We start from the raw sequence: 57,671 nt of genomic DNA, 5'->3' as shown, positions 1-57,671 counted from the left end.
GTGGTAATGTAGCCGCTCTCAGCACCAAAAGGCGCATCAACAATGATTTGATCGTTTTCATAAAACTCTATTTCCCATCCAGTTGGTATTTCCCACTCAAAATAGGAATTGAGCATATTATCAGCACCCCCATTCAGGTAATAGATAATATCATTTCCCCCTGTATTAACAGCCTGAAGACCTGTTAATACATAATAGTTAGTCAATGCATCATTGATGTCTTCAAAATCGTAGCAAAAACCAGGGTTCATGGGGATCCATTTGGTTTGGTTTTGTCCTTCTTCGCTGGAAGCATTTAAGGCAGTAACATTAAAGTCGTATTTCACACCCGACCCATTTTCAAGGGTAAAGTCATAGTAACTATTGGCAGTAGCAAAATCATTTCCAGCGATGTAATTATATACACCACAAGAAGCCGCTTGAGAAAGGGAATTGTAGAATTTATAGGAAACAGCACTTGCATCCTTGTTCTTCCAATGGAAACGAATCACTGGTGATGTTTCGTCAAATTGAATAATCTCTGGATGAATGATTTGAGATTTACCTGGCTGAGCCACGCACCATGCAGGTGAAAGGAAAAATACAATTGCAATTAGCTTTTTCATAAGGCAACTTTTTAATTTGAATAGTCAAATTGCCTCTAGCCTTTGGCTAACGAAAAGGGTTTTTAGCGAAGGGATAAATGTTTTGAGTGAAGGGAATTATTTATTGAGTGACGATTATAGCATACTCAGTCCATCAATAAAGTCTTTGCGAAAGGACTTTCCAATTTGAACTTTATGTCCTTTGAGAAAAACGTATCCTTCCGAAAGAGAATCCACATGTGCAAAATTGATCAAATAAGATCGATGCACGCGCATGAATCCAAACGGCAGTAGCTTTGCTTCTACGCTTTTTAGGGTGTGGCTGATGATGAACTTGTCCATTTCGGTGTACACATTGGAGTAGTTGTCAAATGCTTCCACGTAGACAATATCAGACGACATGACGGACACAATCTCTTGACCATTTCTTAAGAACAGTTTCTCTGGCGAAGCTTCTTTCTCTTTGTTTTTTCGAGTTCTGGAAAGTGCTATTTCCACATTAGCGATTAAATCACTTTCATTGAAAGGTTTTACAATATACCCCGAGGGGTTAGTTTTTTTGGCCCTGTTCAGCGTCTGCTGATCGTAGTAAGAGGTGAGAAACACAAATGGTATGTCCAGCTTTCCTGCCAGATCTATTCCGTCTGAATCACCCTCGATGTTGATATCAAGCAAGGCCATGTCTGGATTGTACTTTTTAATCGAAGCGAGAGCGTCAGGGGCTTCATCTACAATATCTACGACATCGTATCCATTTTTTTCAAGAATGCTGGCTATGTCATCAGCTATTAGTGGCTCATCTTCTACCACCAGTACGGAGGGTTTACTCATTCGACTAATTTATATCGAGAAAGTGTTAAATACACAGCTGTCCCCTGTTCATTTTTGACTTCAATTTCGGCTTTCAATTTGCGCGATAGCGATTTGATCATTTTCCACCCGAAAGAATTGGAGGTTTTCAATGCCTCTTCGTTCATACCCACGCCATTGTCTATCACTGATACGTTAAGGATTCCATTAATTTCTTTCAGTGAAATGTCCAATAATCCATTTTCTGCGCCTTGAAAAGCATATTTAATGGAATTGGTGATAAGCTCGTTGATAATAAGGCCAAGTGGAATCACAGTGTCAATGTCCATTTTAAGGCCAGAAGCATCAATATTCCAAGTCACTTTTTCTTCATCTACGCCAAAGGCACGAAATAGCTCTGAAGATAAATTCACTAAGTAATCTTGTATGTCTACTCCACGTACATCATCAGCTGAGTATAGTTTTTGATGGATAAGCGCCATTGATTTAACTCTGCTCTGCCCTTCTCTTACCGCATCTTTAGCTGCATCGTCATCCAACGATCCAGCTTGCAGATTAAGCAAACTTGAAATGACTTGTAAGTTGTTCTTGACACGGTGATGGATTTCTTTGAGCAAAACCTCTCGATCTTCTAAGGCGCTGGTGATCTCAGAATTTTTTTCTGTAAGTAGTTCAGAAGTTTTCTTCTTGGTTGAATATCGTTGATAGAGAAATCCGATGAAGATCATTAAAATGGCAACCCCTGAGATAAATATGTTTCTTTGGTTTTGAGAATTGGCGAGTGCCAAAGCGGCATTTTTCTGTTCTAGTTCTAATTCCGCTATGGTCCGAACTTTTTGTTCAGTTTCATATTTGGTGTTGTATTCATTAATAATTTCCTTGTTCTTAATATTGATCAGCGAATCTCGAAAGGTTAGGTAGTCAGATTGTATTTGATAGGCATTTTGGTAGTCCCCCATTTTCTCATAGAGTAAATACTGCGCCTGTTTGGTTTCTATGATACGCCCCATGTCCCCGCGATTTAGCACATTACTCAAACTCAAATCATAATATTCTAGCGCTTTTAAGGGTTCATTTTTCTGACTATACAATTCCCCATATTTTCGATACAAAATGCCCAAACCTTCTTGGTCTTCTATTCTTTTTTGAATTATTTCAGTTTTTTTATAAAAATATTCCGCACTGTCAAATTGAGATAGGTAAACGAAAGTACTTCCCATATTTAAATACACAATACTCTGCATTAATGGGTCGGGTTCATCGATAAAAGGTTGTAATGAGCTTTGGAGATAGGAAAGTGCCGAGTCGTATTGCTCAGTTTTATTAAATATTAAAGCAATATTGATCTTCGACTTAGCTAGTTCTGCAGGATTTTGAACTTCCTTCCTAAGGTTCATTGCTTTCAAAAAGTAGGTCAACGCTTGGTCATAATCGTATTGCTGATAATACAAAGCCCCTAGATCATTATAGGCCCAAGCGAGATAGCTAGGAGATTCGATTCGTTCGAATATTTCAATACTTTTAGAATGGTGCGAAATCGCAGAGGCTATATCTCCCTGTATTCCATAAACGATTGCCAGCGTTTCCATTGACATACCTAGTTGCAAGCTGTCTCCATTATTGACTTCTATTGCATGTAGCAACAAAATCCTAGCACTATCCAAATTTGTGTAAGTATATTCAAATGCTAAATCATTGAGAGCTATAAGATTGTCAGGGTCTTCTTTTAGAGTAGTCTTCAAACTATCCATAAAATGTTTGTCCTGCGCCCAGCAGATAGTATTTAGTGCGGTGAAGGTGAAAAAAATGAGTGCCCGAAAAATTATCATTAAGAATATCTAAAAGTCGATTAAAACTAAGATAACAACTTCTAACTTATCCGATATATAAAAATTTTAAGTCTTCCTTCTTTTACTTTTGTTCATTCAAGCTCCAGTTATAATCCATAAAAGAAGTTTTGGCTTTGTCATCTATTTGGACGGTGGTGTATTGATTCAGAAAGTCCACTAAAGTGCCATTTTTTCGAAAATCACCGCCGTACCAGCTGAATAGTTTGGAGAGTTCGAGTCGATCAGAGCTGATTTTGTTTTTCGTAGTGTTAGATAAAAACTCCTTGGTTTGAATTGTGAGTTGAGCATCTAATCGAGAAGCATCGTATGCTTCATTCATCAATTTAGGACAAGAGACGGCTGCACATACCAGAGCAAAATGGATGCGTGGTTCTTCGAAGTCTTTACGGATGATACCATGTTCGATGTTGTTGAGCGAAAGCTCCTTGCCATCTTCAATGTCAAAACATTCAATATCCCAAGGTGTATTTATGAACGGAATCTGGATAGATGATCCGATGTCTTTGATACTCTCCACTGGGTAATATTTTAGAATCAATTGAATAGTCAGTGCATTGTAAACATTGATCCAATACGTCAATTTTTCATTGTCCTCCCACTCGCCTGTGGGAGGATTGGTCGTCATGTCTACAAGATAATCGTTGAGTTTTTGCTCATCATTTTTGAAGGCTTTGTAATTGACACCGCCAGTTGAGTCAACATATTTTTTTAGCAGTACATCAAAAGCTTGATGAGAAGGCTGGGCTTGATTGATGAGAGGTAAGGATAAAAGAAGTAATACAAGGAGGTTTTTCATAAAAAAATTTATTATCAAAGACTAAACACATAACAGGCTAATAAAATTCCGTTAATCAAATTAATAATAAGACAGCGTATCTTTTTGTTAAAAAGAATAAATTTGACTTTCTACAACTAGTGTAAAAAAGTAGCGAATGCAAAATCTTAGTTTAATTCAGTCTTTAGGCCAGAAGCTGTCCCCACAGCAGATTCAGTTTATCAAGCTGCTTCAAGTGCCTACTGTCGAACTGGAGGCGAGGATTAAAGAAGAAATGGAGATGAATCCAGCACTAGAAGAAGGAAAGGAAGAACCAGCTGACGAGCAGGTGGAAGAATCCACAGAAGAAACTAGTGAGGAACTGGACATTGATGACTATCTGAACGAGGATGATTATGCAGGCTACAAAATGCAAGGCGATGGCAATGGTCAGGAAGAGGAACGGGAGATGCCCATCTCATCGGGGTCCTCTTTGCAGGAGCAACTCATCATTCAATTGGGATTTGAAAAGCTTGATGAAAGGCAGACGCAGATAGGGCTCCAGCTACTTGGAAGCATAGAAGCCGATGGCTATATCCGTAGGGATTTGGAGGCCATTATGAACGATTTGGCCTTTTCTCAAAATATAGAAACTACGGAAGAAGAGCTTGAGGAAATTTTATATAAAATTCAGACATTCGACCCTCCTGGGATTGCAGCTAGAAACTTAAAAGAATGTTTGCTGATCCAACTGGAAAAACGTGATGACCATTCCGAAGAAAACCAACTGGCGCATAAAATTGTTTCCAGCTGCTTTGATGAGTTTACAAAGAAGCATTACGACAAAATCCTGAAAAAACTTAGCATTGATGATGAACAACTAAAGTCAGCCGTACAGCTCATCACCAAACTTAACCCCAAACCTGGTGGGATTACGGATGGATTGGTGAAGACACAGTATCTGATGCCCGACTTTATCCTTACCAATGATGAGGGAAAGCTGGATTTGACTTTGAATGCCAGAAACGCTCCAGAGTTGAGAATTAGTCGATCCTATGCGGATATGTTTCAGAGTTACCACAAAAGCGATAAAAAGGACAAGAAATTAAAAGAAACAGTCTCTTTTGTGAAGCAAAAACTCGATTCAGCGAAGTGGTTCATTGATGCTATTCGTCAACGGCAAAACACCTTGTTGAACACCATGAATGCGATTATCAAATATCAATATGATTTCTTTTTGGAGGGTGATGAAAGCAAGCTAAAGCCAATGATATTGAAGGATATCGCGGAGCTCATCAATATGGATATTTCTACAGTTTCTCGCGTAGCCAATAGCAAGTCTATTCAAACAGAATTTGGCATTTATCCATTGAAGTATTTTTTCTCAGAGGGAATTGCTACAGATTCCGGAGAGGATGTAAGTAGTCGTGAAGTAAAGCAAAAACTAAAGAAACATATCGAAGAAGAAGACAAGTCCAAACCGTTGTCGGACGACAAACTTGAAAAATTATTGAAGGCAGATGGTTACAACATTGCCCGTAGAACAGTAGCCAAGTATCGGGAGCAATTAAATTTACCCGTGGCCAGATTGAGAAAAGAGTTATAGTGGAAAATAGAATTAATACAATTATTTCTTATGTGTTCCATCCATTGCTCATGCCGTCGATGACATTTTTGATCCTATTTTGGCTAATGCCAGAATTGATCAAACCATTGACATTTGTTACTTTACCTTTCCTATTCATCACTACATTTTTAATACCCCTGCTTAGTATCTCCATGCTAAAATTTTCGGGATCTATTTCGAGTTTCAAATTGGAAAACAGAAAGGAGCGGGTGATGCCTTTTTCTTTTGTTTCCATCTTTTATGGATTAACCACTTATTTGTTTGTTATCAAAATTCAGGTCAATGAAATTATGGCTTTGCTTTTGATCTCAACTACAATTTTGGTGTTAGTGCTGACTATTATCACACTTTGGTTTAAAGTGAGTATGCACGCAGCAGGCGTGAGCGGAGTTGTGGGATTTTTTCTGGTATTTGGGATAAAATTTCCAAACAGTATGGCATTGTACCCATTACTTACCTTTTTAATCCTGGCCGGCCTGGTCATGAGTGCGAGACTCCAACTCAATGCTCACTCACCAAAAGAGGTGCTAGCTGGCTTGTGTATCGGTTTTACAGTCTGCTTTGGTACTTTGTATTTGTTTGTTTAAAGTCCAGTTAGAGAAATGCCGATCGTGCTGTAAGTCATATCGGCAGTTCCAGTAGGCCCACTACTAGAAAACACATCCGTGAAGTAAGTTTTATAGAATACACTGAAGCTCCTATAACCTAGTCGGGCATAAGCGCCTAATCTTATCTTGTTAAGACCAAAATCGTTTTTCGTTTTAGCTTTCATCTTATTGCCAAACTCATCTTCGTATTTGATTTTAGTGTGAGATTCAAAACGGTAAGCTGCAGAACCCCCGATAGCTAAGAACATACCGTCTTTCTTTTCATTGCCATTGAGATTAAATCTAACTTCAACAGGAGCCTCTATGTAGTTTACGGCAAGCTGGTTCTTTTTCAGGTCTCCACCCAAAACAGTTGAAAAACCAAGTGTATCAGCACCTGTTGCATCTTCACCATAAGCAAACACTTCCATGTTATCGACGTGACCAAATTTTTCCAGACTTACTCCGATACCTGGGCGTAGCTCCAGTTTTTTAGAAAATTCAAACGACTTTACAAAATAGAGACCAACAGATTTGGATCTCCACCAATTGTAATCCATGTTGCTAGGATTATCTTTTGAAAGATTAAACCCAAAATCGATCATGATTTGACCAGGAAGTTCAGGTGTTTTTTTCTTTATTTCTTCTGTTAGTTGGGCTTTAGCAAAGTGACCTGTTGCAAGCAGTAAACCAGCAAAAAGTGCGAAAATAATTTTCTTCATCGTATATCTGTCGAACAGCATTCTAAATTTTGAACTGGCAAAGATAGATTAATTTTCAAATTAAAGACTCAGAGGGGAAATTATCTCAAAGCTCGGTTTTGCCATCCCCATTACAATGAAAAATTAAGTAGGTTCAGTTGCCTGCACCTTTGGAATAATTTTGATTTTATGGCTTTTTGAACTTGTGTAAGGTGCTTATGATTATGAATATCTGAGGCTAAAAAGTGAACGTTTTTTGTCTCTATTAAATACTTTGCAAGCTTTTGAGCTTCTTTAGAATAGTAACCCATGAGTGAGCTGATATTGACTTGCATCAATAGTCCTATTGTGGTTAGGTTTTGCACTAGTTCAATATTTGTTTGTAAATAAGAGTATCTCTCTGGATGTGCCAGGATAGGTTTTAATCCCTTGGATTGTAGATTGAAAATTACTTCCTCAAGGAAGATGGGCTTGTTCAAAAAGGGGGTTTCTATCAAGATATAATCATCGCCAAATGTCAATAACTCTTGTTGGGTTTTAACCTGGTTGGCAAAGTACTCATCAACGAAATATTCCGCGCCAGCTTCAACTGCAATTGGTAATCCTTTTTCAAGTAACCTTCGATTGAGCTCGTCGACTTGTTGTCTTATTTCACTAGGTTGATTAGGATAATAGTCATGAATAATGTGTGGAGTGGTGATAATTTTCTTGAAACCCATTTCACTCAACTTTTCAAGAATATCAAGTGATTCTTCCCATGATTTTACACCATCATCAATGTTGGGGATGAGATGAGAGTGGAGGTCAGTCTCTAAGAAATTCGTTTTCGGTTTTATCCAATCGAACAAATCAATATGGGTTTAATCTTCATAATAGCCATACCCATAACCATAACCGTAAGATCCTTTGCCAGATTTTACGCCATTCAGTATTACTGACAAGTGCTCAAATTTGTTATTAGAAATGAGGCTATGGACAGACTTGAGATAAGACCGCTTCGAATAATCCGCTCTTACCACGTAAATCGGGAGGTCGGATTTTTTCATCACCAAAATGCCATCGGTGACTAGACCTACAGGCGGCGAATCTAAAAAGATCACATCATAAGATTTTTTTAGAGTATCTAAAAATTCATCAAACCTAGGGCTGAGAAGCAGTTCAGAAGGGTTTGGTGGCATAGGCCCTGCAGAAATAAAATGCAAGTTTTCCAATTCTGATTCTTGAATACAATCCTCTACTTTTTCTTTTCCTATTAGAATGGTGCTCATTCCTTTTTGAACTTTTTCAGACTCAAATGCAATATGTACTTTAGGTTTTCGCATATCCAAATCTACAATCACTACTTTCTGACCTGCATAAGCGAATACAGCTCCCAAGTTGACTGCTATAAATGTTTTACCTTCTCCACTGACGGTTGAAGTCACAGAAATAAGCTGATTTTTTCCTGTGGTAGCCATAAATTCCATATTAGTCCGAATAGACCGTAAGGATTCACTAATTGATGACTTTGGGTTGTCGGTTACTATCAGCTTGGAGTTTGCTAGTTTTCCTTGTTTGTAGTTGGGAATTAGTCCCAGAATTGGTGCGTGCATGATTTTCTCCAATTCTTTTTGACTGGTAATTTTATCATGTAACAAAAATTGAATGGCCACGAAAATAATACTCAACATGAGCCCTGCCACGAACCCTAATCCATAAATCAAAAAGCCTTTTGGGTGTATGGGAATATTAGAAACTGAAGCCGGCGATAGAATCACAAAGTTGGTGACGGTTCCTGCGCGAGCAATTTCTAATTCTATTTTACTTTGAATGAGGGAAAAATAAAACTCTTCTTGAAGGGCATAGAGTCTTCTATTTTTATTGTATGAAGTTCCCATTGAAGGTAATTCAACAAAATTATTTTCAAGTAAATTTCTCTTTTTGTTTATCTCTTCTAAATCCTGAATCAAGTTGTTTTTGTAAGCCAATAGCCTTGAGTTGGCAGAGTTTTTAGCGATTTCAATTTGCTGATCAATACGCTTTATGACTTGTGTATTTTCATTGTAAGAATTGAGTTTTAAATTTCGATCATTGACCAAATTATTGTAATTATTGACTAGTTCGGTAATAAGTGCTGGCATTCTGAAAATACTGACAGGTTGATCATTTCTAAAATTTTCACCAACCAGATCAACTTCTGCCAAATGCTCACGCAACTTATATCTTTGAGAATCTAATTCGTTTAGCAAGGCAATAGTTTTGGTAAGGTCACTAGATAGATCAGTCGTCCTATTTTTAATGGTGAACTTCTCAAAGTATTCTTCATATTCTACTAACTCTTTCGATGTCTTTTCCATTTGCGTCTCGAGAAATTTGATTTTCTGTTCGACGGCTTGATTTTTGGCATCTTTGGTAAATTCTAAATATATAGTATCGATAGCTTCAAGTAAATTTCTGGCTTTTGATTGGTTGAAGTCAGCGAGGGAAATTTTGATGGTGTTGGCATTGAAATTAACTGGTTCAACAGTCACATGCGATTGAAGGTAATTGATTAAGGATGCCTTGCTATTTATTATAAAATAAAAATCAACTAGGTCTTTTTGAGCTTGAAAGTAACTGGTTTTCTCAACTGTAAAATTGAAATCCTTTGTGATTATGGGAATGCCAAATTGCTGCGTTCCCCCAATTGAACCTCCTAGTTTAGCACATGAAATATTGAATTCAGTATCATTTAAGATTTCAATATCAAAATGTTGATCTAGGAGACCTAAGTTTTTTAGTTCGTAATTCACTTCAAAAGGCGAATTACCATACCGTTCATCAACTAGATGGCTTCTACCTGGATGGAAATAAGATACATTTATACCAACCGCATCTACAACTTTGTTAAAAAATAGTCTGGATCTCAGAATTTCTATTTCGCCTGCAATTCCTTTTATATCCTTTTCAAGTGGATTTTGAAGACCCAATAAATTAGCGTCGTTTTTGATGTCGAGTTTTAGAATGGATTCAGCACTGTAAATGGGTTTAGTATATCTAATATATAGGAAGGACAAACTCATGGACAAGATCATGATCCCGAGGACCCAGGGCCAACCGGAGACAAAAACTTGTCGAAACTTTTCAAAATCAAAATTGTCAAATGCACCTTCGGTTTCAGGAGAATGCTGATTATGTAAATCTTGTGGAATATGTACGTTTCTAGGATTCAATGATTATAAATTTTGTAATACTAGAACGAGTGCTAAAGTGCTACTAATCAGGCTTAATATAGGCGCGAAATCTTTTGTAGCCTCAATCATTGGTTGTCTCCAAGGTTCAATATAAATAATATCCCCTGGCTCAATATCCAACATGGATTGCTTCATGCCTGATACTGTGGACAAATCTATTTGATATACCTCTGGGCTCGATAAATTGCCACGTACGACTTTTATATTTTGAGCTTTTGACCCCATGTCTAATCCTCCAGAAAGCGCAAGAACTTCTAACAGGGAGACATTTTCATTGACTAATGGAACCACTTGCCCACCAGATGGCACAGCTCCCAGCACTACTACACGTTTGTTATTAAACTGTAATTTCACAAATGATTGTTTGTAGAATTCATCAAACTTTTTTTGAAGCATGAGTTCAGCTTGATCGAGTGTCAGGCTATCTACTTTTACTTGGCCTACAATAGGAAATTTTATCGTACCATCAGTTTTTACCAAATAATCAAAGTCAGGCCTATTTTGAATGCCCTGCATATTTTGTTGAAGTTCATTGTTAGGGTCTACTATTCTTTCCCCATCATTAGTAAACACATCTAAAGACAGCATGTCATCTACTTGGATGACATAATTCCTCTCGGCCATCTCTATGGCTTTATTTAAGTCCTGTTCAGTAAAATCATCATCCAATTTAAGCATTACATCTTGCTTGTATGCTTTACAGCTAACGAGAAAAATGAGAAGGACAATTGGAAAAATAAGAGCGTTAAACCTTTTCACACTGTGTTGTTTTGGATAAATCCATTCAATTCGTAATATAAAACAGAACAAATTTATTCAGCCTGTAATTGATTCATAATATTTGAAAGATGTTTTAAATATTGATTGATAACAATTTGCTCATCAAATTTACTTTCTATAAGCTGTCTTCCATTCTTACCCATTACAGAAAGCTCTTTCTGAGGCATTTCACAAATTGTGTTTATTTTTTCAGACAAGTCCAATGCGTTTCTTTCTTCGCACAACAGACCAGTTTCTCCTTCTGACACTACTTCCTTACATCCAGCTACATTAGTAGTTATTATTGGCCGACCTATTGCAGCGGCTTCTAGTAAGGTGCGTGGAGTGCCTTCGCGATAGGACGGCAAAACCACGCATGTGGCTTTCTCTATATAAGGTTTTACGTCGTCTGTTTCTCCTAAGTATTTCACAATACTGTTGTTATGAGCTTCAGATATTATGCTTTCTGGAATTCCTCTGGCATGGTTTGGGTCTAATTTTCCTAAAAGTTGGAATTTTGATTTTGGATATTTTTTTAGTGTTAATTCAGCTGCTTCTAGATATTCTAAAACTCCTTTGTCTTTGATGAGTCTTGCGATCATTAAAAACACTTTTTCTTCACCTATGATTGGGCTAACAGAGAATTCCGATAAATTAATTCCAGATCCTGGAAGTAAATCAGTTTGGAGATTTGGTAGAGGTATTTCCATCAGAAACAATTGATGGTCATCTGAATTCTGGAAAAACACCAATTCGGCATGTGAGAAGGCTTTTTGGTAAAGTTTCTTTGCTACGAAAGAAGCGATGCCTTTGTTAAGGAATACGGTGCCTAGACCGCTTACATTATTTATTACAGGTATTTTTAGTTCATATGCAGCCAATGTTCCATAAATGTTTGGTTTTACTGTATAATGGAAGACAATATCAGGTTTTTGGTCTTTGTAAATTCTTTTTAGCTGTCTGTACAATGAGTAATCTTTGAATGGATTTGATCCTGTATTGTCCATAACTATGGGTACAAATTGACACCCATCTTCTACTAAATTTTTTGAATAGTCATCTTGAGGAGCTATAGCTATGATTTTATTTCCTTGCTTCAAAAGTGCGCGAATTAAGCCCATTCTAAAATTATAGATGTTCCAGGAAGTATTGACCGTTACGGCTATTGTCATGTGCTATTTCTAAGGCAAAAAATTCTTTAGAAGCCAAATATATTTAGGAGACAGATTATCAGGGCTATTGATCGATGAATATTCGGTTTTACTGGATGGATATCCCAATAATTGAACAATTTTGCAAAAAATCGCATGAAATGGGAGACTATTACGAAACCAAGAAGGAAGTAGAGAAAGCAGTATTGGTGGCTCTTTCTCCAAGTCGGCAGTCGGTAGAAAAAACTGAAGAGTACTTGGATGAGCTTGAATTTCTCGCTGAGACTTTAGGAATTCAAACGAAGAAATCGTTTGTTCAAAACCTTGATAAGCCTGATAAAAGGAGTTTTGTAGGAAAGGGTAAGCTGGAAGAAATCATCACTTATGTCAAGGATCAAGAGATAGACGTAGTAATTTTTGATGATGATTTGTCTCCTTCGCAACTAAGGAATTTGGAAAAGGAACTAGAGATCAAGATTTATGATCGTAGTTTACTCATTCTAGATATTTTCTTGAAAAGGGCACAGACTTCTCAAGCAAAAACCCAAGTAGAACTTGCGAGATATCAATACCTCATGCCAAGACTGACCCGTATGTGGACTCACCTTGAAAGGCAGCGAGGGGGTACAGGGACTCGAGGGGGTGCTGGTGAAAAAGAAATTGAGACAGATAGAAGAATGATTCGTGATCAAATTTCTGTATTGAAGAAAAAACTTGCAAAAATTGACAAGCAGGGCGAAACCAGAAGAAAATCTAGATCTAATGTAGTCAGAGTAGCCTTGGTAGGATATACCAATGTTGGTAAATCTACAATCATGAACATGCTTTCAAAAGGAGATATTTATGCAAAAAACGAACTTTTTGCCACTGTTGATTCGACAGTTAGAAAAGTGGTCATCAATACGATTCCTTTTCTATTGTCTGATACTGTTGGATTTATTAGAAAACTCCCTCATAATCTAATAGAGTCATTCAAATCTACTTTGGACGAAGTCAGAGAAGCTGATATTCTCTTGCATGTTGTCGATATTTCACACCCTTCTTTTGAAGAGCATATGCAAGTGGTAAATGATACGCTACAAGAATTAGGTGCTGCTGATAAAGAAATGATCGTAGTTTATAACAAAATTGATCAGCTGACATCGCCTGACGAAGAAGAGGACTTTGATTTTGTTGCAGGAATTGATACTACAGCAAAAAACAAGACGAACATTTTCATCTCAGCTGTCAAAAAAACAAATACAGCAGAATTTAGAAAGGTGATTTTTGAGAAAGTCAAAAACCACCACATGAAAATTTATCCTAATTATTTAGCGCCAGAGTACTATTAGTAATCCTTCACGCATCGACAACTGTTCATGTTTCGTGCGCTAATCACATCATGGGCGATCTCATCGTAGTCGGCATATAATGAAATCAAACCAGCTGTCTTTTTATTGCCAAGCTCAGCATCCCAAAGATGGGCTGTTTTCCCAATGTCGCTAAATTGCCCTTCAACATTTGAAAAGCCTCCCATTAAGATATTCAAATTGCTTTGGCCACCTACTTTTAGTGCTTTTCCTGCAGTTTTATATCCTCCGTAATTGAGCATAAGCTCTTGCCACTCAAGTTGAGTAGAAAGGTGCCAGCCTTCAGGACAAGTCAATTTAGCATCAACCCAGTTATATAGTCTTCCAAATTTCTCACAGTAAGCGGGATAATTTTTATAACATACCGAACCCTCAGTTTCGAAATTCAAGTTTTCGGCCATCCATTCTCTTTCTATGAAAATGCCTCCTTCTAGCTCAATTTTCAATTTTGCTGTTTTGTAAGTTTTTCCATCTCTAGGGTCCGTCATGGTGCCCATCTCCTGAGCAAAAGCTCCGTAAGTCAGTGAAAAAATGGTAAGTAGAGTAAAGATTCTTTTCATGTTCGATCTATTAAGGTTTAATCGAGGATTCGTAATATATTTTGAAAATAGTATAAAAGTTGGCTATATCCGACCAAAAATATAAAATTTCTACGACTCGACCTCATTTTGCAATTCTTAAACATTATATTAAATTTAACAAATATCCACACCAAATGGAATTATCTGCTAATGAGGAAGTTATATATATTTTTAATCTAAATAATCTATATTTAGGAATAAATCTAACATGAAATGACTCAGAGGAATATTTCTTCTTATTTACCGATAATTTATCTATTTGCTATACTCACCAGCATTTTTATTATTCATTTGACTGAGTTGATCGGTGCGCACTATCATCAGATTGAAATAAGAAATATTGACAAGAAAAATAAAAAACTACATACTAAAAGGCCCTCCAAAAAAAGGCCAGTAGCAAAAATTAGTGAGCCAAGGGCACAAAAAGTTGACTCTACCATGGTACCCTCTGATACCATTCTTCAAAAGGAATTAATGACAGAGGAACCATTGGTTATTAGTGATACAGATTTCTTTTCAAATATGGTAGAAGAGTATTACGCCAAAAGAGAAAATACTAGAGGTAGGATTTCCAGAACTGATGTCGTAATTAGGTATTACAAGAAAGAAAAGGATAAAGACCGTGTATATCAACTGCGAAATTTGGGGTTTTATATTCATGAACGCCCAGCGGAGGATGATTTTGATGATTTTGCTTCCAATGCCATCTTTTATGGAGATTCAATCAAACGAGAAGATTTAATCTTAATTGCATACAATATGATGCAAAACGGAATCAATTTACAAAGCCTAAAATTGTCAAAATTTCATGATGCGTGGAAAGCAAATTCTGTGGAAATAGGTACAGACACCACTGCATTAGACAAAAAACCTTTTACACTGGCTGTCCTTAGGGAAAAGTGGGAAAGCATGTAGCTTTGTACCATGCGCAGAAGATCCCACATTCAGTTGCTCATGGATGCCCTTAAACTGAGCCGGTTCAACAATTTGATCATTATTTTTATCACCCAATATGCAGGTGCTTTTTTCTTGCTGAACGCTGAAAAATCAGTGTGGTTTGTTTTGGGTGACATTCGGTTTTTCATTCTGGCATTAAGTACAGTAATAATAGCAGCTGCCGGATACTACATCAACGATTATTACGATATTAAAATAGACTTGATCAATAAGCCAGATCGAGTGATTGTGGGCAATACGATAAAAAGACGCCCTGTCATGATTGCTCATACTACCCTGAATGCTATCGGGATTCTGCTGGGCGCACTGGTTTCGCTTTGGATTGGAGTGATTAACTTAATTTGTGCCTTTTTACTTTGGTGGTATTCTAACCAACTCAAACGCCTTCCATTTGTGGGTAATTTTGTAGTAGCTCTTTTGACTGCATGCACATTATTGGTGCTTTTGGTATATTATCAGACTTTAGATCTGTTGACCATGGTGTATGCCCTATTTGCCTTTGGTATTACTTTGATCAGAGAAATAATTAAAGATATTGAAGACGTAGAAGGCGATGCCAATTATGGCGGCATGACCCTGCCAGTGGTTTTTGGAATGAGAAAAACCAAAATCATGCTGTTCGCAATAATTGCTCCATTTATAGCTAGTTTGGTGATTTTCTTGCTCAAAGTTCAGAATCAATATCTGCTGTATTACTTCGGAATACTTAGCATCCCATTTATGCATTTTTTATACTTGTTAGTTATGGCAGACACGAAAAAACATTTTTCATATCTGAGTAGCTACTGCAAATGGATTATCATTGCAGGCATTTTAAGTATGGCCATTCTAAAATTTTGACCAAGTAATGAAAAGGCTCGCAATTTTTGCTTCAGGTAGCGGCTCTAATGCTGAACAGATCACTAATTATTTTCATAGTAAGGAGACAGAAGTTTCAATTGATCTAATATTAACAAACAAGCCAAAAGCCTACGTGCTGGAGCGGGCAAAAAAACTAGGAGTGGATTCTAAGATTTTTGATCGTGATGCTTTTTATAAGACCAATGAAATTGTTGAATTACTTAAGTCAAGAAATATTGATTTGGTAATCTTGGCTGGTTTTTTATGGCTTATCCCCGAAAATTTGATAACTGCTTATCCAGACAGAATTATCAATATTCATCCGGCATTACTTCCAAAATATGGAGGCAAAGGAATGTATGGCTCAAATGTGCATGAGGCCGTAGTTGCCAATAAAGAAAAGGAATCAGGTATCACCATTCATTTGGTTGATGAGATTTATGACAATGGAGCTATACTTCGCCAGGAAAAATGCGAAGTTTCAGCGACCGATACCCCAGATCTGGTAGCAGAAAAAATCCATGAATTGGAATACGAGTACTTTCCTAAAACCATCGAGGAATACCTTTCCAAAATTTAGCCCGATTGAGGGTAAAACTTTGACGTATTTCTCCACTTCTGCTAAATAAATAAGTACTTTTGCCCCTTATTTTTTAAAAGGGGAAAATGGGATCAAAAAAAATTAAATCAGCACTTATTTCTGTCTTTCACAAAGACAACTTGGACAACATTGTCAAAGTACTAGACGCCAATGACGTAACTATCTATTCTACTGGTGGAACGCAAAAATTTATTGAGGATATGGGCATCACGGTTACCCCTGTGGAGGATTTGACCGCTTACCCTTCTATTTTCTCAGGTCGTGTTAAGACCCTACACCCTGCCATTTTCGGAGGTATTCTAAACCGAAGAGACAACACAAGTGATCAAAAAGAGAAAGCAGCTCACAATATCCCAGATATTGATCTTGTGATAGTTGACCTATATCCATTCGAGGCTACAGTTGCATCTGGAGCAAGTGAAGAGGATATCATAGAAAAAATTGACATTGGAGGTATTTCTCTAATAAGAGGAGCCGCCAAAAACTTCAACGATGTACTCATTGTTTCTTCTATGGAGCAATACGATGATGTACAAGGAATGTTGGATTCACAAAACTGTGAAACATCTCTTGAGCAAAGGAAATCTTTTGCTTGTAAGGCATTCGATATTTCTTCTCATTATGATTCAGCTATTTTCAACTATTTCAACAAGGAACAAGAAGAGCCATCTTTTAAGCAAAGTGTGAGACAGGCGCAATCACTGAGATACGGTGAGAACCCTCATCAAAATGGTAGTTTTTTCGGAGATCTCACAGCTCTTTTCGATCAGCTCAATGGCAAAGAGCTTTCATACAACAATTTGGTAGATGTAGATGCAGCAGTTTCTCTAATCAGAGAATTTGAAGGGGAAACAGCGTTTGCAATCATCAAGCATACCAATGCTTGCGGTGTAGCCAAAGGTAAGGATGTGAAAGACGCCTATTTGAAAGCCTTATCTTCGGACAATGTATCGGCTTTTGGTGGAGTATTGATTACCAATAAGAAAGTTGACTTAGCAGCTGCCGAAGAAATCAATAAATTGTTTTGCGAAGTGCTGATTGCTCCTGAATATGACGAAGAAGCAGTAAAACTTTTAAAATCCAAGAAAAACAGAATTGTTCTTAGAATCAAAGACTTGGCACCTAATCCAGTTCAATTCAAATCACTTTTGAATGGAGTGATAGTTCAAGATGCTGATTTGAAAACTGATGTAAAGGAAGACTTGACAACAGTCACCAAAAAAGAACCAACTAGCGAGCAAGTGGAAGCAATGCTTTTCGCTTCAAAAATTTGTAAACATACCAAATCAAACACGATTGTTTTCACTAACAACGACATGATGTTGTCTAGCGGAACAGGCCAAACCAGCAGAGTGGATGCCTTAAATCAAGCGATCGAGAAGGCAGAAAGTTTTGGTATGGATTTAAATGGTGCGGTAATGGCTTCGGATGCTTTTTTCCCTTTTCCTGACTGTGTGGAAATAGCCAATAAAGCTGGAATTGCAGCCGTTATTCAGCCTGGTGGGTCTATTAAGGATCAGCTTTCAATAGATTATTGTGACGAAGTAGATATGGCTATGGTCATGACTGGCACTCGTCATTTCAAACACTAAGTATTCAATTACCTAATATCTATCGATGTTAGTATTGATTACCTGATTTTTTGTGCGTAATTTGTGATCTTTTGATCAGCAAAAATATTTTTGAGTAAACGAAGTTATGGGAATATTTGATTTTTTCTCGAGTGATATTGCGATTGATTTAGGAACGGCTAATACCTTGATCATAAGCAAAGGAGAAGTAGTGGTGGATGAGCCCTCCATCATCGCTATAGATAAGGCCAAAAACAAGGTGCTTGCCATAGGAGCAGAAGCCATGCAAATGCATGAAAAAACGCATGAAAGCATCAAAACCATTCGACCTCTCAAAGATGGAGTGATCGCTGATTTTCAGGCTGCTGAATCTATGATTCGCGGCATGATCAAAATGATTGATAAAGATAAGAAGAGATTATTCCCAGCTTCTCATCGTATGATCATTTGTATTCCTTCAGGTATTACTGAAGTGGAAAAAAGAGCCGTTCGAGATTCAGCAGAGCATGCTGGAGCCAAAGAAGTTTTTATGATTCATGAGCCTATAGCAGCCGCTATCGGTATTGGAATCGATATTGAGCGACCAGATGGTAGCATGATTGTAGATATTGGAGGTGGTACTACTGAAATCGCAGTAATTGCGCTTTCTGGAATTGTATGTGATCAATCTATCCGCGTAGCTGGAGATGCCTTCAACAAAGACATTCTCGATTACATGAGAAGACAGCACAATTTGTTGATTGGAGAAAGAACAGCTGAAAAAGTGAAAATTCAAGTAGGTTCGGCTTTGACGGAATTGGACGAAGGCCCTGAAGATTTTGATATTAGAGGTAGGGACTTAATGACAGGTATTCCTAAAGTCATAAAACTTTCTTACTCGGAGGTAGCTTTTGCAATTGATAAATCAGTTTCAAAAATTGAGGAAGCAGTTCTCAAAGCCTTGGAGATTGCTCCTCCTGAATTGTCAGCAGATATTTATGATAACGGTATATACCTCACAGGTGGTGGTGCCTTGCTTCGTGGGCTAGACAAGAGGCTAGGCATGAAGACTAAATTGCCAATTCATATAGCCGAAGATCCACTAAAGGCTGTGGTACGTGGAACAGGAAAAGCATTGAAAGAATTAGAGCGCTACCGTGCCGTGTTAATGCAGTAAAATAAATGGAACGACTCTTCCAGTTTCTATATAAGTATAGAACTTTCATCCTGTTGGTAGTGCTGGAAGGAATCTGTTTTTGGATTATTGTCAATTCCAACAATTATCAAGGGGCAAAGTACTTCACATCAGCCAATAGATTAGTCGCTTCTATCACATCGACCTCAGATCAAGTTGGGGATTATTTCAATTTAGCCGATCAGAATAATAAATTGGCTGAAGAGAATGCAAAACTGCGTCAGCAGTTACTCGATTTGTCGGATTCAATTTACATGGCCAGTTTTCTGCTTGATTCAAGTCATTTGGGCATAAAAGCCAAGGTCATTGACAATTCTCTTTTTTATAGAAATAATTATTTGACCCTAAACAAAGGCTCAGATCATGGAATTAGAAGTGGTATGGGCGTGGTAGGCCCGGATGGGATAGTAGGACAAGTACTAAATGTCTCTAAAAATTACTCAACTGTCATTTCAGTTTTACATGGCAAGTCTATGATTTCGGCGCAGCATATGTCTACTGGGACATTGTGCTCAATTGTTTGGAAAGGAGAAGATCCTCTTTATGCAGACCTAGAATTTCTGCCTAGACATATATCTATAGCACCAGGTGATTTGATAAGCACATCGGGCTTTAATTCAATTTATCCAGAAGATGAAGTGATAGGGATAGTTTCTGAAGTGAATTTGGAAGATGATGCTACTTTTTATGAGGTGAAAGTTAAGCTGTCAACAAATTTCTATACGCTTACACATGTTTATCTGCTGAATTTAACAGGTCAAGAAGAGATAGATTCTTTAAAAGTACAACTCGAATATGAATAGGTTTAATGTTTTCGGGGGATTTTTCAGAGCCATATTGCTCATACTTGCTCAAGTGATCTTGTTCAAAAATCTAGTGCTATTTGATAGTGCTTTTTGCTTCGGGTACATTCTCATATTTCTGATGTTACCCATGGATACAAATCCTATCGTGCAACTCTTAGTTGGATTTGTCGTGGGAATAATTATTGATTCCTTTTATAATACTTTAGGAATTCATGCAGCGGCAAGCGTGCTTCTGGTGTATGTAAAAATCTACTGGTCAAAAGTCATGACACCAAGTGGTGGCTACGATTCTGGACCAAAAATCAATTTGAGAACACAAGGCCTTGGATGGTTTGTAACTTTTATATTTCCGCTAGTATTCGTTCATATTTTGGCTCTTCTATTTATAGAGGCAGCCGGTTTTGGACTCTTTTGGCAGACATTGACTAAAGTATTTTATAGTTCTGTGTTTACACTAGTGATTCTATTGATCATTCAATATTTGTTCTATAAAAAAGTAAAATAGAACGTATCTGAGGATTGAAATATTAAGTTTAAATAAAGCAATCGAACTTTGCTTAAATTTTTTGATAGAGAAACTCGTATTCTAATATAATGAATGAAGATAGAAAATATATTGTCAGGATAGCGATCGTATTAGTTGCGACGGCTTTCTTGATCAAATTGTTTTCTATTCAAGTACTGGATGACAACTACAAGGCTGCTGCTGAGAGTAACATCATCCATACTGTGACAGAATATCCATATCGTGGTCTGATCTTCGACCGAAATGGAAAATTATTGGTTTATAATGAACCTATTTTCGATTTGGACGCAGTTCCAAAAGAGTTGTACATCGAAGATACGCTGATGCTTAGCGGGATGTTAGGTATCGACTATGAAGATTTATTATCTAACCTTCAAAAGGCAAGGCGCTATTCTTCTATTCAGCCAACTACCATTGTCAAGCAGGTGCCCAATCAGGTCTTTGCCAAAGTGCAAGATCAATTGGTGGATTTTGACGGAATTTACCCAAAAGCAAGAACGATTAGAGGTTATAAGTACAACAGTTTGGCGAATGTGTTTGGTTACATAGGTGAAGTGAGCAAACGCCAGCTTGATCGCGATACCACCAACTACTATAAGAGTGGTGATTATATGGGTATTACTGGCTTAGAGTCTTCCTATGAAAATTACCTAAGGGGTAAACGAGGAGTCAAATATAAAATGGTCAATGTTCGGCGAGTGGAAAAAGGCTCGTTTAAAGACGGTGAATTAGATACGCTCTCAATTCCAGGCGAAAACTTAACGCTAAGTATTGATATGGGTCTACAGGCCTACGCGGAAAAATTGATGGAAGGAAAAATAGGTAGTGTAGTAGCCATTGAGCCGGCAACAGGTGAAATACTCACATTCGTATCAGCACCTACTTATGATCCTGCGCATTTAGCAGGAAGGAATTTCAGCGATAATTTTAAGCAGTTGACCACAGATAGCTTAAAACCACTATTCAATCGTCCATTGATGGCGATGTACCCTCCCGGGTCGATTTTTAAAATTGTACAAGGGCTAATTGCTCTTGAGGAAGGAGTGATTGGTGCAAATGATAAAATTTATTGCGATCATTCTTTAATTGGAGACCATGCACCTCCAGGGTTATATGATATGCGTAAAGGAATCATGCTATCGTCTAACAACTACTTTGCTAGAGTTTTCCGACTAGTCATAAATCAACATCCCGAGATGAGTCAATTCGAGCAAGCACCTCTAGGTCTTGCCAATTGGAAAGAACAAGTGGGAAGATTTGGTTTAGGCCTTCCTTTGGGTGTTGACCTACCTAATGAAAAATCAGGGTTTATGCCGGGTCCGGACTATTATAACAGAGTATATGGTACGGGTAGGTGGAAAGTGTCAAATTTGACATCTTTAAGTATTGGACAAGGGGAAATATTAATGAATCCTATTCAAATGGCTAATTTGGCTGCAATTATGGCAAATAGAGGATATTATTATAAACCTCATATTGTGAAATCCATCGGAGAATCAAACTACTTACTACCCGAGTTCAGAGAAAAGGTTGAAACTGGGATCAGTGCAGAACACTTTCCTGTGATTATCCAAGGGATGGCAGATGCGTTGAGAGGAACAGCACCTAGAGCTATCGTGCCAGATATAGAAATTTGCGGCAAAACTGGTACGGTAGAAAACCCCCATGGAGAAGATCATTCCGTTTTTATGGCGTTCGCTCCTAAAGATGATCCAAAAATTGCCATTTCAGTATTTGTAGAAAATGCGGGCTGGGGAGGCAGAGCTGCGGCTTCTACAGCTAGCTTACTTATTGAAACTTATTTAAAGGGATCTCATAATCGTCAGTGGTTGGAAGATTATGTTTTAGTAGGTGATTTCAAAGATAAAAAAAGGAAAGCACCTAAGGCTCCAGTTTTGGCTGATTCGGTTAAGGTGGATAATAATAATGTACTCCAAAATGAAAATGTAGAATGAGAGGAGAGAGTATATTAGATAGAGTCGATTGGGCAACTATTAGCTTGTACTTTGTCATGGTACTGTTAGGTTGGTCAAGCATATATGCCGCAGTTTATGATGAGGAAAATGCAGCTGACCTCATTTCACTGGCTTATAATCCAGGAAAACAATTAGTGTGGATAGGCACGGCTCTGATTATCATCATTGGGGTTATGAGTCTGGACTTCAAATTTTACGATTATTCTGGGTTCATCATATATGGAGTAGTCATTGTGCTTTTAATAGCAGTGTTAACAACAGGGACAGTTGTGGCAGGTTCTAAGTCCTGGTTTCAAATTGGTAGCTTTCGATTACAGCCTGCAGAATTTGCTAAGTTTGCCACGGCATTAGCTTTAGCAAAATATTTGGGAGACGTTCATGTCAAGTTTGAAGAGATTAAAACTCAACTTATTGCATTGGCTATTATGGGTGTGCCTATGTTACTTATTCTCCTTCAAGGAGATGCCGGATCGGCTATGGTTTTTAGTTCTTTTTTGATCGTACTTTTTAGAGAAGGAATATCACCGATTTATTTCATTCTTGGCTTTGCCTTTATCATATTATTCATTCTTACGCTATTGGTCAGCAAGACGGTTCTTTTTATTGCCACGATTGTGATCTGTGTGATTATGATAGGTGTATCATTCAAGCATCCAAAACGTATTATTGCTACGGTGGTGTTAGGAGTCATGGTGTTTGTTACAGTCATTAGTGTAGATTTTTTAATGACTAACGTGCTCAAACCTCACCAGAGAAGTAGAGTAATTTCTTTAGTCAACCCTGATGCCGACCCACTGGGTGCGGGTTGGAATGTGACTCAATCTAAAATTGCGATTGGGTCTGGTGGATTTTTTGGCAAAGGATTTTTAGATGGCACTCAAACTAAATTTGATTTTGTACCTGAGCAAAGTACTGATTTTATTTTTTGTACGATAGGTGAAGAGCAAGGGTGGATTGGTAGTCTTGTATTGATTTCACTCTTTGTCGTACTCCTATTTAGAATTTCTGCAATAGCAGAGAGACAAAAGTCAAAATTTGCGAGAATTTATGGTTATGGTGTACTGAGTGTTTTCTTTTTCCATTTTGCTGTCAATATTGCTATGACAATCGGATTTTTTCCAGTCATTGGGATACCATTGCCATTCTTTAGCTACGGAGGGTCTTCACTTTGGTCATTTACCATTCTATTATTTATTCTGATCAAATTGGATTCTCATCGCATGCAGATTTTGATGCGATAATCAGCTAGCTGGGATTTTAATTAACAAATCGTCGTTGATTTTTACTTCATAGAATTCAAAAAAGTATTCATCTTTTTCCCCTTGAATGATATGCACTTGCATGGGAAGATCGATCCCATTTATGTCTTCCCATTTGGTGAATATGATCTGGATGCTTTCTTCAGTGTCATAAGGATTGGTGATTAAAAAACTTTGAACTTGTTTTGACTTTTTGTCAAATGTGAAAAACACTTCATTACCCGCTGTATCCAAATATTGGCCATCGATAAAATTAAAAATTAGCTTAGGATTATATGCAATCATATGAAATGAGTGGCTTTTTCCTACAGAAATTTCTTTAGACTCAGTCCACCTTTCAATTGTATCCCCAGCTAAGGTGAAACCCAAACTATCTCCATAAATAACAGCATCGTAATCAGGGTCACTGCTTGGGTAGCTTTGATGAAAGCGGGTATATCCATCAACTGTAGCATGTAGTTCAGTATGATACACTCTTGACGGCCCCTTGCAATTGGCTTTTGATATTATCGAGTAGACGTCTACTTTTTCAGGTTTGGCTAAACAGCCAATGAGGACAAGAAAGAAAATATACTTTAGGCTTACCATAAGATCACATTTCAATTGAAACAATGATAATGGCTAAGCCCCTATCGTGTTTTTATCTAAACCTTTTGAAAATTACTTTGAGCAATTCCTTAACCTCATCTGAATTCATATCCCAAGTATACTTTTTAGCATAATTCTGAACCAACAACTCTACGGAAGAATCAAATGAGTCACAATTTTCAACTTCATTCATTGCAACTTCATAGTCCTTGTCATTTCCTTCGAATAAGTCATTGACAAACATGTAGCGTTGATTGATATTGATATTGTTTTTAAGGGTTGATAGTGATTTTGATTCTAGAGCAGTAGCAACCGTTTTGGCTTTTTCTTTTTCTTCGTAGCGTTGGTTTAGCGTTTTAATGTCCTCTTTGTATTGTTGATTGACATTGTGAGTTTCATCTTCCAAATCCTCCTCTACAGGTTTGAATTCTTCATTAATATCTTCTTGTGAAGCCGACTCTTCTGGCGATATGGTCTCCATTTCTTCTAGTTCATCAAGAGGCTCAGGCATAGGAAGCTCTTCCGCATCTGCTTTTTTATCTACCACATCCAGTGGCAAGGTCAAATTGAATAATTCAACCGTTTGCTCCAATTCTTGATTTGAGCTAGTGTACGATGTGAGTGCACCCTGTATGGCGTGATTCAAATCATCTCCTCGTTCAAGTTTTTTAAACAAATCATCGAAGAGCGGCTTGTGTATTTTGATGTACTTGCTACTACTTTTTAGTTCTTTACTTTTATCTGCTGATGTGGTTTTAGACAATTCTTGCGTAAAATAAGAAGCCGGATCATAGAGCAGCTCTAATGTAGCCATTACCGCCTTTTCTAAAAGAGGAGAGAAGTGCTCTTTGCTTATTTGAATATTTTTGGAAAGCGTATTGATAAAAGCTTTAAGAGCTTGATTGACATCCTCGTTTTTATAGTCAAAATAAGGACTTTTGAATTTCTTTATCTCTTCCTGCCATTCATCAAATAGTGCTTTGAGAACAAAGAAATTGACCTGCTTGACAGGTGTTATAGATATAATTTGCTGACCTGAAATGGAGTCGTTTTGGCTAAAAAATTCTTTGACAATTTTGGCTGAATAAGACTGGATATAGGTGTTTGTGGCTTCTTGATTTAATTTGCTACCGTGCATAATATTTGCTTCTTTTGCTAAGTTAAAGAATATGCCGAAAATCGTTATACAAAACCTTCACAACAAGGAGATTTTCATCAAAAACGAAAATAAAAATCTTTTAGATATAATTCACGAAAATTATATCGATTGGATGCATGCTTGTGGAGGAAAAGGAAGGTGCACGACCTGTAAAGTTCAAGTGTTTGAAGGGCTGGAAAACTTCTCAGAAGAGACTCAGGCGGAGCTAAAATATAGAAGATTGAAGCGATTGGCTGAAAATGAAAGACTATCTTGCCAATGTCAGGTTCACGGAGATATCGTAGTGAATGTGGCACCCGAAAATAAGTTCAATCATATCCAGTACTCTGACTAAATCGAATGTTTGTTGAACCCAGAATAGATAGTTTTAAAGCAGACCGCAAAGGAGTTGGTTGGATTGAAGTGATTTGTGGCTCTATGTTCTCTGGCAAAACCGAAGAGCTTATACGTCGTTTGAATCGGGCTAAAATTGCCAAGCAAAGGATTGAAATTTTTAAGCCGACCATAGATACACGTTATCACGAATCTAGTGTGGTTTCTCATAATGAGTCTTCTATCAGATCTACTCCAGTCCAGTTTGCGGACGATATTTTGCTCCTAGCTGGCGATAGTGATGTGGTTGGAATTGACGAAGCTCAGTTTTTTGATATGGAACTTATCCATGTAGCAAGAACGCTGGCAAACAAGGGGAAAAGAGTGATTCTTGCAGGTTTGGATATGGATTTTAAAGGGGAACCTTTTGGACCAATGCCAGGTCTGATGGGCATAGCAGAATTTGTTACAAAAGTGCACGCTATTTGTATGAAATGCGGAGGTGTGGCTTCCTACTCTTACAGGTTAACTGAATCAGACAAAAAAGTACTTCTGGGTGAACATGATGCATATGAAGCCAGATGTAGAAAGTGTTTTTATGAAGATTTTACGGATGAACGAAAGAATTAATCTGTTGATAATCCTTCTATTTCTGACTTATAGTACGTTTGGTCAGGAATTGATCCCTGTTGGAACCTGGCGATCTCATTTCAACTATGAGCAAACTTATTTGGTAGAAAAAACGACTACAAAAGTATTTTCTACCACAGACCAGGGCTTGATGTATTTCGACCAAGAAGATGGTAGTGTTAATAAATTATCTAAAGTAGATGGTCTGAGCGATGTAGGCATTTCTGCGCTTACTTATAATGCAGAAAGTGAGTACCTGACTTTAGGTTATCAGAATGGAAATGTAGATATAATTACCTCAGATGGTATTCAAAACTTGCCTGTTCTACTTGAAAGCGACATAACTGAAAGTAAGCGAGTTAATCATGTTTCATTTTACAATGGCAATATGAATTTATCGACAAATTTTGGGCTATTGGTGCTAACTACAGATAACCAAGTTACGGAGGCCTATCAAAACTTAGGAGAAAATGGAGAAATCATCGAAATTAGGTCGTCTACCATTCTAAATGATGTCATGTACTTGGCTACAGAAGATGGCGTTCTTGCTGGAGAATTGACCTCGGGCGATAATTTGCAGGATTTCAACAATTGGGAGCGATTTCCAACTAGCGTGGTATACGATAAAGACATGGTTGCCATAGCATCAGCAAATTCCAGTGTTTATTCCACGTCATCCAGCCAACTTTTCAAGTTAACAGGAAGTGCCTGGACTGAAATTGACTTGAATTTGGGAACTGAGGAGAGTATCATAAATATCAGAATGGGTCTAAATGTATTATTGATTCTGACGGATCAACGAGCCTTGACTATGACGGCATCAGCGTCTATTGAAAAAATTAATATACCTGATAATGCAGAAGTGAATGATTTACTGCAAGAAGGAGACGAGAATTTTTGGTATGCGGATGGTTCATTGGGATTGTCAAAAATTGAAAATGATGCGGTCGAGCATATTGTATTAAGTGGCCCTTTGAATGGCATTGAAAAATTAAAAATAGAATCAGAGGAAGTGTATGCACTTCCTTCATTAGCAACGAATTATTCCAATCCAGTTTCAAATAATTTGGGCTATTCACTTTTCAGTAATGGTGTCTGGAAAACCGTTAAGCCAAGTGACATCAATGAATTTTCGAATATTTCAGATGTTGTCAGCGTGGGAGATGGACTGCTTCTATCTTCTTTTGGTCAAGGAATTTTAGATGATGAAACTGATGGAATTATAGATTATACGAATAGCCCTCTGGATGAGAATGATGCGAGTACAGGTAATACGCTAGTTTCTGGATTGGCTTTAGATCAATCTGATAACATTTGGGTAGCAAATTTCAGTGCCCATTCATTATTGAAATGGGATGGAGAAGAAGAATGGGAATCGTTTGATTTTGGAACTTCAGCTGGGTCAGAGCCTACATCACTGTCTGTCAATGAAAACAATCAAGTTTGGATGACTTTGGGTTTAGTGAGCGGACGAGGCCTTTTGGCTTATGATATAGCTGCAGACGCTAGCCGATATGTAACTGCCACTGCTACCAATTTGCCCTCAAATCAAGTAAATGATGTTGCCTTTGGGAAAGATGATGAAATCTGGTTTGCTACTGACCTGGGCATAGCTTATTTCCCATTTTCTTTTGGTGTAGTTACGGATCAGACTATCGACGTTTCACTACCAATATTTGAACAAAGCATTTTGTTCCAAGATAAACAAGTGAACACGATAGCAATTGATGGGGGCAATCGTATGTGGGTAGGTACTTTAGAAGGACTTTGGCTTTTTGATGATGGTTTTAATAATTTGATCCATCACTTTACAGAAAATAATAGTCCATTGCCATCCAATAGCGTAATAGATTTGGCGATACACCCTGAGACAGGCGAGCTTTTTATAGCCACAGAAGAAGGAATAGTCTCTTACCGAACTAAAGCTACAGAAGGAACAAACGTTCATCATCAAGTAAAAATATTTCCCAATCCAGTCTTGCCAGATTTTGAAGGTTGGGTGGGTTTGTCTGGTTTAGCCAATGATGTAAGAATTAAAATTACCACCATCGCTGGACAATTAGTCCGAGAAGTAAACGCCGTAGGTGGAGGGGCTTCTTGGGATGTAAGAGATTATGCTGGTCGGCGAGTAAGTACTGGGGTCTACCTGGTTTTTAGTGCAGATCAAGAGGGGAAAGAAACTTTTGTTGGAAAAATTGCCGTCATAGACTGATGCTTCAAAAGACAAGAGGCATAGTACTGAATTATATCAAATACAGAGAAACTTCTATCATTGCCCGAGTCTATACTGAAAATTTTGGCATTCAGTCTTACATTATAAATAGCGTCAGAAGTCAGCGTTCAAAAAAAGGCCTGGCCTTACTCCAGCCATTGACCATCCTTGATATGGTGGTCTATTTCAAAAACCAAAAAGCTGATGGGCTACAAAGAATCTCGGAATATAAACCAGCCCATAGTTTCACATCTATTCCATTTGATGTTAAAAAGTCAGCTATTGCATTATTTGTAACCGAGTTGCTCACTAAAGTGCTCAAAGAAGAACAAGACCAAGGACAAGTCTTTGAATTTTTGTTTCAATTCATTTTGAATTTAGATCAAAGAAAAGATGCCTATGAAAGCTTACACTTGTATTTAATGATACAATTGACCCATTATATCGGATTTGGCATACATTCAAAAAAGGATCTTGATAACAATGGAATTTTGCATGAGCTATCTACTAGCTATGAAGATATTTATGATGGTGTACTCATGCTTAATTCAAGTAGCCTCTCAGATCAATTCGAAATCTCAAACCCATTGAGACGAGACGTTCTAAACTACATGATAGCATATTACAAATTGCACGTAGAAGGTTTCCGAGAACTCAAATCTTTGGATGTTCTAACTCAAATATTTCGATAGGCAGACAACCATTCCCGAAAGAATCTATAAATTTATCTTAAACATTTTCTAATCATACAATTATGAAAAATCTATCCATAGCTCTATTGAGCGTTATTATATTTAGTTGTTCTTCACCAAATAAATCTTCTGAGCAATCTGCACCTGTTGAAGACAATACTGCTATTGCAGAGAAACCTACTGCTGATTCTACCTATGTGTTTTTCAAACACCCAACAGATGGAGCTACAGTACCTAGTCCAGTTTATATAGAAATGGGTGTATCTGGCATGCAAATAGAACCTGCCGGAGCAGTCAAAGAAGGATTTGGACACCATCATATTTTGATCAATCAATCCAGCTGGCCAGAAGGCACTGTGATTCCTATGTCGGATTCTACTATTCATTATGGAAAAGGTCAAACGGACACAACAATAGAACTTGAGCCTGGTGAGTACACACTTTCGTTACAATTTGCAGATGGAGTACATTCGTCTTACGGTGAAAAAATGGCGGCTTCGATTACTGTTGTTGTTGAATAAATAATTGCTAACCCAAATATATTCTCATGAGTGAAAAACTGTATAACGAGATTCCATCATTGGATTTGGCCGACTTCAATTCAGGTGATGAGACAAGAAAGCAAAAATTTGTTGCAGATCTTGGTGCTGCCTATCATAGTATCGGATTCGTGGCAGTAAAAAATCATGGGTTGTCAGATGAACTTTGTACAAAGCTCTATCAAGCGGTTCAAGACTTTTTCGCATTACCAGATGATATAAAGCAGAAGTATGAAGTTCCTGAGCTCTTTGGGCAACGAGGATATATTGGGAAAGGTAAAGAGCATGCCAAAGGTAGGGCTACCGGAGACTTAAAAGAATTTTATCACGTAGGTCAGGAAGTTACAGATGGTGATCCTATCAAAAAGGAATATCCAGACAATATTTGGCCCGAAGAAATTCAAAATTTTGACAAAATAGCGTTGGAGGCTTACCAAACATTGGAAAAGGCGGGAAGACAAATGCTTAAGGCTATTGCTATCTATTTGGGGTTAGAGGAGAATTATTTCGAAAGTCGCGTTCACAATGGCAATAGTATTTTAAGGCCTATTCACTATTTCCCAATAGAGAATCCAGAAGAAGTGCCAGATGATGCGGTGAGAGCAGCTGAGCATGGCGATATCAATCTGATAACTTTGCTGATGGGAGCCAGTGCCGATGGTTTACAGGTACTTCGTAGAGATGGAGAGTGGATTCCAATTACAGCCTTGCCTGAGCAGATCGTGGTCAATGTAGGGGATATGCTGGCCAGACTTACTAATGATAAATTGAAGTCTACAATTCATCGGGTAGTGAATCCGCCAAAGGAATTAATGAAAACTTCACGATTTTCTATACCATTTTTCATGCATCCAAGATCGGACATGGATTTGACATGTTTGGAAAATTGTATTGATGATGCTCACCCCAAACAATTTGAAGACATTACTGCAGGAGAGTTTTTACATCAAAGGTTAGCAGAAATAGGGCTGAAGAAGTAATGATCAGAAAAGTCCGATACTACATTTTTCTCAAGGATGTAATTCTTTTAACTATTTCTGCATTTGGCGGACCGCAAGCTCATTTTGCTATGATGCTGGATGTGCTCGTCCATAAAAGAGGTTATCTCGAAGAGAAGGATTTAATCGAACTCACAGCATTGTGTCAGTTTTTACCTGGCCCCACATCCACGCAAACTTTGACCGCCATAGGTTTTAAAGTAGGAGGGCCTAATCTGGCCTACCTCACATTGTTGATTTGGATTACGCCAGCATTTTTGATTATGACTTTTGCAGGCGTTTTCATTTCCACATTAGAAGAATATAACATTTCAATGGAATTTGCTCGATTCATCAAGCCTATGGCCGTGGGAATAGTAGCCTACTCTGCTTATGTCATTATTAAAAAGGTAGTGACAACAAAACTGGCCGTGGTGCTAATGATGGTCGCGGCGGTAGCGAGCTTTTTAGTGCGTACGCCTTATGTCTTTCCAGTTATTCTTCTGATAGGTGGCAGTATTACCGCTTTTGATTACAAGCGTCATGAAAAAGAGGAAAAGGAAGGTATAAAAATTCAATGGTCCAATTTTATTTTATGGGCTGGTGTCTTAGTCGGTGCAGCTTTAGTTGGTGCGTCTGTTGATTGGTTGGGGATTAGAATTTTTGAAAACTTTTATCGTATTGGTAGTTTGATTTTTGGAGGAGGTCAGGTGCTGGTGCCATTCATGTATACTGAATTTGTAGAATTTAAAGAGTATCTAACTTCCGAAGAATTTTTATCAGGCTTCGCACTCGTGCAAGCTGTTCCAGGGCCAGTATTTTCCTTTGCATCCTATGTAGGTTCTATTTCCATGAAGGAATATGGGATGTTTGGTCAGATGATGGGAGGACTTATGGCGGCTCTAGGCATATTTCTTCCCGGAACTTTTTTGATCTTCTTTGTGATTCGATTTTGGGAAGAGTTAAAAAAATTCAGAATCGTAAAAGCATCTCTCGATGGTGTAAATGCGGCAAGTTCAGGTATGATTTTGGCCGCCGTAGTTTTGCTCTCGCAACCGCTGATGGGCGACTATCTGAATTATATCATTATGATCGGCACATTTGCCATTATGTTCACCAAGAAAATACCCACTCCTTTCTTAATCCTTGCCGGATTACTTGTTGGCATTATATTATGACACCACAGGACTTGGAGCGTAGGCGAATTGTGTGGCAGGCGCTTTCGGAATTATATCTTGATACCGAGCTTTCTTCTGATCAGTTGAAGTGTATCACTCTCATTTGTAAGCGTTCTGGATTTAGTCTGAAAGAATTAAAAAATATTGATTACTATGAAGTTGCTCCGTTACTAGGTAGAAACTTATTAAGTCCAGCAGGTGTTTGGTCTGGATTCGAGCCTTCATGGCTATTGCAAGGGTGTGAAAAAAATTATCACAAACGCAATCAATTTCTGAATAGCCTTAGGTGTCACATATTGAACCTTCTTATAATTTATTCAAGAAGGAGCAATTGGAATTCTATAGCAATAAACATAAAAAAACCTCAGCTACATAAGTAACTGAGGTTTTAGCTTTTTTTGAATTTGAACCTTAGTTCAACTTGGCAGGAGGAGTAATTCCCATCTTTTTGAATACCAAATCAGAAACGTCATATTTCTCATCTGCATCCAATAGGATATCTACACCTGGTACGCCAGTGCTGAAAATCATGTCATAACCATTTTCAGTTCTAACAGCTTTAACAGCATTTCCAATTTTTTCGAAAAGTGGAGCAAATAATTCACCTTGTTTCTTTTGTAAAGAAGTTTGAGCTTCTCTTTGAAATGCTTCGAATCTCTGATTCAAAGACTGCAATTCAGCTTCTTTGTCGGCTCTCACTAGATCAGTCATAGTAGCAGCTCCTTGCTGATATTCTTGCAACTTAGTTTGTAGCTCAGAGCCCTTAGATTGCAATTGATTTTGAAGTTGAGCCTCGTAAGCTTTGAATTCAGAATCTACTTGCTTAGCCTCTGGCATTTGGCTAAGGATGTACTCCACATTGGTATAGCCTATTTTCAAGACTACGCCTTGCGCACTTGCAGTCAGGCTAAATGCAGACAATACAACTGCAAAAATTATCGATTTAACTTTCATAATTCAATTCTAATTAGTTGTTACTTATTACATCGTTTTTATCACCGAGTCCAAGTTCCTCCAGCACGTAATCCGTATAGTCATGAACTGGGTCGGTATAGATCATTACCAAATCTCCAGACTTGTCAAACACAATTTGCAAGCGATGATTTTTGGCAACTATCTCGACAGCATCAAATACTTGATCCTGCACAGGTTTGATTAATTCTTTTTTCTTCAAAAAAAACAGGCCTTCGAATCCAAATACCTTTTTTTGGTATGCCTTCACTTCGTCCCATTTAAGATCGATTTCTTTTAATCGATCATCTTTCATTTCTTTTGTCAACAGTACCTCCTCAGCTTGTAAGGAAGTCTCCATTTCTTCAATGGATTTGTACATGCCCTGAATTTCTTGCTCCCAGGCTTTTGATATTTTTTCTATCTCACCTTTCGCCTCGCTGTATTCAGGCATTTGGCTAAGGATATAATCTGTGTCTACGTAGCCAAATTTCTGTGCAAATGTATCATTTAATATGAATATTAAAAGCACTAAAATCAGCGATATAAGTCGGGTTGCAATTTTCATACCACTAAAATTAGCCTTTGCACTTTATTTTATCTAATAATCTCATGCAATCTTCATTTTACCTTAGTTGCTGGCCAATGGAGAAGTGAATTTGACCTCCTGCATTACTGGACTGCCCTGGTAACGTATCATATCCATAACCCCAGTCAATTCCGAGCAATCCAAAGGCTGGCATAAAGATCCTAACACCAAATCCAGATGATTTATATAATTTGTTCGGGTTGAAATTCTCAAATCCATTCCAGTTATTTCCAGCTTCAGAGAATGCCAATAAATAAATAGTTGCTGAAGGATTTAGTGATACAGGGTATCTCAGTTCCATCACAAATTTGTTGTAGATATTACCACCCGTAATATTTGTCACTGGGTCATATGGAGTGATGGAATTGTTGTCATATCCACGAAGTCCAATAACATCATTACCCAAAAGGAAGTTGGTTCCAGTCAAACCATCACCACCGAGTTGGAATCTTTCAAAAGGTCCAACACCTACCTTTTCTTGATAATATCCCATGAATCCCATGTGAGCCCTTGCAGCGAGCACTAAGTCGCCAACTAACTGCATGTAATATTTCGCATCAAACATCCATTTGTGATACTCTACATACTTGTATTTTTCACTATTTTCAGCAGTAGCGTAGTCTATATCATTCCAAAGTGACCAAGGTGGAGTCAAGGCCAAACTTAAAGAAAGTGATGATCCAGATCTTGGGTACATTGGATTATCAACACTATTTCTAGCTAAGGTAGTATTGAAAGTAATGTTGTTGGCTGCCCCAGTACTAAATCCAAGAGAATTACCATAATTGAAAAGGTTGTATCTCAAGTATGAGATTGAATTACTTAAAGTGAAGTAATCATCTGGCCATTTCACTCGTCTACCTAAACTCACGGTAGTACCAAATACTTGCAACGATCCGATGGTCTTGTCGGTAAAGTAATCTATACTACGTTGAATGGAGTAGTTAAAACTAACTCCAAATGAATTAGGCTTCTTTCCTCCTAGCCAAGGCTCAGAAAAGCTTATCGAATAGCTTTGATATTGCCTGCCATTGGCTTGTAGCCTCAAGGAAAGTTTTTGCCCATCTCCCACTGGAAGCGGTCTCCATTTATCAAAATGCGGGATATTTCTTAGTGAGAAATTGTTGAATGTAAGTCCTAAAGTACCGACGAATCCGAACGTTCCTCCCCATCCACCGGATAGTTCAATTTGATCACTTGGTCTTTCTACAAGTTCCCATTCGATATCTACAGTTTCGTCAGCAGGGTTAGGTAATGGCTTTGGATTTACTTGCTCAGGGTCAAAATACCCAAGCTGAGAAAGTTCTCTTTGTGTTCTGATTAGTTCGGCACGGCTAAATTTCTGACCTGGAAGGGTACGCAATTCGCGTAAGATTACGTGATCATTGGTTCTGTCATTGCCAGTCACGTATACTTTGCGGATAGTAGCTTGCGCGCCTTCATAGACTCTCATTTCCAGATCCACAGAATCTCCATCTATTTTTGTTTCCACGGGGGTGACACTAAAAAACAGATACCCATTATCCATATACAAAGAGCTGATATCAGGACCGTTTGGATTAAAATTCAGCTTTTTATCAACCAATTCTAAGTTATAAATATCTCCTTTTTCAATAGCTAAGATTTGATCTAATGTTCTATCGTCATGAATGAAATTACCAACCCAATTGATATCTCTGAAGAAATATCGTTGTCCTGGATTTACACGAATGTTAATATCTACTGACTTTCTATCGGCAAATACGATAGTGTCTTCAGTTATTTCTGCATCTCTATGACCTTTGGAATTATAGAATTGAATGAGAGCTGCTTTGTCTTCTTCGTATTTTTCTTTTACAAATTTAGAGGACTTGAAAATATTCAATTTCACATTCTCATGAACGATTTCAATTAATGTATTTGAAACATTGTGTTTCACACTGTCATCCACAAACTCAAATCTTTCTTCTTTGGGTTTAAAAAGATCTAGACTCGAAGCAAGAAGAGCACTAATCAATTTAAATCTAGCTCGTTCCCCAGAATTCTTCATTTTGCTTTTGAGTTTTGCATCTGTGAAGTGCTCGTTGCCTACAAAATTTACATTTCTGATTTTTACTTTCCTGTTTTTATCAATTCTTACATCCAGCAGTACACTATTGTGGATGGTGCTATCAGTTTTGTATCGAATGTCAACTTCAGTATTTAGGTACCCTTTTTCGTAAAAGTATTTTTTGATAGTTAGCTCGGCATTTTTTCGAATGGCGTCTGTCATTACTCGTCCTCTGATCAAATTAACCTTTTCTCTTATATCAGATTCTTGACTTTTTGTTAAGCCTTTAAACTCAAATCTGCTGAGACGTGGCCGCTCTGAAAGTGAAATAGTAAGATATACATCGTCTCCTTCAACCTTAGAGGCGTAAATTTGAATATCCCCAATCAGTCCTTGTTTCCATAGTTTTTTGATAGCTGAAGTGATGCCATCTCCAGGTATTTTTATTTTGTCTCCAACTTTTAGACCTGAGATGGAAATCAATGCTATTTTATCTAGGTATTCAGCGCCTTCTACTTCAATATCTGCTATTGTAAATTCCTGAGGATTGGAATAGCTGATATTGACGTTGTTTGGATCTACTCGCCCTTGGTTGCCATATCTAATTTGACCAACAGCGGCTGTTGAAACGCAAAGAAATAGTAAAAGTATTTTGGATTTCATCTTTTTTCCTGACCTATCGTTGCTTTGAATTTATTTTTGAATCAGTTGTTCACTTGTCATCCCTAATCGTCTTTCTCGATTTTGAAAGTCGAGGATAGCATGATACAAATGTTCTTTTCTGAAATCTGGCCAAAGCGTTTCTGTAAAATGTAGCTCAGCATATGCAGCCTGCCACAATAAAAAATTACTTATACGATGCTCACCACTAGTTCTGATCATCAATTCGACCTCAGGCGCAGTATGTTCATCTATATATTGATTTATGAAATCAACACTAATTGTATCAACTTCAGTTTTGTTTTCCTTTACTTCATCGATCAACTTCTTGACCGCATGACTAATTTCCCATTTCCCTCCATAATTCAATGCAAGTGATAAAATCATTCCTGTATTGCTTTCAGTTTGCTTCATTCCTATCGCTAGATTCTTTTGTGCATCTAATGGTAAATGCTCAATATCTCCAATTGGTTGTAAGCGAATGTTGTTTTTCACTAGAGTTGGGATCTCTTTTTTAATAGTAGATACTAGAAGCGACATCAAACCATCTACTTCAATCTTCGGCCTGTTCCAATTTTCTGTTGAAAAAGCATAAAGAGTCAGGTGTTTGACACCCAGTTCTGCGCAGCCTTCTGTCACGTCCCTAACAGCCTGAATAGCATTCTTATGACCAAACAGTCTAGCTGCTCCTCGCTTCTTTGCCCATCGTCCGTTGCCGTCCATAATAACGGCGATATGTGCTGGAATTTTTGCTTGATCAATCTTCTCTTTCATGCCCTCTTTGTTGGCCGTTGGCCAAAACCAAACCGCAAATTTGTGCTTTTTTTTAGTTAAAAGGAATTTATGAAGGGTTTAATTATCAGTACATTGATTTGTTTGGGACGTACCGGTATGTACATGGAATTTTATAGATCAAATAGGATATCGATATATTGAAAAAATGATACCAATCCTTGTCATTTGGATTTCCGTATTGAGTATTTGTTTTATCAAAGACATCTCCATCTGAAATGCCGTCTAATTGATCAAAGAAAGTTTTTCTCGCTCCAAATTCTAGTGCTAAACTGAATTGTTTGCCTATTAAATGTTTTACACCTCCTCCAAATGGCAGTACGGGTTGAATGCTGCTAAAATTATCTTCTTCACTTAAATTTAGAAATTTTGCTAGGCCGAATCCAGCGAAAAAATAGGGTGTCCATCTTATGGTGGAATTTTTATTTTTGTAATCAAGAAAATGATATTCAAAGGTGGCGGATGCTTCAAAAAAGGATCGATTAAAAGAAGCGTCCCTAATTTCTCCAAGAGCATCGAAAGGTTTGCTGTCATTACCAGATACATTCCCGTACAGCAATGCCACTTTAAAACTGACATCTTTTTCAAAATTGATACGATATAAGCCCTGAAGGCCCAAACTTTGATTGGTTATGTCGTAACCTCTATAGAGATCCCCAGCATAACTTATTCCACCAAGTGCTAATCCATATTCTGTTTTTTGGGCAAAACAAAAAGTTTGTATCAAAAGAAATGCCGATAAAATCGGCAATTTTTTTGATAGGATATGGCTAAAATGAAATTTCAAGAATTTTGTTTATCTAAACTTACCTCTTGTTGCACCTTTTTTGTCAAAAATATAGACAAGTCGAATTTGTGTTGTAAGATAAAAGTCATTCTGGTCAGGACCACCTCTTGAATGGTCACTGTTAATGTCATACCCGCTTCCATGAGTGTATGGGCCAGTAGTTCCTGTATCACCAGGATTTAGAGTACGGGTATCACCTGAAATTACATGCGTTGTTTCAGCACCTCTTTCTGACATAGCTCTGGCTAAATTATCATCACCGAACGATGCTAAATCAACATATCCACCACTTACATCATCGATGTAGTCAGTAAATAAGTATCTTAAACCAATTTCAAAATTCAAATCAAAATTGTGGTGTAATTTAAATTTTAACCCAAGCCCTATAGGAATCACAAAAGCAAATTTGCCGTAAGGATCAGCACCAATGCTGTCAATATTTTGACCTTCTGTACCTAAATCTCTCAAATCAACCCACTCTCCTGCTTCATCAATAGGATTTCCCGCCTGATCAAAATCTGGAGCTATCGCCTTTGGTGAATGGGCAATTACAGCTACCCCAGCAAATAGATATGGATTAATTGGGAACCTTCCTCTGACACCTCCATTATTTGGAATCATATCGGCTTCGAAACCAATTGAAAGCTCATGAATATTATTTTTAAAATGTAAATTTCTGAGATATCGACCACGTTGGCTGGCGTTTTCAGAGTTTCCATCACCGTTTTCGAAATCATCTCCTTCTATAGTGCCAAAATTGTAGCCCGCACGAAAGAAAATTCCTGGATAAATCATTCGGGATCCAGTAATCCCAAACCCGAATTTGGTTTCTCCATAGTTTGTGCTGAATCGCTTATCATTTGGAGATAAGTCACCATAGTAGTTGAGCAAGTTAATACTTGCACCTACGGTCCAGTAGTTTGTATTCCCTACCCCCCGGTAGCTTGTTCGTCCACCACTATAATTGGAATATTTTTTATTTCGACTTTTATTGTAGCCATAGCGCCTTTTCTGCCCAAAAGAGTCAGTAGCGCATACCACAAGTAGCAGCAATGTGAATGAGATTAATAATTTTTTACGCATTTCCAATAATCAAACGACCAAAAATCTTTTATAATATACCTAGGCGCAATTTATTCTAAACGCTAAAATTATTCTTTTTAACTTCTAATTCCTAACGTCCTGCCCCCAATTTAGCTTATTCCTTAAGGTGTCAAAAAAATTGGAGCCCAGAATTTTAACAAGTTTAGCCGAAAAATGCGCTTTTGTTAATGAGATTTTAACCGTACTATTTACTGTATGAGATCTAGAATCTAGCGATATTAGAAATGAACGACCTTTTCCTTCTATTTCAAAAGAAATCTCACTTTTATCAGAAACGACTAACGGGCGAACGTTTAAATTATGGGGACTTACTGGAGTTATTATAAAGCTGTCTGATTGTGATAAAACCAAAGGTCCTCCGCAACTGAGTGAATATCCTGTGGATCCGGTAGGCGTTGAAACCATTAAACCATCTGCCCAGTAGGTATTGACGAATTCACCGTCTATAAAACAGCGAACAATGATCATAGACGAAGTATCGCGTTTTAGAATAGCCACTTCATTAAGTGCAAAATTTTGCCCTTCAAACAGTTCTGTATTGCTATTCAAATGTAGTAGAGTCCTATTTTCAAGTTCATAGTGACCATCAAAAAATAGATTGAGAGCGGACTCTATATCATTTTTTGCGGTGGTAGCCAGAAACCCCATGGTACCAAGATTAATACCTAAAATGGGGATTTCTAATGCGCCAACTAATGAGACCGTTTCGAGCAAGGTGCCATCTCCACCCAAGCTGAAGAAGAAGTCAATAGGTTCCAGACTTTCTAATATGTTAATCTGGGGATAAGATGCCAAATAAGTCTTTGCTTCTGATCTATTCTCTTTGGCACACACATCCGTAATGAATATCTCATGTCCGTTGTCCAGCAATTTTTTTGCGATGGTTTTAACATATGGAAAGGACTCTTTCGAGAACTTTCTTCCATGCAGCGCGATTCTCATGTGTTAATGAATTTAGACTTTGAGGTATCTAAGTAATGTGTCGAGTCGTTCCTTTTCGATCAACTCTTCATCTCCTTTGCCAAATATAGAACTTATTGTATATCCGAATCTCTCTAACGCAGATATTATAACTGAGGCATTTTCAAGGTTCAATTTTATGGTTACTCTAATTTTACCTTGTTGTTGTTCATTGTTTTCTACAAAACTGCTAAGAATTTTCCCTCCTTCAGACTCAATAATTCTACTCAATTCTGTCATAGAGTAGTCCGTTTGAGTCATTGATAAAACAATGATAGTTCCAGGACTATTGATCGATGACATTTTTGAAAAGGCTTCTACGACATCTTGAATGGTCACGGTGCCTAGATATTTTTTATTTTCATCCAGTACAGCTACCAAATTTGAACTGGCTTCATAAGCTTTTTTGAGTAATTCGTAATAATGCTCATTCTGGTCCACAAACAAACCAGTACCCATGAATTGATAATCTTCAATTTTTTCAGCTCCCGTGAAATGGTCAAATAATAAATTCTCATTAAAAAAACCCAAAAAATCTCCATTCTCAACAATGGGAAGTTCATGCACATGAAATTCGCTCATCCATGACTGTGCCTTGCTTATATCATCAGTAGGCTTCAGTGGAGGAATGGTATAATTTATTAGGTCCTTAGCTCTCATACGGGTACCTTTTGATTCAAAAATTCATCTAATATTTCATTAAATTTTTCTGGTTGTTCCATCATGGGTGCATGACAACACTCATCAATAAAACGTAAAGTAGAATTCTTGATTAACCGGTTAAAATCGTGCCCAACACTTGGAGGAGTGATGGTGTCATTTAGTCCCCAGATTAACAAGGTTTCATTTTCTATCTTGTACAATTCGTCAGCCAAATTATTTCTTTGTGCGGATTTTGCCATCTGAATAATACGCATACATTTAGGTACGTCATTAGTAGTCTCAAAAATTTCGTCAATGTACTCCTTGGTTGCCGTATTGGGATCATAGAAAGTATATCTCACTTTTTCTTCTATAAACGCATAGTTTCCTCTCTTAGGATACGATCCACCCATAGAGTTTTCGAACAAACCGGAACTTCCCGTCAATATCATGCGATCAACTTTCTCTGGATGTTTCATGATGTACATGAGTGCCACATGTCCGCCAAGTGAATTGCCCATGATGTCAAAATTGCTATATCCCTTATGATCGATAAATGCCTCTACAAATTCTGTCAATTTAGTAAGCCCTGTTTCTCTAACTGGCATTTCATAGATGGGCAACATCGGTATGACTACTTTAAATTGGCTTGAAAATTTATTGACCACTGCTTCCCAGTTGCTAAGTGCACCGAACAAGCCATGTAGTAAAAGCATGACTTTACCATCACCTTCTTCAATGTATTTAAATTCTCCTTCCTCTATGATGTTGGGTACTTCAAGCATTCTGTAATTGTAGTTTTGCTAATATTAAGTATAATATATTAATTTCTGATGAATCAAACGTTAAGTTCTTGTTGATTTACTAATTCTTTCGAATGTTCGAAAAAGTCCATGAAGTAAGGGAACAAACCTGAAAACATATTGAACAAAGCAGGTGCAAATGATGCAACTGGCTCATAAAGCATGCTTTCTGTTGTTGTTGATTCACTTATTTTTCCTCCAAAAGATTCGAAAATCCAGAAAAATATGCTGATAAATAGTGCCCATTTCACAATTCCCATGAGGCTGCCAATGATGTCATCCAGGCTTCCCAAAAGAGTCATATCAATGATCTTTTTTACCGTTTTCCCAATGACATTCAATAGAACGATAATGCCAATGAATATAATGGTAAAGGCAATAATCGGAAGTAAAGTTTCATACCCCTCAATATATTCTGAAAGGATTGAAATCCCCCAATCTAAAAGTTTGATGCCTGCGAGAATAGCAGCAAAAAAAGCGACCAATGATATCACTTCCATCAGCATGCCTCTTCGGAAGCCAGTATAAGCTCCGATCAGTAGAAATATTAAAATGACTATGTCTATTGTATTCACCCTTAAGTAAGAAGTGTTTTGACCATTGCAGAAATTGTTTTACCATCTGCTTTGCCAGCTAGGGCTTTCGTAGCCATGCCCATCACTTTGCCCATGTCCTGTGGACCTGAGGCACCAGTTTGATCGATGACTTTTTGCAATTCTTTTTTCAGTTCATCTTCGCTCAATTGCTTTGGCAAATACTGGCTAATGATATCTAACTCACCTTGTTCTTTGTCAGCCAAGTCATCTCTTCCTTGCTCTCTAAACAAATCCAAAGAATCTTTTCTTTGTTTTGCTGCTTTAATTAAAAGTTTCATTTCAGCATCTTCAGAAATACCCTCGCTTGCTCCTTTTTCTGTTTCAGCCAAAAGGATCATAGATTTAATTGACCGAAGTGCAGTCAATTTTTCCTTTTCTTTAGCCAACATGGCCGATTTTATATCTGCGTTTATTTGATCTTTCAAGCTCATAATTCTGGTTTTCTTAATCGATGAATTGATTATTTTTGCGGCAAATTTAATCAGAAAGAATTCTAACCCAATGCGCGGTCTAAGATACAAAAGCCTCGTATATGTAGTATGACAAAACTGAGTGTAAACATAAATAAATTTGCCACTATCAGAAATGCTCGTGGTGGCAACAATCCTGACTTGTTAAAAGTTGCTAGGGACTGTGAAAAGTTTGGGGCACAAGGAATTACTATTCACCCTAGACCTGATGAAAGACATATCACTACTGATGATGTATATCAGCTCAGTGAAGTGGTGACTACAGAGTTTAATATTGAAGGTTACCCCGATGAGCGATTTTTAAAAATTATTGAAGAGGTGAAGCCTGCTCAGGCCACGTTAGTTCCTGATCCTCCAGAAGTACTCACGTCCAATGCTGGCTGGGATACCATTACGCATTCTTCATTTCTAAAAGAAACTATTAATAGAATTCAAGCCGCGGGAGTCCGAGTTTCTATTTTTATTGACCCTATCCCTGAGAGAATAGAGGGAGCGGCTAAAGTGGGAACCGATCGAATTGAGCTATATACGGAAGCATACGCCACAGGATATTTGAAAGATAAAGAGGCTGCAGTACGACCCTATGCCAACACAGGAAAATTGGCCAAGGATTTGGGCTTGGGTGTGAACGCAGGTCATGACTTGGATTTAAATAATGTAAAATACATGAAAGAGCAAATTCCATTTATGGATGAGGTATCTATAGGTCATGCGTTGGTTTGTGATGCGTTGTACTATGGACTAGAAAACACAATTGAACTGTATAGAAGAGAGCTGCAATAAATGGAGTTATTGAATTATAAAAGATTTGGACAAGGCCAGCCATTGATTATTCTGCATGGTTTTCTAGGATCTCTGGATAACTGGATGACACTAGGAAAAAGATTCGCTGAAAACTACGAAGTGATTTTAGTGGATCAACGAAACCATGGTAAGTCATTTCATTCAGATGATTTTGGATATGATGAAATGGTGTCTGACCTAGAAAATCTGATAGACTCCCTTGAACTAGTGAATCCAATTTTACTTGGTCATTCTATGGGTGGAAAAACAGTCATGCAGTATGCAGCCTTCTACCCACAGAAAATAGATAAATTAATTGTAGCTGATATTGGTCCTAAAGCGTATCCAGTCCATCATGATAAGATACTTGAAGGTTTGAAAGCCATTCCAATAGATAAAATCGAATCCCGGCAGGAAGCGGATGATGCCTTGTCTGACTTCGTAGATATTGAAAGTACCAGAATCTTTCTTTTGAAGAATCTGAAAAGAACCCCTGAAGGGTTTGAATGGAAAATGAACTTGCCAATACTTTGTGAAAAAATATCAGAAATTGGAAAAGAACTGAGTCATCATTTGCCAATAGAAATGGATACTCTGTTTATAAGAGGAGGAAGCTCTAACTATATCCCAGACGAGGACTGGGATGACATTGAAGAAATATTTCCTAATTCGAAATTAGCCACTATCGAGGGGACAGGGCATTGGCTTCACGCCGAAAATCCAGATAAATTCTATGAGCTTGTTATTAACTTTCTGACATGAGTGAGAAAAAGATATTTATGATCCCAATGGTCATTGCCGACAACACCGAACAGTTGGTGATCAGCGATCAGGTAAAACATGTCATTAAATCACTAGATTATTTTCTGGTAGAAAATGTAAGAACGGCGCGTAGATACATCAGCAAGTTGAGATTAGGATTGACTATCGAAGAATTAGAATTTGATATTCTAGATAGAAAAACAAAACCTGAGCAAGTTGAAGCCTATTTTGAGAAAGCAAAAGGGAAAAATATTGGAATACTATCAGAGTCTGGATGCCCAGGTATTGCAGATCCTGGAGCCGTAGCGGCATCTGTAGCTCACAGAAAAGGAATAAGAGTAGTGCCTTTAAGTGGTCCTTCTTCCATTTTCATGGCCTTGATGAGTTCTGGATTCAACGGCCAGTCCTTTGTGTTTCATGGCTATGTACCCATTGATAAAAAAGACAGGGAGAAAAAAATCAGAGAGATGGAAGATGCAGCTGCTCGACTGCGTCAGACCCAAATTTTTATGGATACGCCATACCGTAATCAAAAATTATTTGAGCATTTATTAAAAGCTTGCCATTCAAACACTTTGCTTTCTGTAGCTAAAGGGATCACAGGAGATGAAGAATTTATCTCGACTAAAACGATTGGAGAATGGAAGCGTGAAAAAATTAATCTACATAAAACACCAACCATTTTTTCGCTTTACGCGTGAGTATGAATGGTCTGTTTTTAGATGCAAATCATTTAACCTAAATTTGCCGACTTCAAAATAGAAAAATCATAGAATATGCCATATTTATTTACATCGGAATCTGTATCCGAAGGACATCCAGATAAAGTAGCTGATCAAATTTCTGACGCACTTTTAGATCACTTTCTTGCATTTGATAATCAATCGAAAGTGGCGTGTGAAACATTGGTAACCACTGGATTGACCGTATTGAGTGGAGAAGTAAAGACCCAATCTTACATTGATGTTCAAACGGTGGCCAGAGATGTGATCAACAGAATAGGATACACCAAAGGAGAATATCAATTTGATGGCAATTCTTGTGGTGTGATATCGGCCATTCATGAACAATCACCAGACATTAATCAAGGCGTAGAAAGAGCGAGCGAAGAAGAGCAAGGTGCTGGAGATCAAGGAATGATGTTTGGCTATGCGACCAATGAAACGGAGAACTATATGCCTTTGGCGTTGCAGCTTTCTCACATGTTGTTGATTGAATTGGCGGCTTTAAGAAGAGAAAATGATGTCATCAAATATTTGAGACCTGATGCTAAGTCTCAAGTCACCATAGAGTATGACGACAACAATAATCCAATCAGAATAGATGCCATAGTGGTTTCCACTCAGCACGATGACTTTGATGAAGAGTCTGCGATGTTGGCTAAGATCAAAGAAGATATTGTTAAAATATTAGTACCGAGAGTGGTGGCCAAATTGAAGCCTGAGCTACAAGCTTTATTCAATGACGATATTAAGTATCACATCAACCCTACTGGAAAATTTGTCATCGGCGGACCGCACGGTGATACGGGGTTGACGGGTAGAAAAATTATTGTAGATACCTACGGCGGTAAAGGAGCTCACGGTGGAGGTGCATTCTCTGGTAAAGATCCTTCTAAAGTAGATAGGTCGGCTGCCTATGCTACCAGACATATTGCCAAAAATATGGTAGCTGCAGGCGTTGCAGACGAAATATTGGTACAAGTATCCTACGCCATCGGTGTAACTGAGCCTATGGGGATTTTTGTAAACACCTATGGCACAGCCAAAGTGGACTTGAGCGACGGTGAAATAGCGAAAAAAGTTTCTGAGATTTTTGACATGCGACCTGCTGCTTTAATCAAAAGATTGAAACTCATGAATCCTATATATTCTGAAACTGCTGCGTATGGTCATATGGGTCGTACACCAGAAGTGAAAAAGGTAACTTTCTCCAGTCCAGCGGCTGAAGACGTCACTCAAGAAGTTGAAACATTTACCTGGGAAAAATTGGACTACGTGGATCAGGTAAAGCAGTCGTTCGGAATATAAATTTTTCTGAACTTTTTTGCTATAAATTGCGATTACTACATTTGACTTATAATTGATACGAATGAAAAAGGTAATCGCAATTTTTTTTATACTCCTTAGTGTCCAATCCTGGGCGCAAATATTAAAACCAGCCACTTGGTCGATAGAAGTTTCTAACCCTGCTGTACAAGTAGGAGAAGAAGTAGATTTGATCTTTAATGTCAAGATTGACGACGACTGGTATTTGTACTCTACAGATTTTGATCCCGATCTTGGCCCCATGGTCACTGAGTTCGAGTTCATTCCTCATTCCAGCTATGCAATAGTTGATTCATTGGCTCCCATTGGAGCAAAGAAAAAATATGACGAATTGTGGGAGGGCGAATACACCTACTTTCGACACACTGCTAAATTTCTCCTGAAGGTGAAAATCCTTTCGGAGAATCCAGAAATCAAAGGTTCTTATGCTTATCAGGTTTGTACCGATGTAGATGGTAAGTGCATTCCCTTCGATGATGAGTTTGATTTTGGAAAACTGATTGGCCCAAATGCAGAAAAAGCCAATGCCGCAGCCAGTCAAGAGGAAAAGAAAGTAGAGAAAGAAAAAAAATCTGAAACTGAAAAAACAGGCGTATTGAACCAAAGAGGTGTGAATGATCCATATAGTTTGTGGGCATTCATGATAGCTGCTTTTCTAGCGGGTATTGCAGCCATTTTTACTCCATGTGTGTTCCCAATGATCCCTATGACGGTGAGTTTTTTCACAGGAAAGAAAAAAGGACTGGGTGTAGTTTACGGCTTATCCATTATCATCATCTACACGTTGATTGGATCCTTGCTCGCTCCATTTATGGGTCCAGAGACAGCCAATGAACTGGCGACCAACTGGATTCCTAATGTCATTTTCTTTGCGGTATTTGTCATTTTTGCGTTGTCCTTTTTGGGATTATTTGAAATCACACTACCCAGCAAGTTTGTCAATAGTATGGATCAACAAGCAGATAAAGGCGGTTTGATTGGAGTATTTTTCATGGCCTTTACCTTGGTGCTTGTATCCTTTTCTTGCACAGGTCCTTTAGTAGGAACCATTCTAGTGGAATCTGCTGGTGGCTTAATTCTGAAGCCGATTCTAGGCATGTTTGCCTTTTCAATGGCATTTGCTCTGCCATTTACTGTTTTTGCTTTGTTCCCAAGCTTAATGAGCAACTTGCCAAAATCAGGCGGTTGGCTCAATAGTGTCAAAGTAGTTTTGGGTTTTTTAGAATTGGCATTCGCATTTAAGTTTCTGAGCATAGCCGATCAGGCCTATCACTGGAATTTGTTGGATCGAGAAATTTATCTGGCGATTTGGATCGTGATCTTCACCTTGATGGGTTTTTACCTTTTGGGAAAAATCGAATTGCCAAATGATAGCAAAACAGAAAAAACTTCTGTTGGTGGGCTCATCTTAGCCATCATCACTTTTTCATTTGTGGTGTACTTAATTCCAGGCATGTTCGGCGCGCCTTTGAAGGCACTGTCAGGATACTTGCCACCACAGACCACTTTGGATTTCGATTTGACTTCATCTGGAAATTCCTCTAATGCAGAAAGCACGATTTGTGAGGTCCCAAAGTATGCAGATTTCTTGCATTTACCACATGGTATTCAAGGTTACTTTGATTATGATCAAGCATTGGCTTGCGCCAAAGAACAAAACAAACCCATATTCATTGATTTTACTGGGCACGGTTGTGTGAACTGTAGAGAAATGGAGGCTAGAGTGTGGTCAGACCCACAAGTGCTCCAAAGACTCAAAGAGAATTTTGTAGTTGTAGCCTTGTATGTAGATGACAAGACCGAATTGCCAGAATCAGAGTGGTTCAAATCCGAATATGATGGTAAAATGAAAAAATCTATAGGCAAACAAAATGCAGATTTTCAAATCACTAGATTCAATAATAATGCTCAACCATATTATGTAATCCTTGACAACGATGGAAAGCTTATTCCCCCAATTAAGGCTTATGATCTAGAAATTGCTAATTTTGTGGCGTTTTTGGATGAAGCCAAAGCAGAATTTGAAAAAAGATAGTGAGTAGCAGTATGCAGTTTCTGAAGAAGTGGGGTTGGAGTGTGTTATTATTTGTGGGAATCATTCCAGCACTGATTTATTTTGCCTTTTTGTACCAGCCAGTTCCCCAAGCTGAATTAGTCGAAATTCCAATTGAAGATACCGTTCAGGCCTATATTCCTAAAAAATACTTTGGTATCATCGTCGATTCTCTTCAAATCGAAGAAGGGAAAATCAGGCGAAATCAAAATCTGGCAGACATACTCAAGCCATTCAATGTACCCTATGAGAAAATTCATAAGGTGGCAAAAGACTCTAAAAAAATTTTCGACGTAAGAAAATTCGTTTCAGGAAAGCCTTATTCTATGCTTTACAAAGGGGACAGTCTAAAAGAAGCTACCCACTTTATATATCACCCCAATCCAATTGACTATGTGGTGATCGACTTTCAGGATTCTGTTCAGATGTATCAGGCTAGCAAGCAGATCGTGATCAAAGAACAAGAAATGATTGGCGAGATTCATACCTCATTGTATGTGGATATGCTAGAATCAGGTGGCCATGCAGATTTGGTGAATAAGTTGGTGGATGTATTTGCCTGGCAGGTTGATTTCTTTGGAATACAAAAAGGAGATAATTACAAATTGATCTATGAGGAGCAATATGTGGATGACGAGTTAGTCGGAATTGGTGAAATCAAAGCTGCTTATTTTGAACACATTGGGGATTCTTACTATGGATTTCAATTTGAGCAAGACAGCATAGGCGTTGATTACTTCGACCAGAATGGTCAAAGCCTTCGTCGTGAGTTTCTCAAGGCACCACTAAGCTTTACCAGAATTAGTTCTCGATATACAGGGCGCCGATATCACCCAGTTCAGAAAAGGTACAAGGCTCATCTTGGTACAGATTATGCCGCACCAGTAGGCACACCGATCAGAGCGGTTGCAGATGGTAAAATCATAGCCGCAAAGTATCATCGATTCAATGGCAACTTTGTAAAAATTCAGCACAATGGAAATATTGCCACCCAATATCTCCACATGTCTAAAATTGCCAGTGGAATCAGATATGGCAAAAAAGTAAAACGTGGACAGACGATTGGGTTTGTTGGTTCAACGGGTCTGGCTAGTGGCCCTCACCTTTGTTATAGGTTCTGGAAAAATGGAGTTCAGGTAGATGCTCTTAAGGTAGACTTACCCCCTTCGGAGCCCATTTTGCCTAAGAATATGGCTACCTTTGATTCAGTCCGTTTGGTTTGGCAGTTGCGTTTGGATGAATTGAATCTTCCTGAGCCGCCAGTTGAGCGTGACAGCGTGGTCTATGCGAGCGTTTCCCCTTAAATATTAACTGATGACGTACGATATATCTCAAATTTCGAATCTGATTCAGAATCGAAGATCCATCTTCCCTAAAAATTACTCTGGCGACAGAGTTTCTGATGAGGTGATTGCAGAAATGCTGGAGCATGCCAATTGGGCTCCCACGCACAAAATGACTGAACCTTGGCGATTTACGGTTTTTTGTGATGAGGGTATAGAGGCTTTCGCCAATTTTCAAGCTGAACTTTATCTAAAAACAGCAGGTAAAAAACCAGATAAGGACAAAGTAAAAAAATTAAAATCCAAGCCTTTGATGTGCTCTCACATCATTTCAATTGGAATGAAAAGAAATAAATCTATTCCTAAAATGGAAGAGATTGCTGCGGTGGCCGCTGCTGTGCAAAATATGCACTTAATCGCTACAGCTCATGGTGTGGGTTGTTATTGGAGTACAGGTGGTGTAACGTACGACAAAAACGCCAATTCCTTTTTTGACCTTGGTGAGAAGGATTTGCTGATGGGTTTTTTATATATAGGAATGCCGAAGTCTGGCAAGTGGCCCAAAGGCAAAAGAAAATCTATTGATAAGAAAGTGAAGTGGGTGAGAGGGTAGTTACTTCCAAATAATCAATTCCCAGCGATAAGCCCATCGCCAGGTGAGTGTGTAATTCGTGATTCCTGCCATTTTCAAATATTTTTCTAATTCTTCTCGCATAAATGAGCGTTCCACGGATAATACAGCGTCGTATTTGACCATGTCAGATTTTGACCAGTTTGCTATTAAATGTTTTGTAAATAGGTAAGATACCCAATGACGGTGCAGGTCGTTGATTACAATTCCCACCCTGACTTGCCACAAAATTTGTTTGAGCAATACCACAATTTCATCTTCGTGCAGGTGATGAAGAAAGAGACTGGCATGGGCAATGTCAAACGTCCTCTCTTTAAATTTTTCTCCTAAAATATTTTCTGAGGTAACGGAGATATTGGGGTATTTCTTGCAATTTCGTTTGGCGTAGTCTACAATGTGTTCGTTTGCATCTATTCCTGTCATTTTCAAGTCTTGGTTGTGTCTTTTCCCCCATTTATCGAATAGCTTCAAAGTGTCTCCACCTCCGCAGCCCAGATCTACGATTTCATAAGTTTGTCTGGGGTTTTTGAGTATTAATTTTTTCACCCCATTAAGAGAAAGCTGGTCTCCTCCAAGGTAAGTATTGATTTGATTCAGTTCTCTTAGCGTTTGATCAACGACCTCTCCTTGGCAAAAGAAATCATCCATAATTTCTTCCTTCGACGATCGATGATTTAGAAACTCAAACATAGATTTAAGTGTTTTTAAATAATAAACCTTCCAACGTTAGTCCTGGACCGAAGGCGAAAGAGAGAATTTTTTGATTGGGCTGAGATTTCAATTTTGACCAAACTTGGTTGAGCACAAAAAGCACAGTGGGTGAAGACATATTCCCATAATTTTTTAGCACTTCATAGGCGGCTTGATTTTGTTCCTTAGTTATGCCCAATTGATTTTCTATGGCTTCCAAAATTTTCTTGCCGCCGGGATGAATAGCAAAAGCATCTATATCTGAAATAGATAGATTGATCTGATCGAGCATTTTTGTAGTAAGCAGTTTTATTCCTCCTTCAATTATTTTCGGAACGTATGTGGTAAGCGCCATTTGAAAACCAAAGTCTCCGATTTGCCAAGCCATGTCACTTTGTCCATTGACAAACAACTGGCTAGCAGAATGAATGACTTCAAGCGCAGGCTCATCTACAGGCTGCGTGCCAGCAATCACTAATGCAGCTGCTCCATCTGCAAACAAGGAATGAGCTAACAGATTATCTTCAGTCTGCTCTTTTTGTAAATGCAAGCTGCAGAGTTCTACACTTACGATGAGCACTTTGGATTTTGGGTTGTTATCACAAATTTCTTTGGCCATACCAATGGCGTTCATAGCTGCATAACAGCCCATAAAATTTAAGCTGTTCCTCCTGATGTCTGAGGATAAGTTTAGTGCTTTTATCAAGTCTACATCTAAGCCAGGGGCGTACATGCCCGTGCAACTGACCGTGATCAAGTGTGTGAATGCTGAGAAGAGATGATTATTGCCAAGACAATCTGTGATAGCTGAAATAGCCAGTGGAAGTGCTTTCTCCTTGTAAATGCTCATCCGTTTATTGGTACTTGGAAACGGATTAAGTTCAGGATCATTTGCGTAAAAAGAGAAAGTGCCTAACTTCTTTTTGTAGTCATCCAATACAGAATATCTGTTTTGGATGCCAGTGGCGCGATATAAGACTTTAACCTTTTTATGATCAGCAGGTTCATTTGTGAGGTGGTCACACATAAACTGTGCAAGGTCTTCTTGCGAATATCGATTAGCCGGATTGGCTGTTCCTATAGCTGTAATAAAGGCTCCCATTTTCTGAACTGGAAAATAAAGAATTTTTCCCGATTCGAACGAATTAATAAAATGGTAGAATGAGAATCGGTTTCGACAAGCATTTAATAAATTGTAAACTTATGTTCATCAGATGACTAAATCTACCTTTTTACATCTCCGTTTTCCATTTTCATTTTATTTAATGCCTGTTTTTCTTTTTGGTGTGGCCGTTTCGCAGCCCACCGAATGGATAAAGGTAGCGTTAGTGTTTTTTATCCTTCACTTTCTACTATATCCCGCTAGTAACGGGTACAATTCCTACTTTGATCAGGACGAAGGAAGTATTGGGGGATTAGAGCATCCGCCGAAGGCTACGAAAAACTTATATCGCTGGTCGCTGGTATTAGATGCTGTAGGTATTCTTTTGAGCTTGTTGATCTCTTGGCAGTTTAGTCTCATGATTCTAATTTTTGGTTTGGTTTCTAAAGCCTACAGTCACCCTTCTGTCCGTTTGAAAAAGAAGCCGATTATTGGTTGGTTGACAGTTGGAATTTTTCAGGGATATTTCACTTTTCTGGTAACAGTATATGCTGTGACCTTAATTCCAATGGATGAATTGATGGATTGGAAATGGCAATGTCCGGCTTTGCTCAGTAGTATGCTGCTTTTGGGGAGTTATCCTATGACACAAGTGTATCAGCATCAAGAAGATCGTGAGCGTGGTGATATCACAATTAGTTTGAAACTCGGTGTTTTGGGCACTTTTTATTTTACTGGTCTCTTCTTTACCTTGGCTACTTTCGGTTTCTTTTTCTATTTTAATAGAGGTTTTTCCTTGCAGACTGGTTTGCTTTTTATCGTTTTCCAGTTTCCCGTGGTTTTATATTTTTTAAACTGGTATTTGAAAGTCAGAAAGGACGAAAGCGCGGCTGATTTCAGACATACCATGCGATTAAACTTTGTCTCAGCTTTGATGTTAAATCTGTTTTTCTTGATTTTTGCTTTAAACCACTAACGGACTTCATGTCTTCAATTTCAGATCAAAACATTCCAGATCAAAAATTCAAAGCACTCTACTTCGAGTATTATGAAATAGCTCAGCGTACTGCGATGTATGTATTGAAGCAAGCAGATGCTGCTGAAGATATTGCTCAAAATGTTTTTCTTAAGCTTTGGGATAAGCGAGATCAATTGGACCAATTGAACAATCCTAAAGCCTATATTATCCAGATGGCCAGAAATGGTGCGCTGGATGTTATCAAGAAAGGAGAACATTTGACTGAAGAATACATCCCTTTAGAGTTAGAAGAAAAAACCGCAGACGAAGAGGTGGAAAATGATGAAATGAGACGAGCCATTGAAAAGGCAGTAGCCCAACTAAGTCCTAAATGTCGATTGGTATTTTCACTCAGTCGATTTGAAGGGCTTTCAAATCCAGAAATCGCCGAACATTTGGATGTTTCTATTCGTACGGTCGAGACACAAATTTCTAATGCTCTCAAATCCTTTCGTACCGAGTTTAAACATTATTTTATTGAATTTTTAGGTTGGGGGATGTTGATTGGGAGTCAGGCTGTCAGCCATGCTTCGGAATTATTTTTATAAATATTTACGTGTTTACTCTTTTGGCTCGTCTTTGTATTGAATCCCAAAGGTAAAAACATGAAAAATCAGATTTTTTTCGACTTGTGTGCTCAAAGGCTGTCTGGCACTATTTCAAAAGAGGATGAGTTGGTACTGACTCAATACTTAGAAGAGTATCCGGATCAATTGAAGGTCTACAAAGATCTCCAACAACAATGGGAAATCAGTGGTCAGCTTAGGCTAAAGTACAAAGCAGATCCGCAGCTGGCTTGGGAGAAATTTTCAGAATTAAAGTCAGATAAGCCAGCTAAGACCGTCCGTTGGTTTCATTTTGCTACCCGATTGGCAGCTATGATTGTTCTTACTCTAGGGTTGGGTTTTTTGATGAGGGAATTTGGGAAAACCGAACCTTATCACTATGCCACTTTTGAAGGAGAAACTAAATGGATCACTTTGCCCGATAGCTCAAAAATTAGGCTGAATGAGTCCTCTTTATTAACAGTTGCCGCCGATTTCAATGATGAGGAAAGAAATGTTTCATTGGAAGGCGAGGCATATTTTGAAATTGCCAGAGATGAGTCAAGACCATTTATTATTCAATCCAATGAGGCTAGAACTAAAGTGCTTGGAACGGCTTTCAACATTCGGGCATTAGAAGAAGAACAGATGGTCGAAATTTTTGTAGAGAGTGGCAAGGTGCAGTTTTCAGCCAAAGGATCTGAACTTATACTTACTCAGGGCATGGCAGCTAATTTTAATAAAACCAGTGACTTGCTCGCATTGGATTTGGAAGGCAATAATGCGTTGGCTTGGCATTCAGATGTGTTAAAATTTGAAGACACTCCGTTGGATAAAGTTTATGCTGATTTACAAAGCTATTTCGATGTGGAATTTTATATCGCAAATGAAAAAATCAATAACTGCCGCTTTACAGGTGAATTTAATAAACCAAAGCTGAAAGAAATCTTGAAAGTAATATCGATTTCTACCAATGTCAGCTACTTAGAAGAAAACAACCGCTATGTTATTAGCGGAGAAGGATGTCCTTCTGAAAAATAGTCAAATACTCAAAACTCAAAATCTAAACTAATGTTTAAATCAATTGGAGTGGTCTTACTTGGCCTTCTTACTACAAGTGGCTTGTTCGGTCAAGAAAAACCTGACCTCAAGATCAATACTTTTTTTCATGAATTACCGCTCGAAAAAGTACTGACCTATTTCGAAGAGCAATCAGATTATACTTTTTCTTATAGCTCAAGTGCTATACCCATGGATGAAAAAGTGACGCTTAAAGAACAAAATATTTCGTTTTGGACGGCGCTGGATGAGTCACTCAAATACTTGCCCGTGACCTATGAAGTGGTTAACAAAAACATTGTATTGAAGTACAATGAGTTGACACAAACCATCCGAGGCACTATTCTGGACAAGGATACACAACAACCCATTTTTGGTGCTACGGTTTTTGTTGTTGGTTCGGATCCAATAATTGGCGCGACTACAGATATGAATGGTAACTATAGAATGAAAAATGTGCCAGTTGGCAGACTTACGCTTCATTATAGCTACTTGGGGTATGAAGAAAGTGCAGTGCCTAATGTGTTACTAGGGTCGGGAAAGGAACTCATTTTGGATATGCAATTGATTGAATCTGTCATCAAAATGGAAGAGCTTGTAGTGAGTGCAGCTGGCATTGGCTCTCAGCCACTCAACGAAATGGGAATGATCAGTGGGAGATCGTTTACTGTGGAGGAAACGAAGAGATACCCAATCAGTATAGGTGACCCTATGCGCTTGGCATCATCATTTGCTGGCGTGATGGGGACTGATGACGACTCCAATGAAATAGTAATCAGAGGAAACAGCCCAAGAGGTATTCTCTGGAAGATGGAAGGCGTTGAAATTCCTAATCCGAATCACTTTTCAAGTGAAGGGGCTTCATCGGGAGGTATTAGTATGTTTAGTACTCAGGTCATTTCCAGATCTGATTTTTATACAGGAGCCTTTGCTCCCATTTATGGCAATGTGCTCTCGGGTGTTTTTGATATCAACCTTAGAAAAGGAAATAATGAGAAACACGAACACACCATACAGGCAGGATTTTTAGGACTCGATCTTTCTTCTGAAGGTCCAATTAATCAATCTGCTGGCAGCTCTTATTTATTCAATTATCGCTACTCCACACTATCTATTTTGAGTGATTTGGGTCTTGTTGAAATTGATGAGAATGAAAAAAATACTTTTCAAGACCTAGCGTTCAAACTCAACTTCCCAACTAAAAAATTCGGCACGTTTTCTATGTTTGGCATGGGAGGGTTGAGCAAATATTCACGTACAGGTGAAAGCTTTAGAGAAGATATAGAGAAGTACAATATGGGAGTTATTGGGCTATCCAATGATTATATTTTGAATAGTAGCACTTTTATAAAGACGAGTCTATCAGTCTCAGGCACAGAAGTGGGAAATGATGAGTATATAAAATATCAGCAAGATACGATCCGTGTGGATTACAATAACCAAGAGTCTTTTAAGAAGAGTTATACACGTGGGTCTATTATTCTCAATAAAAAATTCAACTCCAGACATATTGTCGAATTGGGAACAGTGATAAGCCGACTGGATTATGATTTTGAAGAGCGAGAACATAATATCAACAATGAAGACCCATTTGTTGATTTGGTTCTATTTAATGACGAAGGAGCTTCTGGTACGCAACAGGCCTTTGTGTCTTGGAAGTATAGAATTACCGAGCAGTTGAGTTTGGTGAATGGCTTACATTATTTCAGATTTGGTTTTACTGGAGAGGATTCTTGGGAGCCACGCTCCAGTTTGAAATGGCAATTCAAGGAGAATCAATCAATTACAGCTGGTTTTGGAATACACAGTCGATTGGAGTCTCTAGAGTATTATTTGGGAAATTATATCAACCCTGACGGAAGTACAGTCGATCACAATCCAGATTTGGGTATGTCCAAAGCCAGACATTTTGTTTTGGGGTATGATCGGGTGTTAAGTCCGAGTTTATACTTTAAAACAGAAGTTTATTATCAGTATTTATACAATATCCCCATTTCGAATGACTCGAATTTTGGTTGGTATTCTGCGATCAATTCATCTGACGATTATTCTACTATTCCTCTAGACAATGAAGGCACAGGAACGAACTACGGAATTGAAATGACGCTGGATAAGAAGTTTTCACGCAACTATTATTTTATGATCAATGGATCGATTTTCAATTCTAAATATACGGGAGGTGATGAAATAGAACGAAATACAAGGTTCAATGGCAATTTTACTTACCATGCCTTAGGTGGCAAAGAATGGAAAGTAGGGAATAATGGGAGAAACAACATCATCGGTATTAGTGCCAAAATATCCTATGCCGGCAACCAGAGATTAATTCCTATAGATCTTGAAGAGTCAATCACTCAAGGTGGGCAAGTCAATGATTATGACAGAGCTTATGAAGAAAGTGCGCCGGATTATTTCAGATTGGATTTGCAGTTTAGCTATAGAAAAAACAAACCCAAGTCTACCTCTGAGTGGCGCTTAGATTTGCAAAATGTGTCTGGTCATATGAACTATGGTGCACAGTATTATTCAAGTGGTTTAGAACAAATTGTTTATGAAGATCAATTCGGTTTTATCCCAGTGCTGAGCTACCGAATCGAATTTTAGACAATTTGGTTGGCCTATTGATTATCACTTCAAAATTTACTTAAATTTGCCACCCCAAAAGAAGCATTCGGGATGTGGCGCAGTCCGGTAGCGCACCACGTTAGGGACGTGGGGGTCGCAGGTTCAAATCCTGTCATTCCGACCAAATAAAATTGAGGCAGTCAGAGATGGCTGCCTTTATTGTTCAGTATTTACAACATTGGGGGCGTGGGGATCGTAGCGGTTCGGCGTTCCGATTCAAATCCTATCATTCCGACCACATAAAATTGAGGCAGTCAGAGATGGCTGCCTTTTTTGATTAGAATCCTTTCATGTAAAAAAATAAACATTCAATTTGCTAAAGCGTTTGACCATTTTTCACCCAATGCAATTTTATGAAATCACTGATATTCCTTCTGTCCATTACTAGCTTATCTGCTTTTGCTCAAGATTCGACCGATTACTATTACAAAATTCCGGAATATCCCGATAGCTATAATGCAGGCACAGTTGCTGCTCGTATGGTAGACGGTTTGGGCTTTAGATATTACTGGGGTACGGTCGGCCTCCGAGCTGAAGATTTGGACTATAAACCATCTCCAGAGGCAAGATCTACTGCGGAGACTATTGATCATATCTATGGTCTGACCAATGTGTTGCTGAATTCAACGAAGAGATTACCAAACGATTTCACTACAGATGAAGAGGAAGAGTTGTCTTTTGAAGAAAAGCGAGCTAAAACACTGCAAAACATCAAGGAGGCAAGCGA

The 57,671-nt window shown here is 38.1% G+C and carries 57 protein-coding genes and 1 tRNA gene (2 of these 58 cut by a window edge); 32 read left to right on the top strand and 26 right to left on the bottom strand.

Going from position 1 to position 57,671, the window contains the following annotated elements; genetic code table 11:
* The 4 genes from ABJH98_RS18690 to ABJH98_RS18675 all read right to left on the bottom strand — a co-directional run.
* Positions 1-605: the start of an MBG domain-containing protein gene (locus ABJH98_RS18690; RefSeq protein WP_348309301.1), read on the bottom strand. Its footprint begins 3,283 nt before the window's first position; the window shows 605 of its 3,888 coding nt (coding positions 1-605); its start codon is at positions 603-605; its stop codon lies off the left edge, out of view.
* Positions 606-719: 114 nt separating this feature from the next.
* Positions 720-1,415, bottom strand: coding sequence for a response regulator (locus ABJH98_RS18685; RefSeq protein ID WP_348309300.1), 696 nt, complete (start codon positions 1,413-1,415; stop codon positions 720-722).
* Positions 1,412-3,145, bottom strand: coding sequence for a tetratricopeptide repeat protein (locus ABJH98_RS18680; protein ID WP_348309299.1), 1,734 nt, complete (start codon positions 3,143-3,145; stop codon positions 1,412-1,414). Before ABJH98_RS18680 ends, ABJH98_RS18685 begins: the two co-directional genes overlap by 4 nt.
* Positions 3,146-3,305: 160 nt before the next feature.
* Complete coding sequence (locus ABJH98_RS18675) at positions 3,306-4,040, bottom strand: DUF547 domain-containing protein (RefSeq protein WP_348309298.1); 735 nt, start codon at positions 4,038-4,040, stop codon at positions 3,306-3,308.
* Between the two features lie 136 nt (positions 4,041-4,176).
* Here ABJH98_RS18675 and rpoN point away from each other — a divergent pair, with 136 nt between their 5' ends.
* On the top strand, positions 4,177-5,604 hold the full coding sequence (rpoN, locus tag ABJH98_RS18670; RefSeq protein WP_348309297.1) for an RNA polymerase factor sigma-54: 1,428 nt from the start codon (positions 4,177-4,179) through the stop codon (positions 5,602-5,604).
* A 28-nt stretch (positions 5,605-5,632) separates the two neighbouring features.
* On the opposite strand, the gene ABJH98_RS18665 is transcribed toward rpoN, so the two are convergent.
* The gene (locus tag ABJH98_RS18665) at positions 5,633-5,860 is read right to left on the bottom strand and encodes a hypothetical protein (RefSeq protein ID WP_348309296.1); all 228 of its coding nucleotides are present in this window, start codon (positions 5,858-5,860) and stop codon (positions 5,633-5,635) included.
* Positions 5,861-5,882: 22 nt separating this feature from the next.
* On the opposite strand from ABJH98_RS18665, the gene ABJH98_RS18660 reads away from it, so the two are divergent.
* Positions 5,883-6,212 carry a phosphatase PAP2 family protein gene (locus tag ABJH98_RS18660; RefSeq protein ID WP_348309295.1) on the top strand — a complete coding sequence of 110 codons (330 nt, stop codon included), beginning with the start codon at positions 5,883-5,885 and terminating at the stop codon, positions 6,210-6,212.
* On the opposite strand, the gene ABJH98_RS18655 is transcribed toward ABJH98_RS18660, so the two are convergent.
* The 5 genes from ABJH98_RS18655 to ABJH98_RS18635 form a co-directional block, all read right to left on the bottom strand.
* Positions 6,209-6,934 (bottom strand): outer membrane beta-barrel protein, encoded by a 726-nt coding sequence (locus ABJH98_RS18655; protein WP_348309294.1) that lies wholly within the window; start codon positions 6,932-6,934, stop codon positions 6,209-6,211. The genes ABJH98_RS18660 and ABJH98_RS18655 overlap by 4 nt on opposite strands.
* A 110-nt stretch (positions 6,935-7,044) precedes the next feature.
* Positions 7,045-7,761: a CpsB/CapC family capsule biosynthesis tyrosine phosphatase gene (locus tag ABJH98_RS18650; RefSeq protein ID WP_348309293.1), complete on the bottom strand. Its 717-nt coding sequence runs from the start codon at positions 7,759-7,761 to the stop codon at positions 7,045-7,047.
* A gap of 12 nt (positions 7,762-7,773) precedes the next feature.
* Positions 7,774-10,104 (bottom strand): polysaccharide biosynthesis tyrosine autokinase, encoded by a 2,331-nt coding sequence (locus ABJH98_RS18645; protein WP_348309292.1) that lies wholly within the window; start codon positions 10,102-10,104, stop codon positions 7,774-7,776.
* A gap of 3 nt (positions 10,105-10,107) precedes the next feature.
* Positions 10,108-10,884 (bottom strand): polysaccharide biosynthesis/export family protein, encoded by a 777-nt coding sequence (locus ABJH98_RS18640; RefSeq protein ID WP_348309291.1) that lies wholly within the window; start codon positions 10,882-10,884, stop codon positions 10,108-10,110.
* 53 nt (positions 10,885-10,937) lie between these two features.
* The gene (locus ABJH98_RS18635; RefSeq protein WP_348309290.1) at positions 10,938-12,056 is read right to left on the bottom strand and encodes a glycosyltransferase family 4 protein; all 1,119 of its coding nucleotides are present in this window, start codon (positions 12,054-12,056) and stop codon (positions 10,938-10,940) included.
* 140 nt (positions 12,057-12,196) lie between these two features.
* Between ABJH98_RS18635 and hflX the strand changes: the two genes are divergently transcribed.
* Complete coding sequence (hflX, locus tag ABJH98_RS18630; protein WP_348309289.1) at positions 12,197-13,366, top strand: GTPase HflX; 1,170 nt, start codon at positions 12,197-12,199, stop codon at positions 13,364-13,366.
* Here the strand turns inward: hflX and ABJH98_RS18625 are convergent.
* Positions 13,363-13,944 carry an FISUMP domain-containing protein gene (locus ABJH98_RS18625; RefSeq protein WP_348309288.1) on the bottom strand — a complete coding sequence of 194 codons (582 nt, stop codon included), beginning with the start codon at positions 13,942-13,944 and terminating at the stop codon, positions 13,363-13,365. The two genes, hflX and ABJH98_RS18625, sit on opposite strands and share 4 nt — an antisense overlap.
* A 234-nt stretch (positions 13,945-14,178) precedes the next feature.
* Here ABJH98_RS18625 and ABJH98_RS18620 point away from each other — a divergent pair, with 234 nt between their 5' ends.
* From ABJH98_RS18620 to rodA, 9 genes are all read left to right on the top strand, one after another.
* Entirely contained in the window at positions 14,179-14,880 is a 702-nt protein-coding gene (locus tag ABJH98_RS18620; RefSeq protein WP_348309287.1) for a hypothetical protein, read from the top strand.
* 9 nt (positions 14,881-14,889) lie between these two features.
* Positions 14,890-15,762, top strand: coding sequence for a geranylgeranylglycerol-phosphate geranylgeranyltransferase (locus ABJH98_RS18615; RefSeq protein WP_348309286.1), 873 nt, complete (start codon positions 14,890-14,892; stop codon positions 15,760-15,762).
* Positions 15,763-15,769: 7 nt separating this feature from the next.
* Positions 15,770-16,342, top strand: a complete 573-nt coding sequence (gene purN, locus ABJH98_RS18610; protein WP_348309285.1) for a phosphoribosylglycinamide formyltransferase — start codon at positions 15,770-15,772, stop codon at positions 16,340-16,342.
* A gap of 86 nt (positions 16,343-16,428) precedes the next feature.
* Complete coding sequence (gene purH, locus ABJH98_RS18605) at positions 16,429-17,955, top strand: bifunctional phosphoribosylaminoimidazolecarboxamide formyltransferase/IMP cyclohydrolase (protein ID WP_348309284.1); 1,527 nt, start codon at positions 16,429-16,431, stop codon at positions 17,953-17,955.
* A 106-nt stretch (positions 17,956-18,061) separates the two neighbouring features.
* Positions 18,062-19,090, top strand: a complete 1,029-nt coding sequence (locus ABJH98_RS18600; RefSeq protein WP_348309283.1) for a rod shape-determining protein — start codon at positions 18,062-18,064, stop codon at positions 19,088-19,090.
* Positions 19,091-19,095: 5 nt separating this feature from the next.
* Positions 19,096-19,911: a rod shape-determining protein MreC gene (gene mreC, locus ABJH98_RS18595; RefSeq protein WP_348309282.1), complete on the top strand. Its 816-nt coding sequence runs from the start codon at positions 19,096-19,098 to the stop codon at positions 19,909-19,911.
* The gene (locus ABJH98_RS18590) at positions 19,904-20,419 is read left to right on the top strand and encodes a Rod shape-determining protein MreD (RefSeq protein WP_348309281.1); all 516 of its coding nucleotides are present in this window, start codon (positions 19,904-19,906) and stop codon (positions 20,417-20,419) included. Before mreC ends, ABJH98_RS18590 begins: the two co-directional genes overlap by 8 nt.
* Before the next feature lie 89 nt (positions 20,420-20,508).
* Positions 20,509-22,395 carry a penicillin-binding transpeptidase domain-containing protein gene (locus ABJH98_RS18585; RefSeq protein ID WP_348309280.1) on the top strand — a complete coding sequence of 629 codons (1,887 nt, stop codon included), beginning with the start codon at positions 20,509-20,511 and terminating at the stop codon, positions 22,393-22,395.
* Positions 22,392-23,657, top strand: a complete 1,266-nt coding sequence (gene rodA, locus ABJH98_RS18580; RefSeq protein ID WP_348309279.1) for a rod shape-determining protein RodA — start codon at positions 22,392-22,394, stop codon at positions 23,655-23,657. The genes ABJH98_RS18585 and rodA overlap by 4 nt, the downstream gene beginning before the upstream one ends.
* Here the strand turns inward: rodA and ABJH98_RS18575 are convergent, their stop codons facing one another.
* Both ABJH98_RS18575 and ABJH98_RS18570 read right to left on the bottom strand, forming a co-directional pair.
* On the bottom strand, positions 23,658-24,263 hold the full coding sequence (locus tag ABJH98_RS18575) for a hypothetical protein (protein WP_348309278.1): 606 nt from the start codon (positions 24,261-24,263) through the stop codon (positions 23,658-23,660).
* 52 nt (positions 24,264-24,315) lie between these two features.
* Positions 24,316-25,401 carry a hypothetical protein gene (locus ABJH98_RS18570; RefSeq protein WP_348309277.1) on the bottom strand — a complete coding sequence of 362 codons (1,086 nt, stop codon included), beginning with the start codon at positions 25,399-25,401 and terminating at the stop codon, positions 24,316-24,318.
* Between the two features lie 31 nt (positions 25,402-25,432).
* Between ABJH98_RS18570 and ABJH98_RS18565 the strand changes: the two genes are divergently transcribed.
* From ABJH98_RS18565 to chrA, 7 genes are all read left to right on the top strand, one after another.
* Positions 25,433-25,756 carry a 2Fe-2S iron-sulfur cluster-binding protein gene (locus tag ABJH98_RS18565; RefSeq protein WP_348309276.1) on the top strand — a complete coding sequence of 108 codons (324 nt, stop codon included), beginning with the start codon at positions 25,433-25,435 and terminating at the stop codon, positions 25,754-25,756.
* A gap of 5 nt (positions 25,757-25,761) precedes the next feature.
* Complete coding sequence (locus ABJH98_RS18560; protein ID WP_348309275.1) at positions 25,762-26,364, top strand: thymidine kinase; 603 nt, start codon at positions 25,762-25,764, stop codon at positions 26,362-26,364.
* The gene (locus ABJH98_RS18555; RefSeq protein WP_348309274.1) at positions 26,333-28,576 is read left to right on the top strand and encodes a hypothetical protein; all 2,244 of its coding nucleotides are present in this window, start codon (positions 26,333-26,335) and stop codon (positions 28,574-28,576) included. The genes ABJH98_RS18560 and ABJH98_RS18555 overlap by 32 nt, the downstream gene beginning before the upstream one ends.
* Entirely contained in the window at positions 28,576-29,268 is a 693-nt protein-coding gene (gene recO / locus ABJH98_RS18550; RefSeq protein ID WP_348309273.1) for a DNA repair protein RecO, read from the top strand. Before ABJH98_RS18555 ends, recO begins: the two co-directional genes overlap by 1 nt.
* A gap of 62 nt (positions 29,269-29,330) precedes the next feature.
* Positions 29,331-29,789, top strand: coding sequence for a DUF4399 domain-containing protein (locus ABJH98_RS18545; RefSeq protein ID WP_348309272.1), 459 nt, complete (start codon positions 29,331-29,333; stop codon positions 29,787-29,789).
* Positions 29,790-29,815: 26 nt separating this feature from the next.
* Entirely contained in the window at positions 29,816-30,787 is a 972-nt protein-coding gene (locus tag ABJH98_RS18540) for a 2-oxoglutarate and iron-dependent oxygenase domain-containing protein (RefSeq protein ID WP_348309271.1), read from the top strand.
* A complete protein-coding gene (chrA, locus tag ABJH98_RS18535; protein ID WP_348309270.1) occupies positions 30,787-31,962 on the top strand; it encodes a chromate efflux transporter in 1,176 nt (391 codons plus the stop codon). The genes ABJH98_RS18540 and chrA overlap by 1 nt, the downstream gene beginning before the upstream one ends.
* A 411-nt stretch (positions 31,963-32,373) precedes the next feature.
* Here chrA and ABJH98_RS18530 read toward each other — a convergent pair whose 3' ends face one another.
* The 11 genes from ABJH98_RS18530 to ABJH98_RS18480 form a co-directional block, all read right to left on the bottom strand.
* Positions 32,374-32,916 (bottom strand): OmpH family outer membrane protein, encoded by a 543-nt coding sequence (locus ABJH98_RS18530; protein WP_348309269.1) that lies wholly within the window; start codon positions 32,914-32,916, stop codon positions 32,374-32,376.
* Positions 32,917-32,929: 13 nt separating this feature from the next.
* Positions 32,930-33,481: an OmpH family outer membrane protein gene (locus ABJH98_RS18525; RefSeq protein WP_348309268.1), complete on the bottom strand. Its 552-nt coding sequence runs from the start codon at positions 33,479-33,481 to the stop codon at positions 32,930-32,932.
* A 58-nt stretch (positions 33,482-33,539) separates the two neighbouring features.
* Positions 33,540-36,194 carry a POTRA domain-containing protein gene (locus ABJH98_RS18520; protein WP_348309267.1) on the bottom strand — a complete coding sequence of 885 codons (2,655 nt, stop codon included), beginning with the start codon at positions 36,192-36,194 and terminating at the stop codon, positions 33,540-33,542.
* A gap of 30 nt (positions 36,195-36,224) precedes the next feature.
* The gene (locus ABJH98_RS18515; protein ID WP_348309266.1) at positions 36,225-36,965 is read right to left on the bottom strand and encodes an isoprenyl transferase; all 741 of its coding nucleotides are present in this window, start codon (positions 36,963-36,965) and stop codon (positions 36,225-36,227) included.
* 85 nt (positions 36,966-37,050) lie between these two features.
* Complete coding sequence (locus ABJH98_RS18510) at positions 37,051-37,770, bottom strand: DUF6089 family protein (RefSeq protein ID WP_348309265.1); 720 nt, start codon at positions 37,768-37,770, stop codon at positions 37,051-37,053.
* A 9-nt stretch (positions 37,771-37,779) separates the two neighbouring features.
* Positions 37,780-38,853 (bottom strand): DUF6089 family protein, encoded by a 1,074-nt coding sequence (locus tag ABJH98_RS18505; RefSeq protein ID WP_348309264.1) that lies wholly within the window; start codon positions 38,851-38,853, stop codon positions 37,780-37,782.
* Positions 38,854-38,937: 84 nt separating this feature from the next.
* Positions 38,938-39,816: an NAD kinase gene (locus ABJH98_RS18500; RefSeq protein ID WP_348309263.1), complete on the bottom strand. Its 879-nt coding sequence runs from the start codon at positions 39,814-39,816 to the stop codon at positions 38,938-38,940.
* Positions 39,817-39,828: 12 nt separating this feature from the next.
* Positions 39,829-40,494, bottom strand: a complete 666-nt coding sequence (locus ABJH98_RS18495) for a CBS domain-containing protein (protein ID WP_348309262.1) — start codon at positions 40,492-40,494, stop codon at positions 39,829-39,831.
* Positions 40,491-41,261 (bottom strand): alpha/beta hydrolase, encoded by a 771-nt coding sequence (locus tag ABJH98_RS18490; protein ID WP_348309261.1) that lies wholly within the window; start codon positions 41,259-41,261, stop codon positions 40,491-40,493. The genes ABJH98_RS18495 and ABJH98_RS18490 overlap by 4 nt, the downstream gene beginning before the upstream one ends.
* Positions 41,262-41,314: 53 nt before the next feature.
* On the bottom strand, positions 41,315-41,854 hold the full coding sequence (locus ABJH98_RS18485) for a CvpA family protein (RefSeq protein WP_348309260.1): 540 nt from the start codon (positions 41,852-41,854) through the stop codon (positions 41,315-41,317).
* A gap of 2 nt (positions 41,855-41,856) precedes the next feature.
* Positions 41,857-42,306, bottom strand: coding sequence for a GatB/YqeY domain-containing protein (locus ABJH98_RS18480; protein ID WP_348309259.1), 450 nt, complete (start codon positions 42,304-42,306; stop codon positions 41,857-41,859).
* A gap of 108 nt (positions 42,307-42,414) precedes the next feature.
* Between ABJH98_RS18480 and ABJH98_RS18475 the strand changes: the two genes are divergently transcribed.
* The 7 genes from ABJH98_RS18475 to ABJH98_RS18445 all read left to right on the top strand — a co-directional run bounded on the left by ABJH98_RS18475 (position 42,415) and on the right by ABJH98_RS18445 (position 49,887).
* Positions 42,415-43,128, top strand: a complete 714-nt coding sequence (locus ABJH98_RS18475) for a pyridoxine 5'-phosphate synthase (RefSeq protein WP_348309258.1) — start codon at positions 42,415-42,417, stop codon at positions 43,126-43,128.
* Entirely contained in the window at positions 43,129-43,890 is a 762-nt protein-coding gene (locus tag ABJH98_RS18470; RefSeq protein ID WP_348309257.1) for an alpha/beta fold hydrolase, read from the top strand.
* Positions 43,887-44,591 (top strand): SAM-dependent methyltransferase, encoded by a 705-nt coding sequence (locus tag ABJH98_RS18465; protein ID WP_348309256.1) that lies wholly within the window; start codon positions 43,887-43,889, stop codon positions 44,589-44,591. The genes ABJH98_RS18470 and ABJH98_RS18465 overlap by 4 nt, the downstream gene beginning before the upstream one ends.
* A gap of 75 nt (positions 44,592-44,666) precedes the next feature.
* Positions 44,667-45,920, top strand: coding sequence for a methionine adenosyltransferase (gene metK / locus ABJH98_RS18460; RefSeq protein WP_348309255.1), 1,254 nt, complete (start codon positions 44,667-44,669; stop codon positions 45,918-45,920).
* 61 nt (positions 45,921-45,981) lie between these two features.
* The gene (locus ABJH98_RS18455) at positions 45,982-47,973 is read left to right on the top strand and encodes a thioredoxin family protein (RefSeq protein ID WP_348309254.1); all 1,992 of its coding nucleotides are present in this window, start codon (positions 45,982-45,984) and stop codon (positions 47,971-47,973) included.
* Between the two features lie 11 nt (positions 47,974-47,984).
* Positions 47,985-49,295: a peptidoglycan DD-metalloendopeptidase family protein gene (locus tag ABJH98_RS18450; RefSeq protein WP_348309253.1), complete on the top strand. Its 1,311-nt coding sequence runs from the start codon at positions 47,985-47,987 to the stop codon at positions 49,293-49,295.
* 10 nt (positions 49,296-49,305) lie between these two features.
* Complete coding sequence (locus ABJH98_RS18445; protein ID WP_348309252.1) at positions 49,306-49,887, top strand: nitroreductase; 582 nt, start codon at positions 49,306-49,308, stop codon at positions 49,885-49,887.
* Here ABJH98_RS18445 and ABJH98_RS18440 read toward each other — a convergent pair whose 3' ends face one another.
* Both ABJH98_RS18440 and ABJH98_RS18435 read right to left on the bottom strand, forming a co-directional pair.
* Entirely contained in the window at positions 49,888-50,595 is a 708-nt protein-coding gene (locus ABJH98_RS18440; protein WP_348309251.1) for a methyltransferase domain-containing protein, read from the bottom strand. It abuts the gene before it with no gap.
* A 4-nt stretch (positions 50,596-50,599) separates the two neighbouring features.
* Positions 50,600-51,697 (bottom strand): type III polyketide synthase, encoded by a 1,098-nt coding sequence (locus tag ABJH98_RS18435; protein ID WP_348309250.1) that lies wholly within the window; start codon positions 51,695-51,697, stop codon positions 50,600-50,602.
* A 112-nt stretch (positions 51,698-51,809) separates the two neighbouring features.
* On the opposite strand from ABJH98_RS18435, the gene ABJH98_RS18430 reads away from it, so the two are divergent.
* The 6 genes from ABJH98_RS18430 to ABJH98_RS18405 form a co-directional block, all read left to right on the top strand.
* A complete protein-coding gene (locus ABJH98_RS18430) occupies positions 51,810-52,673 on the top strand; it encodes a UbiA family prenyltransferase (protein WP_348309249.1) in 864 nt (287 codons plus the stop codon).
* An 8-nt stretch (positions 52,674-52,681) separates the two neighbouring features.
* Positions 52,682-53,263: an RNA polymerase sigma-70 factor gene (locus tag ABJH98_RS18425; protein WP_348309248.1), complete on the top strand. Its 582-nt coding sequence runs from the start codon at positions 52,682-52,684 to the stop codon at positions 53,261-53,263.
* A 57-nt stretch (positions 53,264-53,320) separates the two neighbouring features.
* A complete protein-coding gene (locus ABJH98_RS18420) occupies positions 53,321-54,301 on the top strand; it encodes a FecR domain-containing protein (protein WP_348309247.1) in 981 nt (326 codons plus the stop codon).
* Between the two features lie 30 nt (positions 54,302-54,331).
* Positions 54,332-56,923 (top strand): TonB-dependent receptor, encoded by a 2,592-nt coding sequence (locus ABJH98_RS18415; protein ID WP_348309246.1) that lies wholly within the window; start codon positions 54,332-54,334, stop codon positions 56,921-56,923.
* A gap of 68 nt (positions 56,924-56,991) precedes the next feature.
* Positions 56,992-57,068, top strand: a tRNA-Pro gene (locus ABJH98_RS18410).
* A gap of 229 nt (positions 57,069-57,297) precedes the next feature.
* Positions 57,298-57,671, top strand: the 5' portion of a protein-coding gene (locus ABJH98_RS18405) for a hypothetical protein (protein WP_348309245.1). Its footprint extends 214 nt past the window's final position; only the first 374 of its 588 coding nucleotides appear in the window; it begins with the start codon at positions 57,298-57,300; its stop codon lies beyond the right edge, outside the window.

Source organism: Reichenbachiella sp. (assembly GCF_039969095.1).
Lineage (GTDB): Bacteria > Bacteroidota > Bacteroidia > Cytophagales > Cyclobacteriaceae > Reichenbachiella.
This window is presented reverse-complemented; position numbering and strand designations above follow the sequence as displayed.

Bases quoted from the DNA above. Each gene is read 5' to 3' on its own strand.
- ABJH98_RS18685 (WP_348309300.1), bottom strand. From the start codon at position 1,415: ATGAGTAAACCCTCCGTACTGGTGGTAGAAGATGAGCCACTAATAGCT.
- ABJH98_RS18680 (WP_348309299.1), bottom strand. From the start codon at position 3,145: ATGGATAGTTTGAAGACTACTCTAAAAGAAGACCCTGACAATCTTATA.
- ABJH98_RS18675 (WP_348309298.1), bottom strand. From the start codon at position 4,040: ATGAAAAACCTCCTTGTATTACTTCTTTTATCCTTACCTCTCATCAAT.
- rpoN (WP_348309297.1), top strand. From the start codon at position 4,177: ATGCAAAATCTTAGTTTAATTCAGTCTTTAGGCCAGAAGCTGTCCCCA.
- ABJH98_RS18665 (WP_348309296.1), bottom strand. From the start codon at position 5,860: ATGGAAACAAAAGAAAAAGGCATCACCCGCTCCTTTCTGTTTTCCAAT.
- ABJH98_RS18655 (WP_348309294.1), bottom strand. From the start codon at position 6,934: ATGAAGAAAATTATTTTCGCACTTTTTGCTGGTTTACTGCTTGCAACA.
- ABJH98_RS18635 (WP_348309290.1), bottom strand. From the start codon at position 12,056: ATGACAATAGCCGTAACGGTCAATACTTCCTGGAACATCTATAATTTT.
- hflX (WP_348309289.1), top strand. From the start codon at position 12,197: ATGGGAGACTATTACGAAACCAAGAAGGAAGTAGAGAAAGCAGTATTG.
- ABJH98_RS18625 (WP_348309288.1), bottom strand. From the start codon at position 13,944: ATGAAAAGAATCTTTACTCTACTTACCATTTTTTCACTGACTTACGGA.
- ABJH98_RS18620 (WP_348309287.1), top strand. From the start codon at position 14,179: ATGACTCAGAGGAATATTTCTTCTTATTTACCGATAATTTATCTATTT.
- ABJH98_RS18615 (WP_348309286.1), top strand. From the start codon at position 14,890: ATGCGCAGAAGATCCCACATTCAGTTGCTCATGGATGCCCTTAAACTG.
- purN (WP_348309285.1), top strand. From the start codon at position 15,770: ATGAAAAGGCTCGCAATTTTTGCTTCAGGTAGCGGCTCTAATGCTGAA.
- purH (WP_348309284.1), top strand. From the start codon at position 16,429: ATGGGATCAAAAAAAATTAAATCAGCACTTATTTCTGTCTTTCACAAA.
- ABJH98_RS18600 (WP_348309283.1), top strand. From the start codon at position 18,062: ATGGGAATATTTGATTTTTTCTCGAGTGATATTGCGATTGATTTAGGA.
- mreC (WP_348309282.1), top strand. From the start codon at position 19,096: ATGGAACGACTCTTCCAGTTTCTATATAAGTATAGAACTTTCATCCTG.
- ABJH98_RS18590 (WP_348309281.1), top strand. From the start codon at position 19,904: ATGAATAGGTTTAATGTTTTCGGGGGATTTTTCAGAGCCATATTGCTC.
- ABJH98_RS18585 (WP_348309280.1), top strand. From the start codon at position 20,509: ATGAATGAAGATAGAAAATATATTGTCAGGATAGCGATCGTATTAGTT.
- rodA (WP_348309279.1), top strand. From the start codon at position 22,392: ATGAGAGGAGAGAGTATATTAGATAGAGTCGATTGGGCAACTATTAGC.
- ABJH98_RS18575 (WP_348309278.1), bottom strand. From the start codon at position 24,263: ATGGTAAGCCTAAAGTATATTTTCTTTCTTGTCCTCATTGGCTGTTTA.
- ABJH98_RS18570 (WP_348309277.1), bottom strand. From the start codon at position 25,401: ATGCACGGTAGCAAATTAAATCAAGAAGCCACAAACACCTATATCCAG.
- ABJH98_RS18565 (WP_348309276.1), top strand. From the start codon at position 25,433: ATGCCGAAAATCGTTATACAAAACCTTCACAACAAGGAGATTTTCATC.
- ABJH98_RS18560 (WP_348309275.1), top strand. From the start codon at position 25,762: ATGTTTGTTGAACCCAGAATAGATAGTTTTAAAGCAGACCGCAAAGGA.
- ABJH98_RS18555 (WP_348309274.1), top strand. From the start codon at position 26,333: ATGAAGATTTTACGGATGAACGAAAGAATTAATCTGTTGATAATCCTT.
- recO (WP_348309273.1), top strand. From the start codon at position 28,576: ATGCTTCAAAAGACAAGAGGCATAGTACTGAATTATATCAAATACAGA.
- ABJH98_RS18545 (WP_348309272.1), top strand. From the start codon at position 29,331: ATGAAAAATCTATCCATAGCTCTATTGAGCGTTATTATATTTAGTTGT.
- ABJH98_RS18540 (WP_348309271.1), top strand. From the start codon at position 29,816: ATGAGTGAAAAACTGTATAACGAGATTCCATCATTGGATTTGGCCGAC.
- chrA (WP_348309270.1), top strand. From the start codon at position 30,787: ATGATCAGAAAAGTCCGATACTACATTTTTCTCAAGGATGTAATTCTT.
- ABJH98_RS18530 (WP_348309269.1), bottom strand. From the start codon at position 32,916: ATGAAAGTTAAATCGATAATTTTTGCAGTTGTATTGTCTGCATTTAGC.
- ABJH98_RS18525 (WP_348309268.1), bottom strand. From the start codon at position 33,481: ATGAAAATTGCAACCCGACTTATATCGCTGATTTTAGTGCTTTTAATA.
- ABJH98_RS18520 (WP_348309267.1), bottom strand. From the start codon at position 36,194: ATGAAATCCAAAATACTTTTACTATTTCTTTGCGTTTCAACAGCCGCT.
- ABJH98_RS18515 (WP_348309266.1), bottom strand. From the start codon at position 36,965: ATGAAAGAGAAGATTGATCAAGCAAAAATTCCAGCACATATCGCCGTT.
- ABJH98_RS18505 (WP_348309264.1), bottom strand. From the start codon at position 38,853: ATGCGTAAAAAATTATTAATCTCATTCACATTGCTGCTACTTGTGGTA.
- ABJH98_RS18500 (WP_348309263.1), bottom strand. From the start codon at position 39,816: ATGAGAATCGCGCTGCATGGAAGAAAGTTCTCGAAAGAGTCCTTTCCA.
- ABJH98_RS18495 (WP_348309262.1), bottom strand. From the start codon at position 40,494: ATGAGAGCTAAGGACCTAATAAATTATACCATTCCTCCACTGAAGCCT.
- ABJH98_RS18490 (WP_348309261.1), bottom strand. From the start codon at position 41,261: ATGCTTGAAGTACCCAACATCATAGAGGAAGGAGAATTTAAATACATT.
- ABJH98_RS18480 (WP_348309259.1), bottom strand. From the start codon at position 42,306: ATGAGCTTGAAAGATCAAATAAACGCAGATATAAAATCGGCCATGTTG.
- ABJH98_RS18475 (WP_348309258.1), top strand. From the start codon at position 42,415: ATGACAAAACTGAGTGTAAACATAAATAAATTTGCCACTATCAGAAAT.
- ABJH98_RS18470 (WP_348309257.1), top strand. From the start codon at position 43,129: ATGGAGTTATTGAATTATAAAAGATTTGGACAAGGCCAGCCATTGATT.
- ABJH98_RS18465 (WP_348309256.1), top strand. From the start codon at position 43,887: ATGAGTGAGAAAAAGATATTTATGATCCCAATGGTCATTGCCGACAAC.
- metK (WP_348309255.1), top strand. From the start codon at position 44,667: ATGCCATATTTATTTACATCGGAATCTGTATCCGAAGGACATCCAGAT.
- ABJH98_RS18455 (WP_348309254.1), top strand. From the start codon at position 45,982: ATGAAAAAGGTAATCGCAATTTTTTTTATACTCCTTAGTGTCCAATCC.
- ABJH98_RS18450 (WP_348309253.1), top strand. From the start codon at position 47,985: ATGCAGTTTCTGAAGAAGTGGGGTTGGAGTGTGTTATTATTTGTGGGA.
- ABJH98_RS18445 (WP_348309252.1), top strand. From the start codon at position 49,306: ATGACGTACGATATATCTCAAATTTCGAATCTGATTCAGAATCGAAGA.
- ABJH98_RS18440 (WP_348309251.1), bottom strand. From the start codon at position 50,595: ATGTTTGAGTTTCTAAATCATCGATCGTCGAAGGAAGAAATTATGGAT.
- ABJH98_RS18435 (WP_348309250.1), bottom strand. From the start codon at position 51,697: ATGGGAGCCTTTATTACAGCTATAGGAACAGCCAATCCGGCTAATCGA.
- ABJH98_RS18430 (WP_348309249.1), top strand. From the start codon at position 51,810: ATGACTAAATCTACCTTTTTACATCTCCGTTTTCCATTTTCATTTTAT.
- ABJH98_RS18425 (WP_348309248.1), top strand. From the start codon at position 52,682: ATGTCTTCAATTTCAGATCAAAACATTCCAGATCAAAAATTCAAAGCA.
- ABJH98_RS18420 (WP_348309247.1), top strand. From the start codon at position 53,321: ATGAAAAATCAGATTTTTTTCGACTTGTGTGCTCAAAGGCTGTCTGGC.
- ABJH98_RS18415 (WP_348309246.1), top strand. From the start codon at position 54,332: ATGTTTAAATCAATTGGAGTGGTCTTACTTGGCCTTCTTACTACAAGT.